58 protein-coding genes (1 of these 58 running past the window's edge) are annotated in these 57,671 nt (G+C 41.7%); 34 read left to right on the top strand and 24 right to left on the bottom strand.

What is annotated here, in order from left to right; all coding sequences use genetic code 11:
• Window positions 1-615, bottom strand: partial view of an RsmB/NOP family class I SAM-dependent RNA methyltransferase gene (locus ICL16_RS25590; protein ID WP_190833604.1) — the 5' portion only. It extends 330 nt beyond the left edge of the window; only the first 615 of its 945 coding nucleotides appear in the window; it begins with the start codon at window positions 613-615; its stop codon lies beyond the left edge, outside the window.
• A 222-nt stretch (window positions 616-837) separates the two neighbouring features.
• Between ICL16_RS25590 and ICL16_RS25585 the strand changes: the two genes are divergently transcribed.
• Window positions 838-2,238, top strand: coding sequence for a DUF2157 domain-containing protein (locus tag ICL16_RS25585; protein ID WP_190833601.1), 1,401 nt, complete (start codon window positions 838-840; stop codon window positions 2,236-2,238).
• Window positions 2,239-2,351: 113 nt separating this feature from the next.
• Window positions 2,352-3,023: a GDYXXLXY domain-containing protein gene (locus ICL16_RS25580; protein ID WP_190833597.1), complete on the top strand. Its 672-nt coding sequence runs from the start codon at window positions 2,352-2,354 to the stop codon at window positions 3,021-3,023.
• Here ICL16_RS25580 and ICL16_RS25575 read toward each other — a convergent pair.
• From ICL16_RS25575 to ICL16_RS25560, 4 genes are all read right to left on the bottom strand, one after another.
• Window positions 3,020-3,262: a hypothetical protein gene (locus ICL16_RS25575; protein WP_190833594.1), complete on the bottom strand. Its 243-nt coding sequence runs from the start codon at window positions 3,260-3,262 to the stop codon at window positions 3,020-3,022. The genes ICL16_RS25580 and ICL16_RS25575 overlap by 4 nt on opposite strands.
• A gap of 93 nt (window positions 3,263-3,355) precedes the next feature.
• Complete coding sequence (gene sppA, locus ICL16_RS25570) at window positions 3,356-5,191, bottom strand: signal peptide peptidase SppA (RefSeq protein ID WP_190833591.1); 1,836 nt, start codon at window positions 5,189-5,191, stop codon at window positions 3,356-3,358.
• A 91-nt stretch (window positions 5,192-5,282) separates the two neighbouring features.
• Window positions 5,283-6,332, bottom strand: coding sequence for a type 2 isopentenyl-diphosphate Delta-isomerase (fni, locus tag ICL16_RS25565; RefSeq protein ID WP_190833589.1), 1,050 nt, complete (start codon window positions 6,330-6,332; stop codon window positions 5,283-5,285).
• Window positions 6,333-6,474: 142 nt separating this feature from the next.
• On the bottom strand, window positions 6,475-7,611 hold the full coding sequence (locus ICL16_RS25560; protein ID WP_190833587.1) for a glycosyltransferase: 1,137 nt from the start codon (window positions 7,609-7,611) through the stop codon (window positions 6,475-6,477).
• A gap of 113 nt (window positions 7,612-7,724) precedes the next feature.
• On the opposite strand from ICL16_RS25560, the gene ICL16_RS25555 reads away from it, so the two are divergent.
• Window positions 7,725-9,023: a cation:proton antiporter gene (locus ICL16_RS25555; RefSeq protein ID WP_190833585.1), complete on the top strand. Its 1,299-nt coding sequence runs from the start codon at window positions 7,725-7,727 to the stop codon at window positions 9,021-9,023.
• Window positions 9,024-9,097: 74 nt separating this feature from the next.
• Here the strand turns inward: ICL16_RS25555 and ICL16_RS25550 are convergent, their stop codons facing one another.
• The 3 genes from ICL16_RS25550 to crtO form a co-directional block, all read right to left on the bottom strand.
• The gene (locus tag ICL16_RS25550) at window positions 9,098-9,463 is read right to left on the bottom strand and encodes a hypothetical protein (protein WP_238360953.1); all 366 of its coding nucleotides are present in this window, start codon (window positions 9,461-9,463) and stop codon (window positions 9,098-9,100) included.
• 256 nt (window positions 9,464-9,719) lie between these two features.
• Entirely contained in the window at window positions 9,720-10,811 is a 1,092-nt protein-coding gene (locus ICL16_RS25545) for a saccharopine dehydrogenase family protein (protein ID WP_190833581.1), read from the bottom strand.
• A gap of 177 nt (window positions 10,812-10,988) precedes the next feature.
• Window positions 10,989-12,683, bottom strand: a complete 1,695-nt coding sequence (gene crtO / locus ICL16_RS25540; RefSeq protein WP_190833579.1) for a beta-carotene ketolase CrtO — start codon at window positions 12,681-12,683, stop codon at window positions 10,989-10,991.
• A 443-nt stretch (window positions 12,684-13,126) separates the two neighbouring features.
• Between crtO and ICL16_RS25535 the strand changes: the two genes are divergently transcribed.
• The 5 genes from ICL16_RS25535 to ICL16_RS25515 all read left to right on the top strand — a co-directional run bounded on the left by ICL16_RS25535 (window position 13,127) and on the right by ICL16_RS25515 (window position 17,370).
• Window positions 13,127-13,726 carry a TetR/AcrR family transcriptional regulator gene (locus ICL16_RS25535; protein WP_190833577.1) on the top strand — a complete coding sequence of 200 codons (600 nt, stop codon included), beginning with the start codon at window positions 13,127-13,129 and terminating at the stop codon, window positions 13,724-13,726.
• Window positions 13,727-13,810: 84 nt separating this feature from the next.
• Entirely contained in the window at window positions 13,811-14,569 is a 759-nt protein-coding gene (locus tag ICL16_RS25530) for a glutathione S-transferase family protein (RefSeq protein WP_190833575.1), read from the top strand.
• Window positions 14,570-14,642: 73 nt separating this feature from the next.
• The gene (locus ICL16_RS25525) at window positions 14,643-15,305 is read left to right on the top strand and encodes a glutathione S-transferase N-terminal domain-containing protein (protein WP_190833573.1); all 663 of its coding nucleotides are present in this window, start codon (window positions 14,643-14,645) and stop codon (window positions 15,303-15,305) included.
• Between the two features lie 69 nt (window positions 15,306-15,374).
• Entirely contained in the window at window positions 15,375-16,232 is an 858-nt protein-coding gene (locus tag ICL16_RS25520) for a hypothetical protein (RefSeq protein ID WP_202895722.1), read from the top strand.
• A gap of 454 nt (window positions 16,233-16,686) precedes the next feature.
• On the top strand, window positions 16,687-17,370 hold the full coding sequence (locus ICL16_RS25515) for a PEP-CTERM sorting domain-containing protein (RefSeq protein WP_190833571.1): 684 nt from the start codon (window positions 16,687-16,689) through the stop codon (window positions 17,368-17,370).
• Between the two features lie 310 nt (window positions 17,371-17,680).
• On the opposite strand, the gene ICL16_RS46915 is transcribed toward ICL16_RS25515, so the two are convergent.
• Window positions 17,681-17,809, bottom strand: a complete 129-nt coding sequence (locus ICL16_RS46915; protein WP_273039456.1) for a hypothetical protein — start codon at window positions 17,807-17,809, stop codon at window positions 17,681-17,683.
• 26 nt (window positions 17,810-17,835) lie between these two features.
• Here ICL16_RS46915 and ICL16_RS25510 point away from each other — a divergent pair, with 26 nt between their 5' ends.
• The 3 genes from ICL16_RS25510 to atpC all read left to right on the top strand — a co-directional run bounded on the left by ICL16_RS25510 (window position 17,836) and on the right by atpC (window position 20,691).
• Window positions 17,836-18,507, top strand: a complete 672-nt coding sequence (locus tag ICL16_RS25510; protein WP_190833569.1) for a PEP-CTERM sorting domain-containing protein — start codon at window positions 17,836-17,838, stop codon at window positions 18,505-18,507.
• Window positions 18,508-18,747: 240 nt separating this feature from the next.
• Entirely contained in the window at window positions 18,748-20,196 is a 1,449-nt protein-coding gene (gene atpD, locus ICL16_RS25505; RefSeq protein WP_190833567.1) for a F0F1 ATP synthase subunit beta, read from the top strand.
• A gap of 81 nt (window positions 20,197-20,277) precedes the next feature.
• Window positions 20,278-20,691, top strand: a complete 414-nt coding sequence (atpC, locus tag ICL16_RS25500; RefSeq protein ID WP_190833565.1) for an ATP synthase F1 subunit epsilon — start codon at window positions 20,278-20,280, stop codon at window positions 20,689-20,691.
• A 109-nt stretch (window positions 20,692-20,800) separates the two neighbouring features.
• Here the strand turns inward: atpC and ICL16_RS25495 are convergent, their stop codons facing one another.
• Entirely contained in the window at window positions 20,801-21,250 is a 450-nt protein-coding gene (locus tag ICL16_RS25495) for a Spy/CpxP family protein refolding chaperone (RefSeq protein ID WP_190833563.1), read from the bottom strand.
• 300 nt (window positions 21,251-21,550) lie between these two features.
• Between ICL16_RS25495 and ICL16_RS25490 the strand changes: the two genes are divergently transcribed.
• The 4 genes from ICL16_RS25490 to ICL16_RS25475 all read left to right on the top strand — a co-directional run bounded on the left by ICL16_RS25490 (window position 21,551) and on the right by ICL16_RS25475 (window position 27,586).
• The gene (locus tag ICL16_RS25490) at window positions 21,551-24,637 is read left to right on the top strand and encodes an EAL domain-containing protein (protein ID WP_190833561.1); all 3,087 of its coding nucleotides are present in this window, start codon (window positions 21,551-21,553) and stop codon (window positions 24,635-24,637) included.
• A 97-nt stretch (window positions 24,638-24,734) separates the two neighbouring features.
• Window positions 24,735-25,949 (top strand): sensor histidine kinase, encoded by a 1,215-nt coding sequence (locus ICL16_RS25485; RefSeq protein ID WP_190833701.1) that lies wholly within the window; start codon window positions 24,735-24,737, stop codon window positions 25,947-25,949.
• A gap of 1 nt (window position 25,950) precedes the next feature.
• On the top strand, window positions 25,951-26,601 hold the full coding sequence (locus tag ICL16_RS25480) for a response regulator (RefSeq protein ID WP_190833559.1): 651 nt from the start codon (window positions 25,951-25,953) through the stop codon (window positions 26,599-26,601).
• Between the two features lie 160 nt (window positions 26,602-26,761).
• Window positions 26,762-27,586 (top strand): META domain-containing protein, encoded by an 825-nt coding sequence (locus ICL16_RS25475; protein WP_190833557.1) that lies wholly within the window; start codon window positions 26,762-26,764, stop codon window positions 27,584-27,586.
• 114 nt (window positions 27,587-27,700) lie between these two features.
• Here the strand turns inward: ICL16_RS25475 and ICL16_RS25470 are convergent, their stop codons facing one another.
• Window positions 27,701-28,276, bottom strand: coding sequence for a Uma2 family endonuclease (locus ICL16_RS25470; RefSeq protein WP_190833555.1), 576 nt, complete (start codon window positions 28,274-28,276; stop codon window positions 27,701-27,703).
• Between the two features lie 208 nt (window positions 28,277-28,484).
• Here ICL16_RS25470 and ICL16_RS25465 point away from each other — a divergent pair, with 208 nt between their 5' ends.
• The 4 genes from ICL16_RS25465 to ICL16_RS25450 all read left to right on the top strand — a co-directional run bounded on the left by ICL16_RS25465 (window position 28,485) and on the right by ICL16_RS25450 (window position 31,814).
• A complete protein-coding gene (locus ICL16_RS25465; RefSeq protein WP_190833552.1) occupies window positions 28,485-29,267 on the top strand; it encodes an ion transporter in 783 nt (260 codons plus the stop codon).
• An 89-nt stretch (window positions 29,268-29,356) separates the two neighbouring features.
• A complete protein-coding gene (locus ICL16_RS25460; protein ID WP_190833550.1) occupies window positions 29,357-30,388 on the top strand; it encodes a TIGR04222 domain-containing membrane protein in 1,032 nt (343 codons plus the stop codon).
• A gap of 2 nt (window positions 30,389-30,390) precedes the next feature.
• Entirely contained in the window at window positions 30,391-31,221 is an 831-nt protein-coding gene (locus ICL16_RS25455; protein ID WP_202895721.1) for an MbnB/TglH/ChrH family RiPP precursor modification enzyme, read from the top strand.
• On the top strand, window positions 31,212-31,814 hold the full coding sequence (locus ICL16_RS25450; protein ID WP_190833548.1) for an SCO6045 C-terminal-like domain-containing protein: 603 nt from the start codon (window positions 31,212-31,214) through the stop codon (window positions 31,812-31,814). The genes ICL16_RS25455 and ICL16_RS25450 overlap by 10 nt, the downstream gene beginning before the upstream one ends.
• Before the next feature lie 2 nt (window positions 31,815-31,816).
• Here the strand turns inward: ICL16_RS25450 and ICL16_RS25445 are convergent, their stop codons facing one another.
• Entirely contained in the window at window positions 31,817-32,986 is a 1,170-nt protein-coding gene (locus ICL16_RS25445; protein ID WP_190833546.1) for a hypothetical protein, read from the bottom strand.
• A 563-nt stretch (window positions 32,987-33,549) separates the two neighbouring features.
• On the bottom strand, window positions 33,550-34,176 hold the full coding sequence (locus ICL16_RS25440) for a TetR/AcrR family transcriptional regulator (protein WP_190833543.1): 627 nt from the start codon (window positions 34,174-34,176) through the stop codon (window positions 33,550-33,552).
• Between the two features lie 110 nt (window positions 34,177-34,286).
• On the opposite strand from ICL16_RS25440, the gene ICL16_RS25435 reads away from it, so the two are divergent.
• Window positions 34,287-34,673: a monooxygenase family protein gene (locus ICL16_RS25435; protein WP_190833541.1), complete on the top strand. Its 387-nt coding sequence runs from the start codon at window positions 34,287-34,289 to the stop codon at window positions 34,671-34,673.
• A gap of 64 nt (window positions 34,674-34,737) precedes the next feature.
• Here the strand turns inward: ICL16_RS25435 and ICL16_RS25430 are convergent, their stop codons facing one another.
• A complete protein-coding gene (locus ICL16_RS25430) occupies window positions 34,738-35,073 on the bottom strand; it encodes a DUF5615 family PIN-like protein (protein ID WP_190833539.1) in 336 nt (111 codons plus the stop codon).
• Entirely contained in the window at window positions 35,066-35,407 is a 342-nt protein-coding gene (locus tag ICL16_RS25425) for a DUF433 domain-containing protein (protein WP_337907121.1), read from the bottom strand. The genes ICL16_RS25430 and ICL16_RS25425 overlap by 8 nt, the downstream gene beginning before the upstream one ends.
• Before the next feature lie 204 nt (window positions 35,408-35,611).
• Here ICL16_RS25425 and ICL16_RS25420 point away from each other — a divergent pair, with 204 nt between their 5' ends.
• The gene (locus ICL16_RS25420; RefSeq protein ID WP_190833538.1) at window positions 35,612-36,661 is read left to right on the top strand and encodes a calcium-binding protein; all 1,050 of its coding nucleotides are present in this window, start codon (window positions 35,612-35,614) and stop codon (window positions 36,659-36,661) included.
• A 109-nt stretch (window positions 36,662-36,770) separates the two neighbouring features.
• Here the strand turns inward: ICL16_RS25420 and ICL16_RS25415 are convergent, their stop codons facing one another.
• On the bottom strand, window positions 36,771-37,784 hold the full coding sequence (locus ICL16_RS25415; protein WP_190833536.1) for an SDR family oxidoreductase: 1,014 nt from the start codon (window positions 37,782-37,784) through the stop codon (window positions 36,771-36,773).
• Window positions 37,785-37,920: 136 nt separating this feature from the next.
• On the opposite strand from ICL16_RS25415, the gene ICL16_RS25410 reads away from it, so the two are divergent.
• The gene (locus ICL16_RS25410) at window positions 37,921-39,291 is read left to right on the top strand and encodes a serine/threonine-protein kinase (protein ID WP_190833534.1); all 1,371 of its coding nucleotides are present in this window, start codon (window positions 37,921-37,923) and stop codon (window positions 39,289-39,291) included.
• On the opposite strand, the gene ICL16_RS25405 is transcribed toward ICL16_RS25410, so the two are convergent.
• Entirely contained in the window at window positions 39,288-40,841 is a 1,554-nt protein-coding gene (locus tag ICL16_RS25405) for a YcjF family protein (RefSeq protein WP_190833532.1), read from the bottom strand. The two genes, ICL16_RS25410 and ICL16_RS25405, sit on opposite strands and share 4 nt — an antisense overlap.
• Window positions 40,842-41,182: 341 nt before the next feature.
• Between ICL16_RS25405 and ICL16_RS25400 the strand changes: the two genes are divergently transcribed.
• The 8 genes from ICL16_RS25400 to ICL16_RS25365 all read left to right on the top strand — a co-directional run bounded on the left by ICL16_RS25400 (window position 41,183) and on the right by ICL16_RS25365 (window position 50,031).
• Window positions 41,183-41,698 carry a DUF937 domain-containing protein gene (locus ICL16_RS25400; protein WP_190833529.1) on the top strand — a complete coding sequence of 172 codons (516 nt, stop codon included), beginning with the start codon at window positions 41,183-41,185 and terminating at the stop codon, window positions 41,696-41,698.
• A 200-nt stretch (window positions 41,699-41,898) separates the two neighbouring features.
• Complete coding sequence (locus ICL16_RS25395) at window positions 41,899-43,272, top strand: dihydrolipoyl dehydrogenase family protein (protein ID WP_190833527.1); 1,374 nt, start codon at window positions 41,899-41,901, stop codon at window positions 43,270-43,272.
• Window positions 43,273-43,353: 81 nt separating this feature from the next.
• Window positions 43,354-44,409, top strand: a complete 1,056-nt coding sequence (locus ICL16_RS25390) for a S1C family serine protease (protein ID WP_190833525.1) — start codon at window positions 43,354-43,356, stop codon at window positions 44,407-44,409.
• Window positions 44,410-44,514: 105 nt separating this feature from the next.
• Window positions 44,515-45,390, top strand: coding sequence for a hypothetical protein (locus tag ICL16_RS25385; protein WP_190833523.1), 876 nt, complete (start codon window positions 44,515-44,517; stop codon window positions 45,388-45,390).
• Between the two features lie 116 nt (window positions 45,391-45,506).
• Window positions 45,507-45,977 (top strand): hypothetical protein, encoded by a 471-nt coding sequence (locus tag ICL16_RS25380; RefSeq protein WP_202895720.1) that lies wholly within the window; start codon window positions 45,507-45,509, stop codon window positions 45,975-45,977.
• Between the two features lie 47 nt (window positions 45,978-46,024).
• Complete coding sequence (locus ICL16_RS25375) at window positions 46,025-47,167, top strand: lipase family protein (protein WP_190833521.1); 1,143 nt, start codon at window positions 46,025-46,027, stop codon at window positions 47,165-47,167.
• A gap of 408 nt (window positions 47,168-47,575) precedes the next feature.
• The gene (locus ICL16_RS25370) at window positions 47,576-48,718 is read left to right on the top strand and encodes a cytochrome P450 (protein WP_190833519.1); all 1,143 of its coding nucleotides are present in this window, start codon (window positions 47,576-47,578) and stop codon (window positions 48,716-48,718) included.
• A 104-nt stretch (window positions 48,719-48,822) separates the two neighbouring features.
• Window positions 48,823-50,031 (top strand): MFS transporter, encoded by a 1,209-nt coding sequence (locus ICL16_RS25365; RefSeq protein WP_190833517.1) that lies wholly within the window; start codon window positions 48,823-48,825, stop codon window positions 50,029-50,031.
• 37 nt (window positions 50,032-50,068) lie between these two features.
• Here the strand turns inward: ICL16_RS25365 and ICL16_RS25360 are convergent, their stop codons facing one another.
• Window positions 50,069-50,815, bottom strand: a complete 747-nt coding sequence (locus tag ICL16_RS25360; protein WP_190833515.1) for an ABC transporter permease — start codon at window positions 50,813-50,815, stop codon at window positions 50,069-50,071.
• A gap of 77 nt (window positions 50,816-50,892) precedes the next feature.
• Window positions 50,893-51,183: an ATP-binding cassette domain-containing protein gene (locus ICL16_RS46910; protein WP_190833512.1), complete on the bottom strand. Its 291-nt coding sequence runs from the start codon at window positions 51,181-51,183 to the stop codon at window positions 50,893-50,895.
• A gap of 217 nt (window positions 51,184-51,400) precedes the next feature.
• On the opposite strand from ICL16_RS46910, the gene ICL16_RS25350 reads away from it, so the two are divergent.
• Both ICL16_RS25350 and ICL16_RS25345 read left to right on the top strand, forming a co-directional pair.
• Window positions 51,401-51,754, top strand: a complete 354-nt coding sequence (locus ICL16_RS25350) for a hypothetical protein (protein ID WP_190833506.1) — start codon at window positions 51,401-51,403, stop codon at window positions 51,752-51,754.
• Between the two features lie 156 nt (window positions 51,755-51,910).
• Window positions 51,911-53,326: a D-alanyl-D-alanine carboxypeptidase gene (locus tag ICL16_RS25345; protein WP_190833503.1), complete on the top strand. Its 1,416-nt coding sequence runs from the start codon at window positions 51,911-51,913 to the stop codon at window positions 53,324-53,326.
• 108 nt (window positions 53,327-53,434) lie between these two features.
• On the opposite strand, the gene ICL16_RS25340 is transcribed toward ICL16_RS25345, so the two are convergent.
• Entirely contained in the window at window positions 53,435-53,614 is a 180-nt protein-coding gene (locus ICL16_RS25340; protein ID WP_190833501.1) for a hypothetical protein, read from the bottom strand.
• A 77-nt stretch (window positions 53,615-53,691) separates the two neighbouring features.
• Entirely contained in the window at window positions 53,692-54,327 is a 636-nt protein-coding gene (locus ICL16_RS25335) for a CGNR zinc finger domain-containing protein (protein ID WP_238360952.1), read from the bottom strand.
• Between the two features lie 244 nt (window positions 54,328-54,571).
• On the opposite strand from ICL16_RS25335, the gene ICL16_RS25330 reads away from it, so the two are divergent.
• Window positions 54,572-55,465 (top strand): arginase family protein, encoded by an 894-nt coding sequence (locus ICL16_RS25330; RefSeq protein WP_190833497.1) that lies wholly within the window; start codon window positions 54,572-54,574, stop codon window positions 55,463-55,465.
• Window positions 55,466-55,863: 398 nt separating this feature from the next.
• On the opposite strand, the gene ICL16_RS25325 is transcribed toward ICL16_RS25330, so the two are convergent.
• The 3 genes from ICL16_RS25325 to ICL16_RS47810 all read right to left on the bottom strand — a co-directional run bounded on the left by ICL16_RS25325 (window position 55,864) and on the right by ICL16_RS47810 (window position 57,102).
• A complete protein-coding gene (locus ICL16_RS25325; RefSeq protein WP_190833495.1) occupies window positions 55,864-56,217 on the bottom strand; it encodes a putative toxin-antitoxin system toxin component, PIN family in 354 nt (117 codons plus the stop codon).
• Window positions 56,218-56,847, bottom strand: a complete 630-nt coding sequence (locus ICL16_RS25320) for a LysR family substrate-binding domain-containing protein (protein ID WP_337907122.1) — start codon at window positions 56,845-56,847, stop codon at window positions 56,218-56,220.
• An 81-nt stretch (window positions 56,848-56,928) separates the two neighbouring features.
• A complete protein-coding gene (locus tag ICL16_RS47810; RefSeq protein ID WP_420485303.1) occupies window positions 56,929-57,102 on the bottom strand; it encodes a helix-turn-helix domain-containing protein in 174 nt (57 codons plus the stop codon).
• A 189-nt stretch (window positions 57,103-57,291) separates the two neighbouring features.
• Between ICL16_RS47810 and ICL16_RS25315 the strand changes: the two genes are divergently transcribed.
• Complete coding sequence (locus ICL16_RS25315; protein WP_190833493.1) at window positions 57,292-57,648, top strand: M14 family metallopeptidase; 357 nt, start codon at window positions 57,292-57,294, stop codon at window positions 57,646-57,648.
• Window positions 57,649-57,671 lie beyond the last annotated feature (23 nt).

The raw sequence follows: 57,671 nt of genomic DNA, 5'->3' as shown, positions 1-57,671 counted from the left end.
TGCACATTTATTAATAGTAGTAGGATGAAAACATCCAGGAGCGACTTCTCCTTTTGCTAGTAAGGATTGACCAGAGCAGGGAGCATCTACTATAACTAGATCACAAGAATATGGGATCGTTTCTGCCCAGATACGTGAATCTCTACTAACGATAGTGGCAGGGCTTATATGGCAACGCTTTACGTTAGAAATTAGCATTCCTAAGCGTTTACCAATTACTTCATTACTGATGATTAATTCTGGTTGCAGAGCTTTCCAAGCAAAAACACTCTTTCCTCCTGGTGCAGCACACATATCGAAAACTAACTTGACATGCGGAATTGTTAATAAGGTTGAAGCGGCAAATACAGAAGAAAAGTCTAAGCAATAAAAATAACCTTTTTCGTGCAGGGGATTTTGTCCTGGTTTTTCTTTTATGGGTAAGCAGTCGATAAATTCAGGTTGCCAGGGTGTGATAATTTTTGCAGCAAAGGGAGATTCAGGCTTGGGCTGACACCAGAGTATGCACGGGTGATAAGGTTGCGGATTTGTTAAAGTTTCCACAAATCTTTCTTGCTCATCTGGAATTTCAAATAACCGACGTGAAAGTTTAAGTAATAGGTTAGAAGGTTTCATAAAAACTTACAAATTATTCTTTTGAACTTGAACCCCCCAACCCCCCTTGATAAGGGGGGCTATTTTCCCCCCTTTTTAAGGGGGGCAAGGAGGGTTCAAAAGACAAAGAGTTAAACTGTCACACAACAAAAATGTTATGAAGGCAACTACTTTCATACTGGAGAAGATACTCAATTGCCATTTATATGACGATCGCAACATGATTCAGCAGAGGGTATTGTCATGATATTAGATAATTTTCGCGCCAAATTACGCCAAGAAGTAGAAATCTGGCGAGATGAAGGGCTGATTGACAACTCACAGTACCAACAACTCGTTGAACGTTATCAATTTAATAATTTAGAACATGTTGCACGCGATCGCTTTGTTTTCATTCTGATTGGCTTGGGTAGTATACTTTTAGGGTTAGGTGTCATTACTTTTGTCGCTGCAAACTGGCAAGTATGGTCACGAGAAGTTAAGTTAACACTTTTACTAGGTTTGTTTGTCATTACCAGTACCAGTGGTTTTTACTTTTGGCGAAAACCCGTACAACCAAAGAAGCGTCAACGTCAACAAATACTGGGGCAGGGATTGCTACTATTTGGTGCTTTGCTGATTGGCGCTAATATGGCGCTTTTGGCGCAGATATTCCACATGAGCGGTTCGGGTTACGAATTATTCCTGGCTTGGGGTATTGGTGTTTTGGTAATGGCTTACAGTCTGAATTTAACTTCTTTGGGGGTACTAGCTTTAATTTTAGTACAAATAGGATATTGGGTAGGAATAGGAGAATTTTGGTTTTCTCCCAGAGGTGATTTGAATTGGGCGTGGCATGTAGTGCAACATATGCCGCTATTGTCGTGGGTGCTGTTTTTACCTCTAGCTTACTTATGTGAATCAGCTTGGCTTTTTACTTTAGCTGCCATTGCCTTTGCTTCGTCATTACAATTTAATCTCAGTCCCCTGCAATATATAACTTACCAAAATACCGCACCTTGGGTAGCATCTTTTGCCTTTGCACTTCCGCCCGCACTATTATGGAGTTACGATGATCTGATATTTCCACTCGTAAATTTTCGCTGGTTTCAATATATTGCTCGTAATTTAACACTCATATTTTTCAGTATCTTGTTTTATAGTTTATCTTTTCGTGGATGGTGGCAGCACAATACAAATTATTCAGCAATAACTGGTAATAACCAATTACAAATGCTTCCACTAATAGATTTAGGAATTATGAGTGGCTTGGCAATATTACAGTGGTGTTATTTGTTGCTCAAGAAAAACAAATTAAAACAAAAGCTAGATATTAACCATGTCTTTATTGGCAGCCTTATTATCATCGTCGCTTTAGTACCTTTATGGCATCAGATGACTAGTGGAACTGATGTAGTATCTATATTTATATTTAATGCTCTTTTAACAATTTTCGCTTGTGGACTAATTCGCGTCGGACTAGAGTTAACCTTAAGACAAGCCTTTTGGGGAGGAATGATATTATTAACACTGCAAATTATTAGTCGAATGTTAGAATACGATACTGCCTTACTTTTAAAATCTTTAGTTTTTATTTTATGTGGTGTTGTCGTAATTATAGCTGGACTTTGGTTTGAAAAACGTTTACATAAGGTTAATAACTAATATAGTAGTCCTAAATATTTCTTTTCTTGGCGTCCTTGGCTCAGGAGCGGTTCATAACTCAATTAGGATTGCCATAGCAATTAACAATTATCCCTTCTTTTCAGAATACTCATATGGACTCTCAAAAAATATCACAAAATGTTAACCTGGGAGATGCGATCGCACTACCACCAACTAAACCTATACCAATTTGGCGGTTTGTGCTTCCCCTGCTGATGCAAACAGTATTAATTCTTACTGTACCAGCGCAGGCAGTTTACACACACCTGACAGGTAAGACAGTTATTTTACAAACAATACCTGTAGATCCTTATAGTATACTCACTGGCTATTCCCAGAGCCTTACTTATAACATCTCTCGACAAGAGGATTTGAAGAAACTTCCTGGTTGGGAAGAATTAGTCAAAAAATATCCTGGTAGTAATAAGCAACACTATCCTTTGGCACAAGGAACTAACTTATACGTAATTTTACAAGCTGAATCTAATACAGCTAGTATTCCTAAAGCTTGGAAACCTGTGCGAGTCAGTGAAAAACTTCCCACCTCTCTAGCTGCCAATCAAATCGCCTTACAAGGTTCTTATCGTTATGGCACCGTTGTCTATGGCTTAGAAACATATTACATTCCCGAAGACCAAAAAGAGCAAATTAACAAAGAAATCTCCCAAATTCAACAAAGCACAACAGGGGAACAGCAACCAATAGTAGTGGAAGTAAAAGTGGATGCACGGGGTAAAGCCGTGCCAATTAGTATGTGGGTGCGTGAGCGCAACTACCGCTTTTAGTCTTCGTGCCGCCGCATCTGCCAAACTGCACCGAAAGCTGCACCTGCACCTGCTACTAAACCAGTACTCATTCCCTGTATAGTTTTCTCTACAGGGCTTTGAGTTAAACATTCATTTGTAACTGTGGTGGCTTGCAGGCACATATTACTTTCAGCCCAACTGGTAGTACCTCCTAAAATTACACCAGTGACACTACAAGAAACAACAAGCAGTAAAAGACGTTTGGTTTTTCTATCCATAGGTAGTTGCGGTTCTATCTTCAGGATGATTAAGGTTACTCAAACTACTTTACACGCAGATTGTTTTGTTGTCAGTAGTTTTTTGGTGTATTTTCACTCAATCTTTATATTAAAGGGTAAGCGAGCGTACACACCTAGTGGGTCGTTCATTTGACGTAAGATGGCTATTTCTTGTTGCAGTTTTTGCAATTCTGCTGTTAAAGGATCGGCTGGTTTTGGTTGTGTCGGTTCAAAGCCTAAAATAGTAAAAGCCTCCCGTGCTGCCCGCCCAAATAGACGTTCTGTAAAAGTGCCAGATCTAGGATACTCCTGTAGTTGCCAATTGTCTCCTAAATTCGCCTGTTTAGCAGCATATTCAATTGCCGCATTTAAACCGCCAATTTCGTCCACTAAACCAATCTGCTTTGCTGCTGTACCAGACCAAACTCTTCCTTGGGCAATTTCTGCAACTCTTTGTTGTGGGAGTTTGCGACCTTGTGCTACCTTATCCAAAAACATATTGTATATCTTATTGACAGAGTTTTGGTAAATTGCCAACTCTTGGGGAGATTTAGGACGAGAAACTGTTTGAGTATCAGCATAACGTCCTGTTTTGACTACATCCCAAGTGATGCCGTTGTCATTTGCCAGTTTCTGAGCATTAAATAGCAACCCAAATACACCAATGGAACCGGTAATTGTATTTGGCTCAGCAAAAATTCGGTTGGAGTCGCTAGCAATCCAGTAACCCCCAGAGGCGGCGTAGTCACCCATTGAGACAACAACTGGTTTTACTTGACGAGTTAAGCGCACTTCTCGCTGCATCACTTCCGCTGCTGTGGCGCTACCACCGGGGCTGTTGATTCGGAGTACAACCGCTTTGACATCTTTATCTTGCCGGATACGCCGAATAATTCTAGCAAAACGATCGCCTCCTATTTCGCCATCTTCCCCTTGCCCATCGACAATTGCACCTTCGGCATAGACAACCGCAATGTGATTTTTTGACTCTCGCTCCATCCCAAAGGATTTACCAGGAACTTCTGCATAGTTGGCAAGACTGATTTGAGAGAAAGTTCTCTTGTCTGGTTTTGTATCTGTTAACTTTTTCAAGTCAGCAACTACTTCGTCAAAATACCCAACTTTATCTACTAAGCCGCTGGCTTTAGCTTGTGGTGCGAGTAATCTAGCTTGATTATCGGCGATCGCTTGCAATTTTTGCGGATTAATTTTGCGACTATATCCTACATCTTGACGCCACTGTGTCCAAACATCATTAAATAATTTCTGAGTTTGGGCGCGGTTTTCTGGACTTAGTTTATCAAGTACATAGGGTTCCACCGCTCCCTTGAATTTACCCACCCGTACAACTTGAACACCTATACCGTACTTATCAAATGCTCCTTTGAGGAACATTGGTTGTGTGCCTAATCCATTAATTTCCATTTCCCCTACAGGATTTACCACAACGGTATCTGCTACCGAACTCAGATAATAATCCCGTTCACCCCACTCCATCCCATAAGCAACAATCTTTTTCCCAGATGAGCGAAACTTCTCCAACGCTTGGCGCACTTCTTTGAGCGTCGCAAAGCCCGCTAAATTATTAGCTCCTGATGAGTTACTGCCATCTAAGTAAATACCGACTATTCGCTTGTCCCGCCGTGCTTTTTCTATAGTCTCCACCACGGTACGAAGTGACATTTTGTCTTCTTCTTCACTCGATAGTGCTTTGCGAAATAAGTCGCTAGAAGTTGGCTTACCATCAGTAATGTTCATGGATAAGTCAAAAACCAGCACTGACTTATCTTTTACGGTTGGAGTTGTATCTCTTGAAGCTGCAGCAAATAGTAGCAAGAACAGTCCAGTAGTGCCGATCGCACTAAAAAGAATTAGTCCTAGTAAGCTGCCGATTAAACTCGCTATACTTTGTTTGATAAAATCACGCATAATGTTTATTTTGTCATTTTTTATTTTTCATCGTAGAGACGTTCCGCCGGAACGTCTCTACATTTGTCAACCGTATTTTTTGGTATATTACCTATTGTATGCGCTGTAATGCTCCAGAATGCTTTAGTTGTTTTAGTGTAGCGTTACCAGTGCAAAATAGCACTGTGGTAATTTCGGCAATTAAAATTTCTACTAGTTCGTAGACTGCGGTAACAGATTCTGCCGCCGCTTGTAAAAAAGGCATTGCCAAACCTGCTAAATCTGCACCTAATGCGATCGCCTTTGCTGCATCCAGCCCATGACGCAATCCTCCCGATGCAATTAAAGGAACATCAGGATACTCAGCACGAATACTCGCAATACATTCGGCTGTTGGCAAACCCCAATCGGCAAAAGTCCTGCCTAGACGGCGCTGCATGGCATTTTCTGCCCGTTCGCTTTCCACCTTTGCCCAAGAAGTACCACCAGCACCTGCCACATCAATTGCCCTCACCCCAGCAGCAATTAGTTTCTCAGCCATAGCCGCTGAAATACCATTGCCCACTTCTTTGGCAATCACCGGCACTGGTAATTTATGGCATAAATCAGCTATTTTGTCAAGCAATTTATAAAAATTTACATCACCGCGTGGTTGAATCGACTCTTGCAGCGGATTGAGGTGCAAAATCAAGGCATCAGCTTCGAGAATATCAATTATATTCTGGCATTCTTCTACACTATAGTTATAGTTAAGTTGAACAGCGCCCAAGTTAGCAAACAAAAGCACATCAGGAGCGTACTGGCGCACAGCAAAGGTACTAGCGATTTGGGGTTTTTCCACCGCCACCCGCTGAGAACCCACACCCATTGCGATTTTATAGTGTTGAGCCACTTTCGCCAAACGATGGTTAAGAATTCCTGCCTGCTCCGTTCCCCCAGTCATGGAAGAAATTAGCAGCGGTGCGCTCAGATGTTTTCCCAAGAAATTTGCGCTAATGTCAATATCATCGCGGTTAAGCTCAGGTAAACAACAATGAGTAAAGCGATAGCGTTCCAATCCATTGGTAGTTTGGTGAAATTGAACATCTTCTTCCAAACAGATACGGATGTGATCCGCTTTACGAGACTGAGTGGTAGCCGAAGGGTTTGTAGGGGTGTTCACAATAAAGGCTCTCCAGTTGTATTGATTACCATTTTCTCAGTCTCAGACCTTTTGTGGAAGGGATTGGGGATTGGGGATTGGCGATTGGCGATTAGGGAAGAAGTTTCTTGCCCAGTACCCAGATTCCATCAACGCCCCTACTCTACTCCTTAGGTTGCGAAACCCGTAGCCGGGGTACTTGGGGCTTAGCTACCAACTCTCGCCACAAATTCTCGTAACGCTTCACCATTTGTTCAACAGTAAAGTTTCGCTGTGCGATTTCCCTACCACACTTACCAAAGCGATCGCGCAGTGCTTTATCATCTCTTAGACGACGTAGTGCGACTGTGAATGCTTCAACATCATCTTTATCCACAAGAAACCCAGTTTCATCATCTTTGACAGCTTCGGGAATGCTACCCACACTGGTAGCAACTACAGGAAGACTCGCTAACATCGCTTCAACTACCGCTAACGGAAAACCTTCTGAGCGAGATGGCATGGCAAAGATATCAAATTCTGGCAGATGGACGCGGGGATTGTCTACCCACCCAGGTAAGAAAACTCGCTCTTTCACCCCTAACTCAGTTGCTAGTTTCTCCAACGCAACTCGCTGCTCACCCTCGCCCAGAATCACTACTCGCACTCCTTCTAATTGTGCGATCGCTCGAATTAAGATATCATGACCCTTCATTGCATCCAGTCTACCGACGCTACCAATAGTGATTCCCCCTTGGGGGGGTTCTCCTTGCCCCCCGATATTCGGGGGGTTGGGGGGTTCAGGTACACAATTAGGTATAGAAATTACTGTACCCCGTCCCAAAGCGTAAAAATCCTCCATGCGCCTAGCACTTGCTTCTCCAACTGCAACATGAGCATCAACTCGTAGAGACAACGCCCTAGTACGCCATAACTTAACAGCATCAGTAGTACGTAGTGGTAGTTGATCAACTCGTACCACACGCGCATTTGGTAAAGTCAGTGCTGCAAACAAACCTGTTGCACATTCCCAAGGCGTACATATATTAATATGTACCACGTCGGGTCGTAGTTGATGCATAACTTGAAGGTGCGCTGTTAAAGATTGGATTCCTTTTGCTGGTAATACCACCCGTGATACTTTTGGTTTTTGGTGTGCGATTACACTGTGGGTACTGCCAAAAGCGATCGCATCCACTACTTTTTCGCAAGTACCGACTACAGTAATCTCAATTTCATCTGTAACCTGAGTTACTAAGTGTCCGAGGCTAATTTCTGCGCCTCCAATCCCAGCCGAATCGGTATAGGCGACTATGCGCATGATTAATTACAGGTAATTTAAAATATATTATCAAATCTATCGCAAGGTGATTTAGCGCTCTATAGATTGTAAGTAAACTCTTAGTGACACTTTAATTTTTTATATGCATTGCTATGGTAGATATTTATATTATTAAACTATTAGTCATTGGTTTACTCTTACTAGCTGTTACTTTAGGCTCCGGTTGGATTGCCCGTTTGCCTTTTTCTTTTGCCCTGATCTACCTATTGGTAGGCATTTTATTAGGTCCTTACGGTTTTGAATTAATTCAATTTCGTAAAGAAGGTGTGTTTAATGCCGATTTACTAGAACGAATCACAGAATTTGTAGTGATTGTTTCTGTCTTTAGTTGCGGTTTGAAAATTGTACGTCCACTCAAATTTTGGGCTTGGGATATCACAGCGCGGCTAATTGGATTTTTAATGCCAATTTCAATTTTTGGTATTGCAATTGTGGGCAAATTATTTTTAGGTATGGATTGGGGAGCGGCTATTTTATTAGGAGCAATTCTTGCGCCTACAGATCCAGTACTTGCTTCAGAAGTTCAACTAACTGATACAAACGATCAAGATGAGTTGCGCTTTGGTTTAACATCAGAAGGCGGGTTAAATGATGCTTTAGCCTTTCCCTTCGTTTATTTTGGTATTAATGCTTTAAAAGATAATAATTGGGACAATTGGTTTAAACAATGGGTTACTGTTAGTTTAATTTGGGAAATTGTTGCTGCCATCGGGATGGGAATTATTGTTGCAAAAGCTATTGTTTGGATTGATAAAAAAGTTCAAAAACGTCGTCATTCTGATGAAGCAATGGAAGATTTTGTGGCGATCGGCATAATTTTACTAACTTATTCTCTCACAGAAATTGTCAATGGCTATGGATTTTTAGCAGTATTTGTTGCTGGGTTAGTTGCTCAGCGAAGTTACTCAAATCCCGAAAAGCCACTAGAACAACTGGAATTTCTAGAGCGAATGGAAAAGCTGATGGAAATCGGGACAATTTTATTGTTAGGTTCAATTTTATTATTTCAACCGATGTTTCAATATGCTACCCAATCTTTACTAGTTATATTCTCACTGTTCTTGATTATCCGTCCTGTAGGAGCATGGATTAGTACAATTGGTAAACGTTCTCCCGACTCAAGTCGTCAGATTATGCGAATGCCCACCCGTTTGTTATTTGGCTGGTTTGGTATTCGTGGTGTTGGCTCTATCTATTATCTTGCCTACGCTTATGGTAATGGCTTAAAAGGTCAACTGGGTGAGCAAATTGGCTGGATAACTTACACTACTATTGTAGCTTCTGTAATTGTACATGGAATTAGTTCAACTCCATTAATGAACTGGTATGAACGCAGGATAGCTAAACATAAAGATGCTACTCCTCCAGCTACAGTTGATGAATTTGAGTAGGGGAGTAGGGGAGTTGGGGAGAATTAAAGTTGATTTTCTCCCTCATCTCCCTCATCTCCCTCTCTCCCCCACTCTTACTTGCCTGTCACATCTTCAATCAATTCTTGAGCCTTCTCAATAATATTTGGCTCTTGATTTTCAAGCTTAGAAGCCTTCACATTCCTTTCATAAGCCTTTTCTAGAGTTTGCGGAGTTTCAGAATCTTTTATTGCTTGTTCATAAGCCTTTTGTCGTTGTTCTTCTCTAAAACCAGCGGCTTGATTGTATTCGTAAGCACGATCAATTTTTTCTTGAGGTGTCAGTTGATTAGTGGCTGATGTCACTGCAAAACTAGGTTGTTGAAAAGAAAATACAGTTGACAGGCTCATGAAAACCATCAAACACACAATGAAAATGGTTTGGCAAAATACTTGCTTTAAACTGGATAAAATTAGTTGCATGGAAACCCTCTCCTTCTGTTCTGTTGTCAAACCTCTTTAGACGTATTTATTTAAGTAATTTTTATGACCATTTACTAAATAAATACTTAAGTCCAACTCTGAATTTTATCACAGGATGCACAGACATATTGCCAACCAAGTAGGTGAAGTTAAACATAAAATACACGATTACGTTCGTAGTGAGTGCTTAAGCGCTCAAGACAAAAGTTTTAAGCGCTTAAGCGCTTACTACAAACTTCTCTTTATGCTTTGTTACTTATAACCAATTTTGATTAATCTTTATACCTCGGCTTTGCATCGCAAGTTCAAATAAATCACTTGGGAGTGCTTGTTCTACAGTCCAAACTCCTGGTTTATTAAGTTTGCCCTCTAATAATAATTGGGCAATACTACCTGTACCACAGCCAGAAGCTACTGCTGTATTATCATGTACTAAAGTTGAACAATAAACTGCTGTTTGACCATCTTTAAGCCCAGTAACTTCAGAACGAACTGCTACACCAATACCACTAAATGGATTGGTTACATCTGTCATAAAATGGCTAACATGTGCTAAAAATTCAATCGCATTTCGCTGCCGCATTAGCCACTTAGGAAAAATGTTCGCGGCAATCCACGTCATATGGTTGTAAAAATCTGGAACTGAACCAAACTTGGTGATGACGGTTTTTACTTGTGGAAAGGCGTCGGGTAGGGTGAAAGTCTCTGGCATGTCAAACCAGTAAACTCCACTACGTCCGTAGGGAGAGGGAAAATCAACGGCTTCACGCTCTGTATACGGCTTTACTTGCTGCCACTGCCCATCTATCCAACTTTCAAACCTGTGCTGTAAGCCGAGAAAGGTTGTACGCATGACGGTAACACCAGCACCACCAGAACCAGATACCAAATAACTCAAATGAATTTTTTCTGGTACATCAAATTCTTCGACTCCCTGACGTACCATACTGTTAGAAATACCAGGAAATATGCCCGTGTTTACAACCGCCGTAACACCCGCAGCTACGGCAGCATCATGATATTTTAACGCTTTACTTGTAAAAGAACGGTGGTCACTGACATCTAAATAGTGAACTCCTTGTTCAATACAGGTTTTGAGAACATTGGCATCTCTATAGTGAAACGGTCCAGCACAGTGAACTACCAAGTTAGACTCGGCGATCGCCTGCCTTAGTTTCTCAACATCCGCCAAGTCCAACACCAAAAATGACTTGCGCGGATCGCCTGTTTCATTTTGTGGGGTACGTCCGGTGATGGTAACTTGCGCTTGTGTATGCGTGAGAATATCCTGGGCAACACTACTGCCTATCCGCCCCCTTCCGCCAAGAATCAAAACCCGTTCCGTCATTGCTTATAGGATTGACAACAGCATTTTTATTACATCAATTTTTGATTATCTTTGTCATCGGTAATGGGTATGATGTTTACTGCTGAAAAATGAAGACTTAAGGATGAGGAAACCACAGATGAACACAGATGGACACAGATTAATTTATCTGTGTGTATCCCTGTTCATATATGTTTATTATTTACCGTCGAAAACTGACGCCACAGTAGATTTGAGCGAATCTCCTGCTTCTTTAAGTTTCTGCGCTAATGGTTCCTCTTCATGTAAAAATACTCTGGCACAATTTCGACCTGGTAGTCCAGAAATTGAACCACCTGGATGAGTTCCCGCGCCTGTGAGATATAAATTCTCAATTGGGGTTTTATAATTAGCCAATTCTGGTAAGGGACGGAAGCACAACATCTGTTCTAAAGTCATGTCGATATGGTAGTAGTTCCCCTTGTAAGTACCCAAGCGCTCTGCCAACTCGGCTGGGCTTTCCACATGACGGGCAATAATTGAGTGTTTGAGATTTGGAGAATATTCTGCCAGTTTATTAAGCACTCTGTCTGCTACTTTGTTTTTCAGTTCATCCGTCCACCCCGTACCTTTCAAACCCGTACCTTCTGCACCCGCAATTTGATAAGGGGCAAAAAACTCTATCCATAATGTATGCTTACCTGGGGGTGCCATTGTGGGATCGAGTCCGGTGGGCATTACTACATACATTGAAGGGTTTTGATCGGGTATTTTGCCTAGAGTAATCTCACTATGAGCTTGTTCTACATGGTTCATGGAATCTGCTATCAAAATAGAACCAATGAGATACTCATCTTTATGTTGGTGATGTTCAAAGCGCAGCGGTTCGGATAAAGCACAATCTATCTTGAGAATGGTTTCGTTATTGTTGATGATCCGACGTTCTAATCTTTCGCGCAAATTCGCATCGGCGCTATCCACATCGCTGGCATCTATCAGTTGCAAAAACAACCGCTTGGCGTCAAGACTTGAGATGACACCTTTTTTTGCACGATATTCTTTGCCACCTGCAACTCGTACACCAACAGCTTTACCATCATCCACCAACACTTTCTCAACTTTTTGGTCAGTAAGTATGACACCTCCTTCACTTTTCACCATCTTCACCAAAGCTTCACTAAGTGCGCCAGTACCACCGCGTGGGCGTGCCATACCAGGGTTATGGCGCATCGCCATCATCATCGCCCCAAAGGACATTGCTTTTTGGGAAGGTGGCGAACTCAGCTCGGCGGATAATCTCGCCAGGGGTGCTTTCACAAACTCAGAATCAAAATACTCGTTGATATTATCTATTGGACTGCTGAGCAATGTGCGAATTAAATCTAGGGTTGTGTTAGCACCGCCGAGAATGGAAAATAAATCTTGTAGATGTTTCAAACCGTAGCTGCCCGCAATGTCAGCAATTGACTTTGGGGAAGCGTTGAAAAATGGTTTTACTGCTTTGATAAATCTTTGCCAGAACTCAATGTACTCTGCGTATTTTTCGGCATCGCGATCGCTATAGCGAGCAATTTCCGCACAAGTCTTTTCCACAGATTTATGCGCCAAGAAATACTTACCATCGGGATGAGGACAAAATGCCACTGGGTCGCACTCTAGGTATTCTAAGCCATATTTGTATAATTCTAATTCTTGTATTACAGATCCAAGGAAAATAAATAGGTGGTTGATAGCGCAGGGGTTAAATTTAAAACCTGGCGCTTCTTTAGGCATAAGTTCCTCAGTTGTCGCACCGCCACCTGGAACAGAACGTCCCTCTAATAATAGAACGCTGTACCCGGCTTTAAGTAGGTAACCGGCACAAACTAGTCCATTGTGACCCGCGCCGATAATAACAACGTCATACGCTTCCATAATTGTAACTTCGCACAAGGGGTATATTCCCCGATATTAGAAAGCGCTTAAGAAAACTAAATCTTTCGCCAGTAATAAAATATTTATTTACATAAGTAGTTCGACAAAATTAAATTTACTCGTGAAGGCAGGAGTCAGGAGTCAGGAGAAAATTTTGTGTAATTAATTCGGCTGGAGTACTTATCTACGGTTGTTGTAAGCAATATTAGATGATATAAGAGCGGGCAATATGTTCAACTCCACATGGGCTTAGCTGATATCTTGCACCATTCTCAACAAGCCCTAAGAAACCCGGTTCAATAGCGAAAAATCAAGGTTTTGAGTCAGAGTCGTTCTTAAGAAACCGGGTTTCCGACAGGAGTTTTGATCTGAGTTAGGCAAAATGCTTGACTTTTAGCTGCTCTTACAGTTACGATTCAAACCAATCGGTCGGAAACGGATTAATGTCTAAAGGCGAACAAACAAAAGAAAAAATTCTCCAACAAGCAGCAGAACTGTTCAATAAACAGGGATATGCTGGTTCGTCTATTTCCGACATTATGCGGGTAACGGGATTGCAGAAAGGGGGGATTTACAATCACTTTAAAAATAAAGATGAGCTAGCGCTACAAGCTTTTGATTATGCGATCGCCTGCTATCAGCAGCATTATCGAGTCGTATTGCGATCCAAGCGTCATGCAATTGAGCGTCTATTCGCAATTATTGGCGTATTTCGCAGCAACATAGATCATCCACCAGTCAAGGGAGGATGTCCATTGTTGAATACTGCTGTGGAAAGTGATGACTCTCATCCTGCTTTGCAGGAACGCGCTCAAAAGGCAATGAACTCCTGGCGCGACATGATTTGTCGAATTATTGACAAAGGAATACAAAAGGGTGAAATTTGCCCAACTGTTAACGCTGATGAAGTTGCAACTATTATAATTGCAACCCTCGAAGGTGCTGTGATGATGAGCAAGCTCTACGGAGATTCAATTCACATGGAAAGAGTAATCAACCATTTGAATAATTACATTGGAAATCTACGAAAAATAATGTTGTAGAGACGTTCCGGCGGAACGTCTCCAGATTTCAGTGAAAAAAACAGACCGATTGGTTTTAAAAAACCAAAATTCAATTCTTTTCCTATGCAGAAAAAACCCTTCCGTCTCATTACCATTCCTATCAGCCATTACTGCGAAAAAGCACGCTGGGCGCTAACAAAACTGAAAGTTCCTTATGTGGAAGAACCACATATGCCCCCGTTTCATCTATTAGCAACAAGTCGTGTAGGCGGAAAATTGACTCCTGTTTTGATTACGGAAGCTGGTACTTTCACCGATTCTACTGATATTTTGAAATACCTAGACGACATTGCTCCTGCCAACGCCAAACTTTACCCCATCGATCCTAAATTACGCCAAAAAGTAGAAGAACTAGAAGAATTATTCGACGAGCAGCTTGCACCTGCAACACGCCAATGGGGTTATTTTCACATCATGAATAACTCCAAATTAATCCAACAATCATGGTGTAAAGGTGTACCCTTTTTTGAGCGAGCATTTTTTCCCATAGTTTTTCCCACAGTGCGCTCTATGTTACGAAATAGGTTCAACATCACGCCTGAGTCTGCTGCACAAGCATACGAACAAATCAAGAGCATATTTGCTCAAGTTGATGAAATTTTAGCTGATGGACGTGCTTACTTGGTTGGAGATAGTTTGTCTGCTGCTGATATTACCTTTGCGGCACTGGCTGCTCCTGCTGTTGCACCGCCAGAACATCCTTCTGGACGTACCAACTTACAAGAGTTACCACCCAAAATGGTAGCTGAGATTAATGCTTTTCGAGAAACCCCAGCAGGGGCATACGTACTGCGTTTGTATCGTGATAGACACAGAGATTAAAAATAGCCTTGAAAGGGAAAATTTTTTATTCATTAACAGACCAATTGGTCTGATTTATCAGGAGGAATTTTGCGTGTTGAAGTTTTACTACAATCCCCGTTCGCCTATGGCTCGTCGTGTGTGGCGAACCTTATTAGAAAAAGAGATTCCATTTGAGCCGATTTTGATGAGCTTAGATGGCGATCAATTGCAACCAGAGTTTTTGGCAATTAACCCGTTTCATCACGTTCCAGTAATAGTTGATGATGGTTTTCGGCTGTTAGAGTCTTTGGCAATTTTAGACTATTTAGAAACTAAATATCCTACCCCAGCGCTATTACCTAAAGAAACTCAGGCGTTGGCAACGGTTCGGATGGTACAAATGGTGTCTACAAACGAATTACTTCCAAAAGTGATTGCTTTACTTTTTGAAAGTGAAGACTCACCACAATATTTCCAAGCAAAGCAGCATGTAGATGAAGTACTAAAATTTTTCACTGCTACTTTGGGAAATAATTCTTATTTTGGCGGCGAACATTTATCTTTAGCAGATATTGTTGCCGGAACAGATGTATCTTTATTACCTAAATTGGGAGTCAATTTCAATAGTTATCCCAAGCTGAATGATTGGTTTGAGCGTCTGATGCAACGAGATGTATGGCGTAAGACAGAATTGAGCGCAGAAGAATTTGAACAATTTAAGCGAGTTTTGATTAAGCTGCGTAAGCGGAAGTTGAACCGAGAAAATCATCCTTAGTAGGAAAATTTATGTCGAACGAAAATAGTAAGTTATTAGCGATCGCCTGTGCATCAGGAAGTTTCAAAGGTGATGACCGCTCATGGTGTTTTAAGTGCCTTAGAAACAGCAGGAATCAGAGCAGATGCCTATGCTGCTGCTTCTGCCTCAGTTATACCCGCTGGTTGGGCTACCATTGGTAAAGCATCTGAGTTAGGTCTAGACTACTGGTTAGCAGGCTTACAATTTCTCAAGCAACCTGATGTGGGGATGAGCAAAATGGTACTTGGGGGAATTGCACATTTTAGTCCACCAAAAGAGCTACTGTTTGGCACAGAAACACCTGAATATTTTATTGCTACTAGTGCGGTAACAACTCCAGAAGCAGCAAGCGAGACTCAAAGTGAAAAAGCGAGACGTTTAGGGCGACGCTTATTAGTATCTGCGGGGAAAAAAGATCGCAGTTGGGTTATGGAGCATTTGCAGCTAGCTTTATTTAGCACCAGCAACCCCAAAAGTGAATTGCATCTTCATAGCAATAACTTTGATGAAGTCGCTTATGCATCTTCCCGAATGCTTCACGCTTGGGATATTCCAGCTTGGATAGGTGGAAAGCCATACATTGATGCTTCTTACACTTGTTTGTGTCCAGCTATAGAAATGGTAGAGATGGGATATAAGAAAGTGATAGCGATCGCCAACGAACCAGGAACCCTCTATGGGGATATGTTTCAGCTAGAGATTATTCCTGAAAGTTACAAAGGAGTGGATATTCACATTATTAAACCGGATGTAGATCCCAAAGAATTTGGAGTCAATTTTACCGATGCAACAGAAGACGGACTACTTGGTGTTTATCAACATGGAATTGAGAAAGGCAAAGAATTTGCATATTCATCATCTAATAAATTTTTCCTCAGTTCAGTAACTCGGTTAGGTAACTGTTGATATTGTTGACCAAATAATGGATGGAAATATATTTTCCATCCATTCACGCATATTGGTTTCACAAATCAACTACTCCCGTCAGAATATACTTATCTTCTTGTAGCATATCATCTGTGTAGAGTATTAAATTATCGTCGGCTATTCTTCGCCACAGCATTTTGTTCTCCGGCAATATGTTGCTTAAATTACATCTATGTAAATTCTACATTAAGAAAACGCATACTTTTATCAAGTCTTTATAAAAAATTGTTAGCTCATTGCGAAGAAAGTCTTTAACTGTCTTAATTCAAGCTACTTTTTAATCTAAAGTTAATATGTAATTATTCTATGAACCTGTGTATAAAGAATGGGCAAACAAGTATGTCAAGCAGTAAGCTGCATAATGTAATAGTGTGGAAAATACTGATAAACACCTTCTATTACTTTAGGAAACCTTTATAAAGGAAGAGCTTTTATGATTTTTTCTAGTGTAATGAAATTATTCGTGGCGATCGCCGGAACGGCATTTTTCACTATGGGAACAACTGGTACAGCCCATGCTAACACAAATGGTATCAGTCCAATTAGAAATTCAAATTCTCGAGTCAGAGCATTTTCTGCGCCAAGTGAACCATTAACGCCACCAACACTTAACTTGGGCGGAGCTTGGTATGAATTTAGCTTCACAGAAGCGGGTATACCAGCAAGAGGTTGCGCACCAACTGATTCTCTTGGTTTAGGTTGTGCACCAAGTCAAGCAGGAAATTCAGTGTTTGTCGGTGCGCCTGCTTGGGAATTTATTGCTCCTGAAGCTGGGGCTATATTAACAGTAACAGATGCCTTTAGACAAGGCGATATATATGATGTATTCGACTTTGGTAATTTAATTGGTAGCACTTCTGTTGTTATCCCAACTGACGAAACTTGTGGTGATAATCCTGAAACCTGCTTTGCTAATCCAGCGTCAAGTAAAGGAGTATTTAATCTAGCCGCAGGATTGCACTCGATTACAATTACTCCCAGTGTTAGTCCCTTTGGCGCAGGTGCAGCCTATTTCCGTATAGATGAAGCGCCTAAATCTGTACCCGAACCTACTACAATTTTGGGTTTACTTGTAGTAGGTGCTGGTGTTGTCATGAGAAGAAAAGCAATGGTATAGATAGTGCTTTAATTGTCGGTAGTAAAAAATATAACCAATAAATCTGGGATATATTAAGTAATTTACCCAGATTTTATTCTTTGTATTTAGCTGATATTTCTATTCAAAACTCGCTTGTATCTTAGATTTGCCCTGGGATTTATTCTAGTTGAGATTGTAATTATTGTGTGAATTCAGCAATAAACTCTGGCGGACAAATAAATTCAAAACTATGCTTTTAGGTATAGGAGCAGATGCGAGATGCACCAAGATAAACATCTCGCATCTGTCTGAAGAATGAAAATGCTAATAAAAAGCTATTAGTCATTTTTCACAACACTTTTTGTATGCGATGTCTCACGACAAGACGCTGTGCGTCTAGGCTGCGACTGGTTAAACACACCAATAATCGCAACCAATCGAGTGCGATCGCATTCACAACTGTCATCACTTTTAGCATATCACCTTTTTGGAGAAGACTGTTTTATGGGTATCTCAAACTTTGTTAAGCGTTCAACAATTGCATTCGTCGGCGCTCTAAGCGTGATTAGTTTTGCAGGTGCTGCTCCATCATATGCCGGAATTGTCAATGGTGATTTTGAGAGTGGTAATTTAAATGGATGGGGAACGATAGGTAGCGCTTCCATTGAAAATGGAGGAGTTTCACTCTCAGCTAGTGGAGTTAGCGATACAGAGCTAGAAACATTTTTAGGATTAAGTGTAGGAACATTAGATGCTCTTAACAATATTAATGCCACAAATGGTTCTGCCATCAAACAAACGATTACAGCAAATGCGGGAGATACTTTGAGCTTTGATTGGCTATTCCAAGCAAATGATTATGCCCCATATAACGATTTCTCCTTCTTCACGATTGGTTCCATCGGCTCTAAACTTGCCGACGTGTTCCAAGTTGGAAATTACGGACAAACTGCATCTAAAACATCATATACCTTTGATAAAGCAGGAACATACACCGTTGGCTTTGGTGTTGTAAATGCGCTGGATACTGCTGCGTCGCCAACACTGGCGGTTGACAATGTTAAACTATCCTCTGTCGCTGCTGTCCCCGAACCCGCTTCTATGTTGGGTATATTGGCTGTAGGTGCTTTCGGAGTTACCTCCTTACAGAAGCGCAAACAGCAAGCTAAAGCATAAATCACTCATTAACAAACAATAAACATAGCCGTGTCTGCCACCACAGATACGGCATTTTTTATTTTAACTTTACCCAACAAAAATAGACATTAATCTATTTTTCCATAACAACCCTCAGTCTTAAGGATAAATTTAAGCCGAAAAGTGGGTTATTTCAGTGCTAATCTTGAAAATGACATAGCTTAATCTCAAGTCTCATTCGACCTTATCTGAAATATAGCTTGAATCAGTAGGCTCAGCATGGTCTCCACTGCAGAAAAAACAAACGTTGGTTACATTACCCAAATCATTGGTCCGGTTGTAGATGTTAAGTTCGCTACCGGCAAAATGCCTCCAATCTACAATGCCTTGACAATCAAAGGCACAAACGAAGCTGGACAGGAAGTTTCCGTGACTGGCGAAGTACAGCAGCTACTAGGTGACAACCAGGTGCGAGCTGTTGCCATGAGTTCCACTGATGGCTTAGTACGTGGCATGGAAGTCATCGACACTGGCGCTCCAATTAGCGTGCCAGTTGGTAAAGTTACACTAGGTCGGATTTTCAACGTCCTGGGTGAACCAGTAGATAACAAAGGACCTGTAAATAGTGAGGAAAAGTTCCCCATTCACCGTCCTGCGCCTAAACTAACTGAACTGGAAACCAAACCTTCTGTGTTTGAAACTGGGATTAAAGTTGTTGACCTACTAACTCCCTATCGACGTGGTGGTAAAATTGGTTTGTTTGGCGGTGCTGGTGTAGGCAAGACCGTCATCATGATGGAATTGATCAACAACATCGCAACTGAACACGGTGGTGTGTCAGTTTTCGGTGGCGTGGGTGAACGCACTCGCGAGGGTAATGACCTCTACAATGAAATGATTGAATCTGGGGTAATCAACAAAGATAACCTCAACGAGTCGAAAATTGCCCTAGTATACGGTCAAATGAACGAACCACCCGGAGCTAGAATGCGGGTTGGTTTGTCAGCGTTGACTATGGCAGAATACTTCCGGGATGTGAACAAGCAGGACGTGCTGCTATTTATCGATAACATCTTCCGGTTCGTACAAGCAGGTTCGGAAGTGTCGGCTCTATTGGGTAGGATGCCTTCTGCGGTAGGATATCAGCCTACACTAGGAACTGACGTAGGTGCGCTACAAGAGCGGATCACCTCTACTAACGAAGGATCAATTACCTCAATTCAAGCTGTGTACGTACCAGCAGACGACTTGACTGATCCCGCACCTGCGACTACATTCGCTCACTTGGATGGAACAACCGTACTATCTCGTGGTTTGGCATCTAAGGGCATTTATCCGGCAGTAGATCCGCTAGGTTCAACTTCCACCATGTTGCAGCCCAGTATTGTAGGTGAAGAACACTACAACACTGCCCGTGCTGTACAGTCAACTCTTCAGCGTTACAAGGAACTTCAAGATATCATCGCCATTCTTGGTTTGGATGAACTTTCTGAAGAAGACCGTGTTATAGTAGCGCGTGCAAGAAAAGTTGAGCGTTTCTTGTCTCAGCCTTTCTTTGTGGCAGAAGTGTTCACTGGTTCTCCTGGTAAGTACGTGAAGCTGGAAGATACAATCAAAGGCTTCAAAAAGATTCTTGCAGGTGAGTTAGATGATCTGCCAGAGCAAGCTTTCTACATGGTAGGCAGCATTGAAGAAGCCCAAGCAAAAGCGGAAAAACTCAAAGGTTAGTCCTTAGTCCTTAGTCCTTAGTCCTTGGATTAAGGACTTTTGACAAATGACTTTTGACAAATGACAAAGGACAACTGACAAATGACATTAACTGTTCGTGTAATTTCCCCAGATAAAACAGTGTGGGATGCTGAAGCTGAAGAGGTAGTTCTACCCAGCACTACCGGTCAACTAGGTATCCTGAGTGGACACGCGCCACTACTAACAGCTCTGGATACGGGTGTAATGCGAGTACGTTCCAATAAAAATCAAGATTGGTTAGCGATCGCAGTATTGGGTGGTTTTGCTGAAGTTGATCAAGATGAAGTGACAATTTTGGTTAACAGTGCTGAACGCGGCGACAAAATTAACCTTGATGAAGCTCGTAGTGCTTTTAATCAAGCACAAACTCGTCTAAATCAAGTTACACAAGGCGATCGTCTTGGACAAATCCAAGCAACCCAAACATACAAACGCGCCCGCGCTCGGTTCCAAGCTGCAGGTGGATTAGTTTAATTTGAAGAAAAAGGTGGGCGGAGCATGATGCCCACCTTAAATCGGAACCAGACAAACTGAAAAGTTGAGTGTAAGAGCTTTTTCGTAGGGTACAGTCGATAGCCCCTACCTATCCAGGATTACGTTGCTGACGACGCGCCCGTTTCTCTTCCCGAATTTTCTGCCATTGCTGCTTTTGTTCATCAGTCAAAAGTGCCTCAATTTGTTGTTTCTCTGACTGCTTAATTTCCCGCATTCTCGTTTTCTGTTCTTCAGTCAAATTTAGAGAAGAAAAAGCACGTTTACCACCACGCTGACGATTTTGCATAGCGGTTTGAATCTGTTCCCGTTGTTCTGCGGTAAGAATCTTTTCCATTTCTGCACGGCTATTGCGACGAATGGACGCAATTTGTGATTTTTGTGTATCTGTAAGTCCTAGACGCTGCTCGAATTGACCTTTTTGTGGAGGGGCTTGTGCCACTAAGGATGAAGAGGTCGTTTGTGCGTTTACTGCTGGGATGGTGGCAGTTAAACTGAGGGCGATCGCTCCTACAATGAGTGATACATTTTTGAGTTTCATTAATGACCTCGTTACTTTCTCCTGCTTGATGTCACCATCATAGAAATTCTTACTTAACAAGTGTATGCGGAGAAAGTCACAAATACACTATGACTTTTGTCATGGTTTCTCAACTGTAGCAGTATATTTACTTAATTTTCATCCGATGCTAATTCTTGTCTCAGTGAATTTACTTAAGTATAACAAAGCTTTATACTCAAGACAATCAATTAAAAATTTGGTAAAGTTTATAAATGTTGAGAAATATAATGTTGATCAAATTTTCGATGATTCTTCAGTACAGTATTTTTACGTTTATTCATGAATACTATTATTGGCAAAAATTTAACCAAACAGTTCACAGAGTCAAAAGATAGTACAGCAGAAGCATTAAAACAAAGATTATTACAGAGAAATAGTCAAATGAATACTTTTTTGAAGGCATTAACTGCCTCTCGAAATTATGTAGATAAAATGCTTATTTCCATAGTAGATGCCTTGTTTGTTACAACACCATCCGGAAATATCATAACAGTAAATCAAGCAACAATTGATTTATTTGAGTATGACCAAGAGGAATTAATAAATCAGCCAATATCAATGCTGATTGATGATAGAAATTTCTTACTACAATCTCAACAGCACAATCCGCTATCAAATAATAAATTTTTGCAGGATTATGAAGTTGTTTGTCAAACTAAATCAGGAAAAAAGCTGATTGTAGCCTTCTCTGGTTCTGTAATTCAAACTGAAATCAAAGGTTTAGAAAACTTTGTTTATATTGGTAGAGACATTACACAGCGTAAGCGAACCGAACAGCTTCAAAAAGTGGAACATACTACGACACGTATCCTTGCCTCGTCAACCACTCTAGAGTCAGCAACAACAAGAATTTTATCTGCTATCTGTTCTAGTTTAAAGTGGGAAATAGGCGAATTCTGGACTGTGGATCAGCAAGCTAACGTGCTGCGAATAAATTACAGTTGGTATACACCAGAGGGTAATTTCTCAGAGTTTAAATTAGTATCTCAGCAGATTGCATTTTCACCAGGTGTGGGATTACCAGGTAGAGTCTGGGCTAGTGGTGAACCAGCTTGGATTAATGACGTTGTTCATGACTGGAATTTTCTGCGTAAAGAAAGTGCAGCGATTAATAATTTGCATGGTGCTTTTGGTTTTCCGATCTTTTGCGGAAATGAAATCAAAGGAGTGATGACTTTTTTTAGCTGTGAAATTCAAGCAGTTCAGTCAGATTTGTTAACAATGATGACTTTAATTGGTAGTCAGATTGGTCAATTCATTTTACGCTGCCAGGTGGAAGCTGCATTGCGGGAAAGTGAAGAGCGTTTCCAAGCTTTTATGAATAACACCCCTGCTGTAGCTTTTATGAAAGATGCTGAAGGACGTTACGTTTATATCAATAATACTTTAGAAGACAACTTTAACATCAAACTGGCTAATTTGCTAGGAAAAACGGATTTCTATTTTTTACCAGAAGCAACGGCAAAACAACTACGTGAAAATGATAAAAATGTCTTGTCTACAGGCAAAACTGTAGAGTTTGTTGAAACAACTCCCTTACCAGATGGAAGTCTTAAATACTGGTTATCTTTCAAGTTCCCTTTTAAGGATCGTGAAGGACGACAGTTAGTTGGCGGCATGGCTGTTGACATCACCGAGCGAATTACTTTAGAACAAGCGCTGTTGGACGAAAAAGAACTTGCCAAAGAATTAGCTTTTGTGACGTTGCAATCGATTGGAGATGCCGTAATTACAACTGATGCATCTGGGCAAATCACATATCTCAACCCAGTAGCAGAAGAACTTTTAGGTTGGAATATTACAGATGTCGAAGGAATGCCAGTAGGAGAGATATTTAGAGTACTTAACGAAACTACTCGCGAACCTGTAGAAAATCCTGTAGAAAAAGCTCTAGGTTCTGGCAGTATTGTTGCTCTTGCCAAAGACAGTATCCTAATTACTCGTAATGGTAATGAAGTTGCTATTGATGACTCCGTCGCACCAATTCGCGCTAAAGACGGTAAAATTGTAGGTGCTGTGATGGTGTTTCAAGATGTTTCTCATACACGCAATATGGCAAGGCAATTATCTTGGCAGGCAAGTCACGATGCTTTGACTGGATTGTTCAATCGCCGCGAATTTGAAAATCGTTTAGATGGGGCATTAGACAGCGCCAAAACACATGAGCAACAACATGCATTGTTATATCTAGATTTAGATCGATTTAAAATTGTTAACGATACTTGCGGTCATATTGCAGGTGATGAACTATTGTGCCAAATTATCACATTATTTCCTAGCTTAGTACGTTCAACAGATACAATAGCACGTTTAGGCGGAGATGAATTTGGTATCTTGCTGGAAGATTGCCCTTTAGAACCGGCATTGCGAATTGCTAATAAGCTGTTGCAGAGTATTCAACAATTTCGTTTTGTTTGGCAGGAGAAAACTTTTAAGATTGGTGTCAGTATTGGATTAGTTCTACTCAATGCAGACATGCATAGTACGAAAGATGCATTAAGTGCTGCTGATACAGCTTGTTACTTGGCAAAAAACAAAGGACGTAATCGCGTACATATTTATCAAGCTGATGATAGTGAGTTGGCTCAAACTCAAGGTGAAATTCAATGGGTATCTAGAATTACTCAAGCTTTAGAAGAAAATCGTTTTTGCCTTTATTACCAACCAATTGTTTCCACCAAACCAACACAGCCTAATCTAAAATATTATGAAATCCTCCTACGTCTAATTGATGACAAGAACAATGTAGTGTCGCCAATGGCTTTTATTCCCGCTGCGGAACGCTACAATCTGATGCAAGCAATTGATCGTTGGGTAATTAGCACGCTCTTTACTAATTTGAGACAACAAAGAGGAGAAGAATTAGCTGCATGTGTTGAGCAAGACGGTAATTATAATTGTTTGTATGCTGTCAACCTTTCTGGTGCTAGTATCAACGATGAGCAATTTACGGACTTTTTACGCGAACAGTTAACGTTACACCAAATTCCCGCAGGAATTATTTGCTTTGAAATTACCGAGACTTTTGCGATCGCCAACTTAGGAAAAGCTGCTACAATGATTCGCTCACTTAAAGAACTTGGTTGTCGTTTCGCCCTAGACGATTTTGGCAGTGGTATGTCTTCTTTTAGCTATCTCAAAAATTTGCCAGTAGATTATCTCAAGATAGATGGCAGTTTTGTGAAGCATATTGTTGAGGAGCCGATTGATTTGGCAATGGTAGAAGCCATCAATCAAATTGGACATGTGATGGGCATTCAAACTATTGCCGAATTTGTAGAGAATCAAGATATCTTAGAAAAAATCACCTCAATTGGAGTAGATTTTGCCCAAGGTGAAGGTATTGCCAAACCACATCCTTTTTAAACAGGAGTCAGAAGACAGGAGTCAGGAGACAGAAGTTATTATTTTTATCATCGCCCCTACTCCCCCACTCACAAACTCCCCTACTCCCCTACTTCCTATGAGTCGCCCAATTACAATTAAAAATCATCCTTTTCGATTTCTGCTTTATTTGGAGTGGGTATTGCTAGCTTTGTCTGCTGTGACATCAGTTATCCAATTTCCTTCTCAAAGATTTTCTTCTAAATTTCCTGAATTAACACTTTTAAGTTTAACTATTTTTGGTTTAATGGGTTTAAGATTGCCCACTAAAAATCAAGCAAATAAGGTAATATATACAGCAATTGAAATATTCTTAATTTTAATCATTGGTTTTGTCGGTGGAAGAACTGCTAGACTATTTCCCTTTATCTACCTTATTTTAGTCACTCGCAGTTGCTTAATTTTTCAATTAAGAGGTCGCGTAGTCGTGAATATTATATCATTTATATTATTCATACTAACTCTCAGACGGCGATTTTACCGTGTACCTTTATCACCACTAGCACAAGAAAGATTTTGGTTTTTTAATATCAGCTTTGCCCTATTATTTGGACTGGCTTTAGTGTTTGTTTTATTGTTAATGAATGCTGTATTGTCTGAGCGGCAAAGTCGAGAGAAACTGGCTCAAGCCAATGAAAAACTTCGTCTGTATGCTTTACGTATTGAAAATCAAGCTACCTTAGAAGAACGCAACCGCATCTCTCGCGAAATCCACGATTCATTAGGACATTCTTTGACAGCGTTGAATTTACAATTGGAAACTGCTTTAAAACTTTGGCAATCTAACCCAGATAAAGCTCATAATTTTCTTGTCAAAGCTAAGGAATTAGGTTCCAAAGCACTACAAGATGTACGTCAATCAGTCTCTACTATGCGTTCTCATCCTTTGCAAGAGCAATCTTTAGAACAAGCAATTGCAGGACTTGTAGAGAATGTTCATCGGGCAACTGGCATTGCACCAACATTTGAAATCAACATATTATATCCTATTTCTACCGAAATTAGTACCGCTATTTACCGTATTATTCAAGAGTCATTTACAAATATTTGTAAGTATGCAAGAGCAAGTGAAGTTAAACTAGAACTAATGACCACTACGAATAGTGTTGTACTGACGATTCAAGATAATGGTGTAGGATTTGATATAGCGCAAAATACTACTGGCTTCGGTTTGCAAAGTATGCGCGAACGTACTTTAGCATTTGGAGGTAATTTTAGCATTAACAGTACTCCTGGCATGGGTTGCACAATTAAAGCTATTATTCCTTTACAAAGGTCGCTATTTACTAATTAGTATGATTAAAGTATTACTTGTAGATGACCAAAGTTTAATTCGGCAAGGATTAAGAGCTTTATTAGAACTAGAACCAGATTTAGAAGTGGTAGGAGAAGCTGAAAATGGTGAAATAGCCCTCAAGTTAGTAGAGCAGTTACATCCAGATGTAGTATTGATGGATATTAGAATGCCCATTATGGATGGAGTTGCAGCAACCCAAGAAATTCATAAGCGATTTGCCACAATTAAAGTTTTAGTACTGACAACTTTTGATGATGATGAATATGTGAAAGCGGCTTTACAAAATGGAGCAATGGGCTATTTACTTAAAGATACTCCTTCAGAAGAGTTAGGAGTAGCAATTCGTGCGGTTCATAAAGGATATACTCAACTAGGACCAGGAATAGTTAAAAAACTTATCTCTCAGTTTTCCACAGTTGCAGCGAAAAATGTCCCACCTCCTAGTTTAGCAGAACTGACTCCCAGAGAAAAAGAGGTTTTGCGCTTGATTGCCATCGGTGCAAGTAATCGCGAAATTGCTCATCAACTTTTTATCTCTGAAGGTACAGTTAAAAATCATGTCACAAATATTTTAAATCGGTTAAATTTGCGCGATCGCACTCAAGCGGCGATTTTTGCTAATTCTTTTTTACCATATTTGGATGAGTAGAGACGTGATTAATCGCGTCTAGCGTCAGCAGTGATTTGGAATACTTGATTTTTAATCCTACCTTAAAAAAAATTTAATTAATAGTCCTTATTATGCTTCCATGTAAATCAGCCCTCCGAGGCGTTACTGCTTATACCATCAATTACTAAGGACATTAACCATGAATTCATCTATAGCTACCAGATTAATGCACGGGATGTTTGGTACTTTAGCAGCCCTATTGGTAAGCCATTATCCTGCGTTAGCACAAGCGACTACCACTAATTTAACAGGAACTTCCTGGAAATTAATCAGTAGAAGTACAGCTGAGCAAATTTTAGAACCGATAAGTGGAACGACTATTACTGCCCAGTTTAGCGAAAATCAAGTTAATGGTTCAGGTGGATGTAATATCTACAGAGCTACATACCAAAGCAACGAGGCTCAACTAACAGTGGGTTCTGCTGCTGCAACAAGAAGAGCCTGTGCCTCAGAAATCCTAGAGCAAGAATCTCGCTATTTTGAAGTTTTGACAGGAGTACAAAGCTACCAAATCAATGAGCAGGGGCAATTAGAAATTTTTTACGAGACGGCTAATGAAAGTGGTGTGCTGACTTTTGCTAACGCAGAAAACCCCACAATTGACTTAGCAGGAACTTCTTGGAAACTAATAGGATTGGGTACACCAGACAATCTCTCAGAACCTATTACTGGTATCGGTAGTAGAGCAATTACTGCAGTGTTTGCTGATAATCGAGTTAGTGGTACAGGCAGTTGCAATTTTTACGGTGCTACTTACCAAACAAGTGGTAATGTGTTGACAGTAGATCCTAGTAGTCTTTTCTCTACCCTCATCGGTTGCCCAGAAGAAATTGCCTTACAAGAATCTCGCTACTTTGCCGCATTGATTGGGGGACAGGATTATCGTATTAATGAGCAGGGGCAATTAGAAATTTCTTACTTAACAGATTCTGAAAGCGGTTTGCTAGTATTTGAGCCACAATAGACTGGTAGTGTTTTCAGCACGCCTACAGGTGCGAGATTCCTTGGGCTAGTGGAGCGAAGCCTGCACAAGCAGGCTTTGTATGTGTAGCGACACCATGCGCGGGTGTTGATTGGTTCATTTATTAGTTTCAAAAGTAACGCCCTCGTAAAGTAAATCAATGGCACAAGTAAATTCGATACTTTCTATGGTAATTGTGTCGCCTGCCGTATAGGGGTAGTAAAGCCACATTCTGCCTTCCCCACGACGGTAGTATTCAACTGAGATTTTCTCGGATTCAATGAGAATGTATTCTTGCAGAGTGGGAATTGTGCGGTAGAAGGAAAATTTTTCACCTCTATCTTTAGCTTCTGTACTTGGCGAGAGAACTTCAACGATCAATTTAGGATACTGAATAAATTTACGGGCATTCAAATCTCGGCGATCGCAACTTACAATTACATCTGGGTAGTAATATGGGCTATTCGTGCTTAGTTGTACTTTTACGTCTGCAACGTTGATGCGGCAACCTTGGGAACGCAAATGGGGATACAAGGTTCTGTACAGGTTGAGAGCAATGTCGTTGTGGGGAATAGTACCCCCAGTCATCGCAAAAACTTCTCCGTTGACATACTCATAACGACAATCTTGCTGAGGTTCCCAATCAAGGTATTCCTCTACTGTCATTTTGCGGAATTGAGGGTTAGCAATCATGTGAAATACTTAGTATTATATTATAACCTATTAAAATAATTTTACACATATTTCTCTTAAAACGCCTTTTTTCACTCTAATTTTCTCAAACTCTTACCAATCACCTTTTCACAGACGCTCTCTTCCTATTTCGTCATTCACAATATTTTGGTGAGTTACACTAAGTTAACGCACCCTATAGTTACTGCTTGAATAAGAGGTGATAATTATGTTATTTAGCAGAGAAAAAACTGCATTTTATCTCAAAGATTTAGAAACCCCTTTAGGTAAAGGTATTAATTTAACAATTACTGGACTGGTTTTACTTTCATCAGTAATTTTTGTCACAGAAACTTATAATATTCCTAGTGATTTACGTTTGATTTTAAAAAAATTAGATAATGTAATATTAGTTGTTTTCTCAGCAGAATATTTAATTCGTCTCTGGAGTGAAGAGAATAAAATTAAGTATATTTTCAGTTTATATTCAATTATTGACTTAATAGCAATTTTACCATCCTTTCTCCCAGCAGTTGATATCAGTTTTGTTAGACTACTGCGATGGTTCCGAATTTTGCGCTTAATTAGATTTATTGAGGGTAGATTCATATTCGCTAGTATTAGTAGTGACGATGGCTTAATTTTGACCCGCATAATATTTACATTATTTGCAATTATATTCATATACTCAGGCTTAATTTATCAAGTTGAGCATCCAGTGAATCCTCAAGTTTTTGGCACTTTCCTTGATGCCTTTTATTTCTCAATTGTGACAATGACAACTGTAGGGTTCGGCGACGTTACGCCAATTTCAGAATTAGGTCGCTTGCTAACAGTACTGATGATTTTAACAGGAATTGCGTTGATTCCTTGGCAAGTGGGTGATTTGATTAAGCGATTAGTCAAAACTGCTAACCAAGTGGAAACAGTGTGTCCTGGTTGTGGTTGGTCTTATCACGATGCAGATGCTAAGTTTTGTAAGATGTGTGGTACGAACTTGAAAAAAGATTGACACAATGGCAGCAACTTGACGTATGTGAATTTATTTGCTACAAATGTAATACAAAACTTCAAGGAAGAAGTGACTCACAGTTGAAAAATATGTTAGGCGAACAGATTCCAAAATTGAATCAGGAATTGCCAAGATACAAGTTGCTAATTAGTATTGTAGCTCTATCGGTATTAGTGGCGATCGCTATACCAACAGCCAGCCTAATTGCAAATATGTATGGTCCTAACTTTCTCGTATTATATGGGGCAGTCATTCTCATCACTTTAGCAATCAGCGGTTGGCTGGTGCAAGATCCCACAAAAAACCAACCTCTACCTCTAATTCCTACCACACCAGATCCCTACGAAATCGCTTACTTGCAATCTCAAGAGACAGGAGTTGTTAAAGTAGCAGTTATTGACTTGATACAACGAGGTTATTTAGAAATTAATGAAATCTTGATCAAACAAGCTAAGAATCATCCCAATTTAGATGAGCTAACACCATTGCAGCGCGAAGTATTTGACTGGTTTTCTACCTCGCGTACAGCAACCGAAATGGTGTTTTTGCGATCGCTAACTGAACACGTACAACCACACTGCTCATATCAACAGCAACTACAATCAGAGCAACTTTTAAACACAGACGAATTCAAAGCCAGAAAATCGCTTACAGGCTTAATCGGAACGTTAATTATTTTAGGTTTAGGTAGCTTCAAGTTACTAGTAGCTTTGGCAAAAGGACGCCATAACGTAGGATTTCTCATTTTGATGGGTATTATTTCGCTGTACCTTCTCTGGTGTATTTGTCAGCCACCACCACGCTTGAGTAGTCGGGGAAAACTTTATCTCAAACAACTTGAGCAAACATTCGCCCAGTTAAAGCAAAAGGTAAAAACAGACTTATCTTCTGTGCTTGAATACAACTTGGTTGTAGCTCTTTTTGGTGTTAGCGCACTTGCAGGAACTCCCTACGACTACCACCAAAAAATTCTTTCACCCGTGATTAAGACTACTTCAAGTAGTAGTTCTAGCAGCGGTGGGTGTGGTAGTTCCTGTGGAGGAGGTAGTGGATGCAGTAGCGGTAGTTCCTGCGGTGGTGGCGGTTGCGGTGGTGGCTGCGGTGGCTGTGGCGGAGGTTAGTAATGATGTCTCTCCCTATATTAGGCGTGGGGCTGGGTTTTCGGGAACCGTTGAAAAGTAACTTGTTTTTGCAACAGCAGCAAGTAGACTTTTTAGAAATCGTTGTCGAACATTATTTAGATGCATCTAAGCAAAAAGAGCAAGAGTTGGAATTGCTTGCTGCTCACTTCCCGATAATTCCCCACGCTATTAATCTATCGCTTGGCAGCGCTGAAGGTTTGGATACAGATTACTTACGCAAGCTAGCCGCACTAATTAAGCGACTTAATCCCCCTTGGTGGAGTGAGCATATTTGTTTTACGAAAGCGGGTGGTGTTGATATTGGGCATCTTTCACCTCTACCTTATACTAAAGAAGCGATAGAAGTGCTTTGTCGCAACATTGCCGAAGTGCGTCGTTGGATTGATGTGCCACTGATTCTGGAAAATATAGCTTACCTGGTAACACTGCCTGGAGCCGAAATGACAGAAGCACAGTTTTTAACCGCAGTGGTTGAGCGTTCTAATTGTGGTTTACTGTTGGATGTGACTAATTTATATACCAATGCTGTCAACCACGGCTATGATGTCGGTGCTTTTTTGGCAGAATTGCCGAGCGATCGCGTGGTACAATTACACTTCGTTGGTGGACATTGGCATGATAATGTGTTAATTGACAGTCATTCCCAATCAACTCCACAGGAAGTGTGGAAACTTATGGATGAAGTGGTTGCCCGTTTTCCAGTGAAGGGAATTGTACTAGAAAGAGATGAAAACTTGCCACCTTTTACAGAATTGACAGCAGAATTGCAACAAGCACGAGAAATTGGGAGGTGTCATCGCAGATGGGCTTAGTACAATCTCAGTTCGTTTTGGCTCAGCTTTACACCAATACAGAATTTAGAGAGCGTTTCTTTGCTAACCCGCAACTTGTATGTACAGAATTAGGATTAACTTGTGATGAAGTACAGCAATTAAGTCAATTGTCTCAAAACCAAGTGAATCTTTTCGCTAATTCTCTGAAGTGGAAGCGATTGGGAGAAATACGCGAATTACTACCCCGCACTGCACAGGCGTTGGGTAAAAATTTTACAGCTTTGTTTTGGCGCTATGCCGAAACTTACTTACCCCAGGGAATTAAGAAACACAGGGAAGATGCGATCGCTTTCGCCAATTTCATACAAAAAGTTGCACTATCCGAGGGAATTACTCCACATTTGTTGGATTTGGTAAGGTATGAAAAAGCGTGGCTCAAGGCTCATGAACAGACTAACTTCTTGACTGTATGCTGGTTACGTTATGCTGTTGACGAGGTATTGGTGCGAAGAGCGATCGCGATTTGGTTCCGTCTTTCACCACGAGGAAAGTTGCACCATATTACCATATATTGTAGAGACGCAAAATTTCGCGTCTCTACAATATTTACATGTATAGTAAATGTGAAATAGTATTACAGGTCAAATTGGTAGTTCTCATTTGCTAAGAAGGTGGAATTCGAGTAGCCTTCTTTACTCATGGCGGTTGATGTCAAGTCAGGATGGCTAAGCAAACTGGTGACATCACTACGAACACCTGATACACCTATTTGAGTGGATTGTAGCCCGTTAACAATGTTGAAGGACCAGTCCTCGTTACCAATGTACGTGCCATCACCACTGGCTTCGATCCGATTACCAAGGAAACTGCTGTTATTGGTGTTGGAAGTGTTGCCATTACCTAAAACATTGTTGCCACTGCCACTTGGTCTGTTAGCATTACCACTGACAGTGTTGTTTTCACCTAGCTGCCAGTTGCCATTGCCGCTGCTGGTGTTGCCACTACCAAAGTTCCAGTTACCATTGCCATCGGTAGTGTTGCCACTACCAAAGTTCCAGTTACCATTGCCGTCGGTAGTGTTGCCATCACTAAAGTACCAGTTGCCATTTCCGTTAGTAGTGTTGTTATTTCCAAACAACCAATTGCCATTTCCGCTGCCTGTATTACCGCTAGAACTTGCACCTGGTTCACCAGATTCTAAATTTCTCAGATCGGATATCCAGTTTTCACTAGCGTAGGGTACAGATAAGCCTTCAGGAGCTTCTGGTAAAACGCTATCTGTTGTCGAGGAGGGGATACTACCAATCGGCAAGTTTCCAGGAATGTTGCCACCAGCCGACGCTGAGGCACCACTGCCAGCACCAGCAAAGAAGGGGTTGTTTCCACCTCCACCTTGTGCGTTACCGTCTCCAGTAGGAGCGCTACCACCAGCGAAGGGATTGCTACCACTCGCTAATGAATTACTGTCAACACCAATAACGCCGAGTAATTTAGAGAAGGGGCTGTTATCATCAGGAACTAAGCTTCGCTCATCTGCAGTGCGAGTGTAGTTGTAGTTGTACTGTCCATCGTCACTAGTGGTAGATACGTTTCCTCCACCACCAGTGAACGGATTGTTGCCAAGAGCGAAAGGGTTACCACCACTACTGTCGCCGCTACCAGCACCGAAGCCACTACCACCAGAGGGTATGTTACCAGCGAAACTAGGGGTACTACCAGAAGATAAGTCAGCACCTTCATCAGATACCCATCTACCATCTGTAAAAGACCAATTACCATTGCCTTGGATACTGTTCTCACTCATCGGAATTACTCCTGATATGGTTTACACAAATTCATCTTTTAGGTCAACAGCAAGACAAACTGAAGGCAGCTTTTTAACGCTGTCTTATTAAAGAAATCACGATGAAAATAACAGTGCTTTTAGTAAATTGCAGTTGCTTACTTAAGTAGGTTTGTGCAAGTGAATTATTCTTGGTTCTTCATGGCGCTAAGCGTGCTAAAGCACCACTACAAGCCTGATTCATAGTTATGCAACAACATGAGAGTACAGTCTAAATTGCAATTTGACTGTAATTTATATCAAAATAATATAGAATTTAGTGAACAATTTAAATGAAGAAAATTTTGATTTGTTTGTCAATTCTTTTGCTATAAAATTATGTATGTGATTTAGCTCAAGGAGATAATAGTTTTGCCAAAAAACACCAAAAATGTGACATATTCAAAGATATTTCGCTCTCAGAAGCACTCACATCCATTTTCTACTTGTAAACTACTTAAATTTATTGAAAACATCTATCTTTAGTAATAAATAGTATTTTGTATAACTCTAAACATAGATTTAAGACTTTTTAAAACCTGAAATTATTTGGTCATTAACAGCCCTTGCGTCAATGTTTGAGTCATAAAATTGGCTAATGATGTCACTTCTGATGCATTGGAAAGTGGAAGTTGACCGTCAATTAATAGCATAGCCAATCCATGCACAAGTGACCAAGCAACCCACGCCAATTCCTTTGCATCACCAGGGCGCACCATGCCAGCAGATTGTCCTTCCATAATCAGGTTGACTAACACCATAAATGTTTGTTCACCAGCAGCTACTAACGAAGGGTTGGGTTGTGTTGCCTTCATGTGTTCACCCCGATATGAGCCAAACATCACCCGATAGTGAGACGGATGAGCGATCGCATACTGTACATATGCTACGCCACTGGCTTCCAATCTTCGCAACGGATGTGGAAGTGCTTGCTCAATAGCAGTATTGAGCGCACTTGTCAGTTCCTTAAAACCTTCTTCTGCCACCGCCCCCAGTAGAATATCTTTATCGGCAAAGTGTCGGTAGGGGGCAGCATGAGATACTCCCACTCTACGGGCTACCTCCCGCAGTGACAAACTACTCACATCTTTTTCGGCAACCAATTCTATTGCCGCGTCTATTAAGGCTCGGCGTAAGTCTCCATGATGATAGTTGTCTTTTTGCGTTGTCATGCTCTTTACCTTTTTGGCGCAAATATGTTGACACTGTTAACATATCAGATTAAACTAATGTTGATAGTGTAAACATGTCAATTGACGCAAAAAAGTGAGGTTGTTCTGGTATGAGTTATTCCGTATATCAAGTAAATATTCCACAAAGCCCAGAGGCAGTCGTTTTTGTGAACGGCTTTTTGGCACGCGATCGCTTTGGATTGTTGTGGATGTGGAGAAAGCTATTGTGGATTAGGAACATGACAACTCAAGCTGAAGGGTGTGTGCAAGTTAAAGCAGGCATCTGTGGTGTGAATGAAGTGATTATGGTTAGTTACTGGCGCTCTGAAAAAAGCTTGAGACAATTTTTCAAAGGTGAACCTCATCGACAGATGATGCAGTTTGTTGCCAAAAATCCTAGTAGTCTATGTCTGTACAACGAGACATATAGCCCCTTAAAAAGTGGGAAGTATAGTCATGAACCTCAAGGCATGGCAACTATTTACGAGCACTCTTAACAGACATAGCAGTCAGAAATAATGTAGAGACGTTTCATGGAAAGTCTCTAAAAGAATATGGCAATCATAAGAACTCAACTCGCCCAATCATCTCTTCAGGTGAAAACACCTCGTAAATTAAAGTCAGTCCGGCAATAATCTCACCGATGGAACGAGTTCCTTTTTGGCAATAAGTAATACCTGGATGATTTTGATTTAAGCTTGCAATCCGCAAAAAATCAGTATCTTGAGTAAAAATGACACGACGATTCGCGCAAATAAACTCTAATTGTTCCTCATCGCTTTTAGTCAATAGTCCAACCTCCCTCGTTACGGTGACATCAATTCCGTAACGACGCAATCCAGTAGCGATAGCAGGATCGGCATTTTCATCCAAATGAAATCGAATCCGTTCACTCACCCCGCAAATTCCTTAATTTTTCTTGTAAACGAGAAGGGTGATTTTGCTTAAAGGCTTCTACAAATGCTTCATCTTCTGCCAAAGTACGATCAATAGTTTCTTGATGGTCAAAATAATACGCCATTGCCGCATGAACACAAGCCATTGACAGATTATACTTTGCAACAATTTCTGGCAATGAAAGTCCCATCTTCAAATGCATTACCACAATATCTTCGACTGCAATTCTGGTTCCCGCAATTCGTGGTTTTCCGCCACGAACTCCGGGTGTGATTTCTATGTGTTCTGTACTGACAGATAGCATGGACAAAACTTGAGCATTATGAGTGTTCACTCTCGATTTTAAGCGATCGCGTCACATAGCGATCACCATGAATATTTTCCACTTTTCTACAATTGTCTGTAAAGTTGGAAACAATTTGGTGTAAAGATTTGGTAAAGAGTTTGAGTTTTTGCGGAAAATTTACTTGATCAAGATGAAATATAGATGGCAAGTACCAGCTTGTGAAACGACTGAATAATTTCAGGAGAACAGTAAATGGTAACTACTCAAAGCTTTGACACCACTGAAACTACTTCGACTAACAGTGCCACGATTGTAATTGGCACTGGTGGTGGTGATACCTTCCGAACTTTTCAAACAGTAGTAGAAAGGAACGTTATTGTCGGCAGTGATAACCCAGATATCATTTTTGGCACACTAGGAGATGATGACATCACCGCTCTAGGTGGAGACGATACTATTTTTGGTACTGTAGGTAATGATGTAGTTAATGGCGGCAGTGGTTTTGATACTGTAGATTACAGCTTCTTAGGACAAGCAATCACACTACTTCCTCAAGGTGCAGTCTCTGAAGGCGGCTCAAGTGGAGGTAATCTCGTTAGCATTGAGAGAATTGTTGGTGCTGTCGGTCAAAATAATACCATTGACGCTTCCAGTAGTTTTGGCGGAGTATCTGTTGACATCAACTTGGCACAAAACCGAGCCACTATCAACAATATCCCTGGTATCGGTTCGCAAACCTTTACTGTGGAAAACTTTGTTAATGTCGTAGGAACGGCATCTGATGACGTGATTGTTGGGAATGATGCTAACAATACTCTGATTGGGTTAGGTGGTAATGATTCTTTAATTGGTGGTTTAGGTAACGACTTGCTGATAGGAGGAGATGGCAACGATATTTTACAAGGTAGTATAGACTCGCCAAACAGGAATCCAAACGAGCAAGATATTCTTACAGGTGGGGCAGGTTCAGACAGATTCATTCTCGGCAATGCTTCTGGTTCATTCTACAAAGTTGGTGGCAACAGTGACTTTGCTCAAATCACCGACTTCTCCTTTAGTGATAGTATTCAACTAGGAAGTGGTGATGTTTACAATGTTCAGCAAAGTGGTACTGGGTTTAACGTGTTCGTGGTGGCAAATGGTGTCAGCGATTTAATTGCGCAGGTAACAGTTTCCACAGGAACACAAACGGCAAGAACTGCGTTTGCAGCATTTGCTGATGACTCTAACTCTTTGTTAGTTCCTACAGGTGATTTCCAACTTGCTTCTGGAGAGACTAACGGTATTTTTGTAGGTGCATAGTACTCCGTCAAGTTTGTTTTGAGGGGCTCGTAGTAAGCGCTTTAGCGCTGAAGCGCTTACTACAAACCTTTCCAATGGAAGTAGATGCACAACACCTCAAATGTATTGATCAAACATCATCCCCTACCCACCATGTTCCCACAAACGCGGCAATACCTAGTACTGCTGCTAGTGCGCCCCACTTTAGAGGCGGATTCATATCCAACCAATCTAAGAAACTGGGTATTGCCAATTTACCAAAGTCTCCATCTACGCGATCGTACTTTGGAACTGGTCCATATAAATTATCTGGTGCATCCTCTGACTTCGGTTCATTGGTACGCTGTCCAACAAAACCAATCAGTGCTAACAGTGAATCTACTAGCTCAGGTGAAACACGTTGTGCTAAATCTAACGCTCTACCTACATCACCAACGATGAAATCACGAGTAGGATGTTCGGCAGTGTAAAGAATAGCATCGGCAACTAAGTCAGGTTGATAATAAGGTGGTATACCCGTAGGTTTAACCCCTAGCTTAGTACGTACCTTGTTATAGTAAGGTGTGTTGATTACAGATGGCAGTATGGATGTGACGCTGATAGGTAATCCTTCGTGCTGCAACTCTACACGCAAAGATTCTAGGAAACCTTCTAAACCGTGCTTAGAAGCGCAATAGGGACTTTGCAGTGGTAAGCTACGTCTACCTTCCATTGAGGAAATATGAATTAAGGCTCCGCGTCCCTCTTGTTTGAGTAATGGTAGTGCTACCATTGCACCATACACCTGTCCCATCAAGTTTATATCAATAATGCGTTGAAATTCCTCAGGTGTGATTTCTTCAAAGGGAGCAAGCACACCTGTAGCGGCAGCATGAACCCAGGTATCGAGTCTACCGTATTGTGCCACCGCTTTGTCGGCGATCGCTTGCACCTGCGCAAAATCACTTACATCAGCGATGACTGCTATAGCATCACCGCCAAAATTATGGATTTCTTGTACTAAAGAGTTTAGTCCTGATTCGCTGCGAGCAGCAACCACCACTTTTGCACCTTTTTGGGCAAACTTAAGTGCAGTTAACCGCCCGATGCCACTAGAAGCTCCAACGACGGCGACTACTTGCTGATTAATCGGCTTCAATTGCATAATTTATTTTCTGTACCTTCTCCCTTCCTTTATTAAGCTTTATGAAGGCTCTGTACATCTTTCATTAGGCAGACCGAAAAGTAATAAAAGATAGTAACAAGCTCACGAACTTATTCCAAAATACAAAACCATTGTTATGCTTGGCAAAATACTCAATAATCGCTACCACATCATTGATAAGTTGGGAGGTGGGTGGTTCGGCGAAACCTATCTGGCAATTGATCAGTGGCTTGATGGCGATAACCTATGTGTAGTCAAACAACTCAAGCCTAACATTATTAATAAGTCTACTTTACGCTTATTTGAGCAAGAAGCACAAGTCTTATTCAAATTGGGCAGCCATGACCAAATTCCCAAACTTTTGGCGCACTTTCAGCAAGACGAAGAATTTTATTTGGTGCAAGAATTCATTGATGGACACAATCTCACGCAAGAGATCAAACCAGGAGAGTGTTGGGGCGAAACTAAGGTAATCGAGTTGTTACAGGAAATTCTGGAAGTTTTAGATTTTGTACATCAGAACAATGTCATTCACCGCGATATCAAACCAAAAAATATGATGCGGCGTCATGATGGCAAAATCGTACTGATAGATTTCGGGGGAGTCAAACAACTCACAGCCGAGAATAGTTCCACGGTATCAACTTATATTGTGGGTACGCCGGGGTATATGCCCCAAGAACAAATCAACAATCAAGCTCAATTGTGCAGTGATATTTATGCGGTGGGAATGCTAGCCATTAGTGCGCTGACTGGGTGGAACCCGAACGAACTACCAACAGATCCCAAAACTCTCCAACTACTCTGGCGTGACAAAGCACAAGTGAGTGACAGGCTAGCCGAGATTTTAGATCATATGGTGCAATTTCACTTTGCCCAGCGCTATCAGTCAGCAAGTGAAGTGTTAGATGCTGTCAATAGTTTGTCATTGACTTCATTAGATTGGTACAACCGAGGACAGGAGTTATATAAATTACAAAGTTATGAGGAAGCAGTTATAGCCTTTGACCAAGCAATTCAAATTCAACCAGATTACTATCAAGCTTGGTACAATCGTGGTAATGCGCTACGTGGACTGAAAAAGAACTCCCAAGCGATCGCATCTTATGACCAAGCAATTCAAATTAAACGGGATTTGCCTGAAGCTTGGTATAGTCGCGGCATGGTGCTATATACCTGGGGAAGGTACGATGAAGCGATTGAGTCTTATGACCAAGCAATTCAAATTAAACAAGATCACCCAGATACTTGGTATTATCGTGGCATGGCACTGTATCGCATAGGCAGGTACATTTTAGCAATAGCCTCTTTTGACCAAGCACTCTCCATCGAACCTGATCATCAATTAGCGATCGCAAACCGTAAGCTGGCACACAAAGAGTTACGATTACGACAGTCGAAACTTTTAAAATGGCTTCGCCTTTTACTGTTTGTTGTGCTTTTTTCTTTGGTCTTTTTAGGATTTGCAGCGTTACTGTATCTTATTTATAAGCTCTCTGGATATTAGGATTTATCCCTTTCCTCTTCCGTCATCTCAGATTTATCGGTTAATGGCTTCACCACTCGTGCGATCGCTTCTTGAATAAAATCCTTGATAAACTCATCCCGACGATTGAGTTGAAACTGTCGCTGTACTACCTCAGTCATACCACCATCACCCCAATCTTGGTCATGGCGAAAATACTCAATAAAACTCTTACCAGCAATGCGTGTTAGGTAAGCTGCTGTCACCCCTTCAATAGCCCTACCAATAATAAAAGTACCAACATTGAGTTGTAAAGCTGTGGTAAGTAATTCCAGCGCACCCCTAACAATTCCCAAACTAGCGATAGTTTTTGCTAAAGAAACGGCTAACTCTCGCCCTCTTTCCAAATTTAATTCGCAGCCGTAAACTTTGCCAATTTCCACTACCATTTGAGCATTAACAGCAGCCGTTGCTAGCAAATCTACAAATGGTATGGGTGTTACCGCAACCACACCAGCACCAATCCACTGAAATCGGGTTACTATTTTCTCAGCTTGACGACGACGTTGAGCATCAATGAGTTTCCGCGCTTCTTCTCCCAATCGTAGAGATTGCAGGAGAATGTTATCTGCGACTAAATCTTCACCCTCTGCCCGTAAAATCACTGCGATTCGCCTGAGTAGTGGTAAAATATCTACATCAGGCTGAAAAATTTCGCTATCTTCTAATTGTACTGGTTGAGGATTGGCAGTAATTGCTACCACATCATTAGGCGCAATAAATCCCTTTACTCGCTCACGCAAGCGTTCCAGAATCGCTTGTTTATCTTCTTGTGTGTATAAATCTGTTTTATTAAGAACAAGGAGCGATCGCTTGCCAATTTCTGCCAAGACTCGCAAAGGTTCATATTCTGAACGCCGGATATCATTATCCACCACAAACAACAGTAAATTTGCGTCCGTCGCCAACTCTCGTGCCAGTTGTTCCCTTTGTGTTCCCGCCACTCCCGCTTCTAAAATTCCTGGCGTATCTGTAATTAAAATTTTGCGCTCAAGCCCCTTCAACCTCAGACAGTAAGTTTCCCCTACCGTAGTTGTTCCCATTGGTGCATCCACCTTACCTACAATGCGCCCCATAATCGCATTTACTAGCGAGGTTTTACCGGCACTGCCAGTACCAAATACTACTACTTGAATCTCACCTTGAGCTAAATTTGCTTCAATTTCCCGCTGTTTATTGCGTAAAGCTTGTCGTGCAACTTCATCTTGGATTTGTGCTATTTGTTGATCTACAGCTTGTAGTGTGGAAGAAGCAGCATCAGTTCTAGCTTCAGGAACTTGTACGTTGAGCCGTTGTCTCTTAGCGCGGCGTGTTCGCTCTTCCCCTGCCTGTATTACTAACACATAATAGACAAAGGCAGCAATTAAAGCTCCAATAACAATAACTAGCAAAAACAGTAGCAGATTACCTAGTAAAGGAGAATAGTAGGACCACTGCCAGTAGAGCCGAGAAAGAGTATCAATCACCCATAGGCTCAGGGCCAGAATGATGATTATACCAACAATGAGCGTGACTATGCGCGATCGAGGCATGGGCGGCAACAAGTAGACACATAGGGCAATGCTTATAATCTTAATGCGAAAATTGTGGCGATCGCGTTATTCTAATGCTAGAAGATAACTGTGAAGAAATGGATTTGGAAGATAGACTGGGCGATGTCGCTGCCGATTTAGTGGAATTTGAGGACAGCAGCCCATTTGCAAGTCTTAGTTTATACTAAAACATCTAGCAAGATATCAGTTTTGAATAGTATCCGCAAAGAAGCGATCGCTCAAGACCGAAAAAGCTTATATTCTCCTTAAAGTCAGATCCAAGTAGCAGCTTGCGTGTGAAAATTAGTTTTTGGTGACATAATTTAGGGAGATAAAAATATATGGGACTTTTTGACTCAATTATTGGTGCGCTCGACAATCCCAATCAGCAAGGTAATGCCGGACAATTGGGTAACATCCTCAACACTGTGCAGCAATTGAGCAATAACACAGGCACAGATCCCTCAACAATGCAATCTGCCTTGGGTATTGTCGGTAACTTTGTCCGTTCTTCTTTACAAGAAAAGCGAGCCACAGAAGGTGATGAAGCCGCACAATCTGTAGTGAATCAATTTGGCGGCACTTCGCCTAACCCCTCAGCCGTTGACTCGCTATTCTCTGGTATAATGCAACAACAAGTGGCTCAGATTGTGCAAGAGCGCACTGGCTTAAATGCGGGAATCGTTCAACAATTGCTACCAACATTGGTTCCTATAGTTCTGAATTTCTTGAAAACTGGGTCAAATTCTCAATTAGGAGGAAATTCAGTCCTAAATACTTTCTTGGATTCTGACAATGATGGCGATTTTGATATCTCTGACGCTATGGGTATGGCTAGTCGATTTTTAGGACGGTAGGATTTTGGAGCCATAGATTTTGGATTTTACAGCAGATTTCAACTTTATGAAGTACAAAAATACCCCACCCGTGCTATCGCGCACCCTCGCCTTAGCAAGGGGAGGGTAGGGAGGGGTGTACTCCATTTAGATGCAAAGCGCTGTATATTCAATCCAAAATCTAAATTTTTGTAAAAATACTAGAATAATTCAGTATTAATATGCAAAATGTAGATGCAATTGTAATCGGTAGCGGTCAGGGTGGTATCCCCTTGGCTGTGGACTTGGCAAAAGAAGGTCGCAACGTTGTACTATTTGAAAGAGATTCTTTGGGTGGTAGTTGTATAAATTACGGCTGCACTCCATCCAAAGCTTTCTTAGCCGCAGCCCATACAGTCGGGCGTGCGCGTAAGGCAGAAAGTTTAGGTATCCGCTTTCAAGTGGATGTTGATTTTTCAGCAGTTATGGAGCGAGTACGCAGTATTCGCCACAGTTTTAACCAGGGAATTCAAAAGCGTTTGGAAAGTGCTGGTGTAAACGTTATCTGTGCTGAAGCATCCTTTAGTGGAGAGCGCACAGTTACAGGTGGTGAAGTCACAGTTCAAGCCCCTTTAGTCGTAATCAATACTGGTACATCATCGTTAATACCTGAAATTAATGGTTTGGAAGGTACACCATACTTAACAAATAGAAACTTTTTTGACTTAAAAGAGTTACCGCCGCGTCTATTAGTGATGGGGGGTGGTTATATTGGTTTGGAATTGGGACAAGGATTGGCTCGTTTGGGTAGCAAAACTGAGATAATTGTAAGGGGCGATCGCCTCTTAGATCGAGAAGAGCCAGATGTAAGCGAAACTCTAGCTGAAGCGTTGAGACAAGATGGTATTGGGCTGCACTTCAACGTAAAAGTTGAGAAAGTTGTTCATGATGGTATATTTACCTTAACCCTTAGCAACGGTGAACAACTTCAAGGAGAAGCTTTATTAGTTGCTACTGGACGCAAACCCAACACCAATGCGCTCAACGTTGCTGCTACTGGTGTAGAGTTAGATGAGAAAGGTTATGTCAAAATCGACGACCGTTTCCAAACTACCTGCTCTGGTATCTACGCGATTGGTGATGTTGCCAAGCAACCAGCCTTCACCCATGTATCCTGGGAAGACTATCGACGTTTAAAGGGAATTTTATGTGGTGAAAACCGGACTCGCAACGATCGCGTGCTTGGTTATGCCACTTACACAGAGCCTCAAGTCGGGCGGGTAGGGATGACTTTAGAACAAGCTCAAAAACAGGGAATCAAAGCTCGCGCCGTCACCTTACCCATAAATCAAATAGCTCGTGCCATTGAGTGGGATTACAAATTCGGCTTTTATCGAATGGTGGTTGATGAAGACACAGATAAGATTCTGGGAGCAACGCTAGTAGGTTACGAGACTGCTGAGCTAGTACACGTGTTTTTGTCCCTGATGGAAGCCAAAGCTACTTGGCAGTTGTTGGAACAGTCTGTTCATATTCATCCTACCTATGGCGAGGGTTTACCCAGTCTAGCACGTCTGCTTGTTGGAGAGGATATGCCTACATGTCCAAATAAGTAAGTTGTCGAAATAGGGGTTTTGTTGTCAAGATAAAAAAACAACAATATTTCCCCTCATCGCAACAAGACAGGAGTAGCGGGCATGGTAGGAAATCTACAACTTTTATCAAACGATAACTACAACAATAAAGGGATGAAAGTCTCTCAAAATGCTGCTACTGCTGATGAACAACTACTTGATGCTTATTCTCAAGCGGTTATTAGTGTAGTTGAAAAAGTTAGTCCAGCGGTTGTCAATATTGATGTCAAAAGACAACTACAAGGACGACGGCGCTACAATCAGCCCACGCCAGAAGTAGGAGGTAATGGTTCTGGCTTCATTTTCACACGCGATGGCTACATTTTAACCAACAGCCATGTTGTCCATGATGCCAGGACTATTGAGGTAACTCTTGCAGATGGTCGTAATTATACTGCACAGTTGATTGGTGATGACCCAGATACTGATTTGGCAGTGATTAGAATTAATGCGCCAAACTTAGTTGCAGCAAGTTTGGGCGATTCTCAATCTTTACGTGTTGGGCAATTAGCGATCGCTATTGGCAACCCATACGGTTTCCAAACTACCGTAACTAGTGGAGTGATCAGCGCGATCGGACGTTCTTTTCGATCCCGTTCTGGTAGACTGATTGATAACATCATTCAAACTGATGCTGCACTCAACCCTGGTAACTCTGGTGGACCACTAGTTACCTCTCACGGTGAAGTTATTGGCATTAACACAGCCGTAATTATCTCCGCACAAGGTATCTGCTTTGCTGTCCCAATTAACACTGCAAAGATGGTTATTCCAGCGTTAATGAAATATGGTAAAGTTCGGCGAGGCTACATCGGGGTAGGAGGACAAAACGTACAAATACCTCGTCGCGTGGTACTATTCCATGAATTGTCTGTGGAAAGCGGTATTTTGGTGATTTCTGTTGAGGAGAAAAGTCCAGCACAGAAAGCCGGTTTGGTGGAAGGCGATGTAATTGTCGGTTTCCACAATCAACCACTTGCTAGTATCGACGATTTGCATAAAGTGTTAACGCACGAGCAAGTCGGTGTGCGCTCGCCCTTAACTATCCTGCGTGGAAATCGAAAAATGCTCCTTGAGATTATACCAGAAGAGTCTCCAAGTAGCAAGGCAAATGGATAAGTAAGAACCACAGATGCACACAGATAAACACAGATAAATTAATCTGTGTGCATCTGTGTTTATCTGTGGTTCTATAATCTTTATGGGTTTGCGGTACAAACAGCCATGCAAAAACCAATTCGGATTCTATTACAGACGACTATTCCCCCGGCGGAAGATGACTGGAATATCTCCCGTTTCTCGCTGTTACACGAATATCTGGCATCTTTAAAAGACGAAGCGGGAAATCCTTTGTTTGAAGTGACGGCACGCGATCGCCAATCAGATGACGACGATCCCATTTTAAGCAACATTGACAGCTCTGAGTTTGACGAATTGTGGCTATTCGCAGTAGATATTGGGGGTGGATTGACACAAAAAGAAGTGGAGGCGATCGCTCGATTTCGGCAACGTGGTGGTGGTATGCTAGTAGCGCGTGACCATCAAGATTTAGGTTCGTGTATCTGTAATCTAGAAGATATTGGTACGGCAAACTTTTTCCATACTAAAAATCCCGATCCTGAAGAGTCTCGCCGTTGTATTGACGATCCCTACACAACCTATATTTCTTGGCCTAATTACCATTCTGGCAGCAACGGCGACTATCAAATCATTACCCCGACACAACCGATTCACGAACTTTTACACAACCCCCAAGCGCCTAGTGGGGTAATTGAATTTTTCCCCGCCCATCCCCATGAAGGTGGTGTGGGAGTACCAAAAGATGTAGAAAATGCCAGAGTAATAGCTACAGGCAAAAGCAAAGTTAGCGATCGCCCATTTAACCTTGCTGTTATCTTTGAAAGTACCAAAGATACACCTGGACGTGTTGTGTCTGAATCAACTTTCCACCATTTTGCCGATTACAACTGGGATATTGAAAAAGGTTGTCCCAGTTTTGTCGATGAGCCGCCTGGTGATGGCATGAAAAAAGAGCCACGCGCCCTAGATGATATTAAAACTTATGTACGTAATTTAGCGGTGTGGTTGTCCAAGACATAAATTTCTTGGCTAAAAGCTTAAGTCAGAAGACAGCTGAGTGCGTCAATCTTTCAGTCCGTTAAAACGGACTTGAACTACTAGCCTTGAACTTCAGTTCAAGGCGTACTAAAATACCCATGTCAAAAAATTCATCAAGAGAAAACTCTAGTACACCAGTTGAACCAACTTTGACCGAAATTAGCTTAGTGATACGCTTGCGGAAAATTCGCCACATGATCCTAGACTATGCGCTGGGTAATGCAATATTAGGACTCATTCCCATTCCCCGACTGTTCACCCTAAAGTTGTTAGTTGCCGCAATCTTCATCATCAAAATGATACGTAATATCGGGGCAAAGTGGGATTTTCCCAAAGCAAAGGATGCATTGGCGATCGCCGGGAATATTTTTGGCTGGATAGGTGCTTTTGCCATAGCGTTGATGGCATGGTTAACGATGATTACTATAGGAGTATTTATTCCTTACGTTGGAGGTTTTGCGTTGGCAGCAGCTTTGTTTACTTTAACATGGGTACTAGGGCAAGTGACAAACCAATTTTATTTTCAATCTTTGATTGGAATTTATACAAAACAACTGCCACCATCTTAGATAGATAAACTGATTCAATAATATCAAACTTAGATAAAATTATAAATATGAAGTTGAAGCGGCGACAAATATTAATTGGAGGCATGGCAGCCGGAATTACATCAACAATCGGAACAGAATATTTGCAGAGAAAGGCTGCGTATGAGCGCCAAAAAAAGTTGGAAGCCCTGGTAGAAAAAACTCCAAGAGATACAGATAGTTTGCTTGAAGCAACATTTGAAGCTGATGCTCGTAAAATTAACCAAGGCAAAGCAATTCAAGCATCAGTAAAACTCACGCCACCGAAAATTCCTTATAATCGGGAAACTTCTAAATTACTGATTTTGTGCAGTCGAATTGCCACCGAACAGTACTTGAAAGGTAAAGTCGATCCTGACTATGACGGCTCGATTAAATCCCTCAAAAATTATAGCAGTAAACTTGATGGCTACACTCAAATTGCCTCCTTCAAAGGAAATGACGTAGAGACTGAAGAAAACATTGAGGTTGAAGTACCAACTACGGCTCAAAGCAATAGTCAAGATCCGGTAGAACGCGATGTCAATTCTGCACAAAATCAGGTGAAGAAGACTGTAAAAGAAATTGTCAAACTAAGACAAAAAGTTTCTGTCTACATTGGATTTGTGCTAACTTCAAAAACCAACAACATTATTGTATTTCGTGGTTCTCAAACCCGTGTAGAGTGGATTAACAATCTGACTGCCTTTCAAAAGGATTACACCGATCCAATTTCTGGTCAACACTGTGGCAAAATACATTTAGGCTTTTTAGACAATTACCACGAAATCATTGAGCCAATTCCACGAGAAATAGCTAAGAAACTAAATCCATCAGTGCCTTGTTACATTTCTGGACACAGTTTAGGAGCTGCTCTAGCTACTCTTGCAGCTCTTGATATAGCACTAAATGTACCTCAACTGAGGAAGCAACTGCAATTGTATGTATACGCCAGTCCCCGTGTAGGTGATGCAACTTTTGCCAAATTGCACAATAAAATGATTCCCAACAGTTACCGCGTTGTTAACAATGCTGATGCGTTTAACTTGGTGCCACCTACCAATACTTTGGGTATCTACATTCATATTGGACAAGAATGGTCATTTTTATCTCAGAACGGCGATTTGCTGCCAAATCATGTAGTTGACACCTATCGTGCTGCAATTAATCGAGGAATTGAAACTAAACAGTAATATCTCGTCCATCTTTGTAGCGATTGTCTTGAAGGTCAAGCGATCGCAAAAACCCTTTTCAAACCTCGTTTCCCGGTAGAACCTGGAAATTCTGATATGGCGGTGTCGTCAGAACCGGAGGCAGCAGCCTTCCCAAAGGGCGTTCCCAGTCGGAGACTGGGAACGAGGTGAAGAACGCAGATGCTAATTTAAAAAATCGACAAACTCTCTTGACATAAAACCGTCTGGACGGTAAAGTTAAATTAAATTAATGTACACCGTCTAGACGGTAAATTGTAACTGGTTTAACCTCCACTGGTTTCCACACAGTTTGTGTTGACATAGCCAATGAACGCAACGTGATGTTGCGCTCCTTCGGTTAGTTTGCGCTGCAAATTTTCTTGATGTTTAAATTCTAGGAGATGCAAAATGCAATTGAATCAACAGTCGCTCGACAAAAAGCAAGACTTTCAACTCTTAGACAATCTCTTTCCCTGGTATGCCAAGATGCGCCGCGAGTCTCCCGTCTTTTATGACTCTACTAGTGAAAGTTGGATCGTGTTCAATTACCAGGATGTGAAGCGCATTCTCAGCGATTGGCAAACATTCTCGTCCAAAGTTCCTCATCCGCCCGAACAGACAGATTTCACCCAAAGCCTCAACTTTACCGATCCACCCAAGCATCGATCGCTCCGCACTTTGGTAGCGCAAGTATTCACGCAGCGGCGTGTCGAGTTACTTGCACCGCGTATAGCAGAGCTTGCCCACGAACTAATCGATCGCGTGTTTGAACAAGGACGGATGGACTTTATTCATGACTTCAGCATTCCCTTACCTGTGATTGTCATTGCTGAAATTCTCGGCATTCCCATTGAAGAGCGCGAAGATTTCAAACGCTGGTCAGACGGTATTATGGTAGAGGACAAGAGTGCTTATCGGGCAATGGGAGATTACTTCCGTGATTTGTTAGAGCAACGGCGAGGCAAACAAGGCAAAGATTTAGTTAGTGATTTGATTGCTGCCCATGAGGGAGGCGAAAAGCTGACTGCCCAAGAGCTTGTGGATTTCTGCATGGTGCTGTTGGTGGCAGGTAATGAAACTACGACAAACTTGTTGGCAAATGCGATCGTCTGCTTCCATGAGTACCCATTGGCGTATGAGCGACTCAAGAATGAGCCAACCTTGCTACCATTGGCAATTGAAGAGGTGCTGCGCTACCGCTCACCTGTGCAAATGATTTCTCGTCTCACTAAAGTTGAAACCCAAATTGGTAATCAAACCATTCCAGCAGGACAACTGATTCAAGTCTGCCTTGGCTCGGCAAACCGGGATGAACGGCAGTTTGAGCGGGCGGATGAGTTTGTGATTGATCGCCAACCAAATGAACATGTTGCTTTTGGCAATGGTATTCACTTCTGCTTGGGTGCGCCTCTGGCTCGACTGGAAGCCACCATTGGGTTACGGGCAGTACTTGAGCGGTTGCCCAATCTACGCATTACCCAAGATGCGAAGTTAGAGCCGAACGCTACTAAGGATGTACATGGGTTGAAAGCACTGCCAGTTCTGTTCTAGTCAAGTGAGGGTGATGCAGCAGTCAAATATTTCCCTTTGCTGCTGCATTATTTTATAACAAACATTCGATTTAAAAAATGTGTTTCCAATTTAAGGAAGAACAAATGGCGAAGCATTTATTACAAATTCCTAACTTTCGCCTTCTCTGGGTGGGACAATCACTTATTCTCTGTGCTGTACAGTTTTGGATTGTAGCGTTAACGTGGCTTGTACTACAGAAGACTGGATCGGGTGTGGCGATCGCAACCGTCTTACTAGCAGCCGCTGTTCCACGCGCCTTACTCACATTAGTTGGGGGAGCTATTAGCGATCGCGAATCACCCTATCGGATCGCGACATTCTCTGTCCTCATCAACACAATTCTCGTTGGCATTGTTGCTGCTCTACTTTGGTTTAACGCCATTCAACTTGGATACCTGATCATTGTTGCAGGTATCTTTGGTATCTCGGATGCTTTCTTGTATCCAGCAACGCTTTCAGCATTACCACGACTGATTGATAAATCTTTGTTGATGAAAGCCCATGCTTTGATGCAGGGAGGAGAGCAAATTACCAACGTGATTGCACCTGCGGCAGCGGGGTTGATTATTGGTGGTTTTGGGTTAGCCATCGCTTTCACCATCAATACAGTATTGTTCGCGTTAGGAGGGCTTTTTCTTTACTTCATCCGACAACCTAAAAATGTACAAAATCCATCAGTTTCTTCCTTTCAGCAGCTATTGGGTGAAATTGTCGAAGGATTACGCTATGCCTGGAAGAATCCTCCCATCCGCATCAGCCTGCTGATCATCGCCATGCTTAATCTTGCCACATTGGGACCTTTAGTTGTGGGTGTGGCTAAACTTGTTGAACTCAGATTTGGGGGAAGTGCAACGACTTATGGCTATATGCAAGCGGCTTTTGGTGTCGGTGCATTTCTGGGCGTACTTATTACCAGTCAAATTAAGTCTATAAAAACTCCTGGATTGACATTAGTGCTGCTGGCTTACAGCTTGGGGATTGGAACTGTCGGATTGGGATTTGTGCAGCAAGCATGGATGGCATATAGCGTCATTGTATTTATGGGATTAGGCGGGGGATTTGTCAGTGTGATTGCGATCGCTTGGCTTCAGCAGCAAACAAATGCCGAGATGCAAGGACGCATGATGGGCTTACTAACGTTTAGCGCTGTTGCTCTTGATCCTTTCTCACAGGCGGCTGCTGGATTTTTGATGGACATTAATCTCACACTAATGTTTGTCGTTGCCGGAGTCACAATGCTACTAACCGGAGTCGTCACCTCATTCAATCGAACAGTGAGAACGACTACTTAGAGGCAGTGTGCAAAGGTGTCGCCTCGCCTTCGCTCGATTAATGCTGTCGCCAATCCAGCTTGATTCGGACTAACCAAAATGTCAACAGGGAAAAAACTACCAATGCTGTCAAATCTATAACAACTTGCCCACTCACAGAGCAGAGTAAAGTTTGACGAAGGGCCGATGCGGCATAGGTTGCAGGACTAAAGTGTCCTATGACCAACAGTATACTTGGTAAACGGCTTGCTGGGATGAGTACCGGACCGATAAACAGCATCACCATAGTGAGGAGCAAGCTGAGAGATCCGCTTTCTTGTGGTGTGCGAGCATTCGCCCCGATAACAGCACCAAGTCCCGCTAGGGGTAGTACAGACAGGGGAATTACCAGTAGAATCAGAGGGTTTAGCTTGAGAGAAAGATTGAGGAAGAATGTACCAAACCCAAGAACGACTAACAGCGATGGCATTGAGAGAAGAAAAAATGCTAGAACACAGGCAATAATTAAGGCTTCTCGGCGAATTGGTAAGGTGGCATAGTAGTCTAAAGTTCCGGCAAAGCGCATATAGGCAAAGCGAGATGCTATTTTTTCCAAGTTGCCGAACATCAGCGTCATCACCAAATTGCCTGTGAGAATTACGCTCTTGGTTTCCTCGACTGTACCTTGCGCTAAGCTCCCCAAGGCAATGATACTTAATATCGGGGTAACTAAGCTTGTCAAGATAATACTCTGCCACGACCAACGCCAGTTCGTTAGTTCCATCAACGAGAACTTGGTTGGTGTCGCAGTTGTCGAATTTGCCATAAATCGAGTAGTTTATTGCACTCCTTACGGGCGTCGTTGCGGCTCATCCCGCGCAAATGGGCAGTGAAGAAGAGTGCTTAACCCACTGTTAAATTGTTCAGCGCCCCGCTTTCTTGGGGCATATAGCCGACGTTCATTTGTACTAGATGGGGAGCTTTAACGATATTGTGTCCGCAGAAGGCGACCGCTCCTGAATCACTCTTCAACAGGTTCACCATTTGCCGCACAAGAGTACTTTTACCTGCCCCGTTATCGCCCAAAATGCCAAATATTTCACCTTGATAAATTTGCAGTGTGATGTTATTGTTCGCTCTTATGGTTTGTCCTGGATAGGATTTGACTAAATTTTGGATGTCGTAGATAATCACGAGCAACCCCTGTTGGCGTTCAATTTGTTTTGATGTTTTGTTTTATGATTAACAAAGTAGTTACAGTTAGGATAGAGAACAATCACTAGAATGTTCCAGATTTTGTAAATAATTAGTAAATTTTATCCATACGTGTAGGCTATTTCTATTTCATAATTAGAGCAGCAACATTAACAAAAAAATTAACATATCATTATATTGACAAGGATTACAGATAATGCAAGTTCTCAAAAGATCCATCAAACCAGAAACCTATATATCGTTCCTCCACATCTACCCAACTACTTGGGGAACTGCGGGTGATATTTGTTTAATCCGTGAATCTGTAGCTAATTCAGGTACATCCAAGTTCGTAGGACACAAAATTAAACTAGCACTCCCAAAAGGGCTAGAGCGCGATCGCGTGGCAGGCTTTCCTGTGATAAAAGTTGCAGGTAATGTGGGCGATGGGCATCCTAAAGATCACCCGTCCGAATGGGAGGCTTATGATGGTGTAGATAGAGAAATAGTTCTAGCGGCTTTGAAACCTTGGGGCTTTAAGTTAATTGAGTTTAATGTGGAAGACTTGTAATCTATTTGGAGTCAATTTTATCAATACGTCTTTCCTATTTCTATTTCAGCAATGCATATCTTGATTTCACTTACATCTATCTAAAGTTAACTTATGAGTAAGTTCTAAATCGGCGGCGACGCCACGAAACTTTGTGTGGATTATTGGTTTAAATATATGAGATTTAACTTAAAAAATTACCAACCTAAAAACCTTTCTCGGACTACTGTAGTATCTTTTGCTCTGCTAGCGCTGGTTAGTGGATGTTCAACTGCTAAGCTATCACTAAATACACCTCAAGTCGAGTTACCAGGAAGTGATAAGACAGCCAAGAATCCGGTAAATCCTGTAACAAATATCGGGTTAAGTGTACCTTTGGATCGTCCAGACAAAGCTACTAATGCCAAAGTGCTGCAATACGTTCAATCGCTTAGAGTGAAAGGATTTCCCTTGCAAAACCAAGGGGTATGGATGCAATCTGACAAAACACTTTTGGCTAATCATCAAGGTACAGTGCCTTTGCCTGCTGCTTCCCTGTCCAAGGTAGCAACCACTCTCGTAGCTCTGCAAACTTTCGGACCAGAACACCAGTTTATCACACGGATTGGAGCAACAGGACCAATTGAGAACGGGGTGTTAAAGGGCGACTTGGTAGTTGAGGGCGGTTCCGATCCTTTTTTTGTTTGGGAAGAAGCTTTCGCCGTTGGCAATCTCTTAAATCAGATGGGCATTAAACGGGTGACTGGTAATCTGATGATTGTGGACAAATTTTACATGAATTTTAAAGATAACCCACAGACAGCAGGGAATTTGCTATTGCAGGGGTTGAATTCTCGAATTTGGTCAGCAGAAGCTAAAAGCCAGTATCAAAGTTTACCTTATGGTACAAAGAAACCTCAAGTTGTCATCGAAGGTTCAGTACAAGCCTTGCCTGTACCCCCCAGTAATTTGCAGCCTCTAGTAAGACATTATTCTTACCCACTTGCCGAACTTCTCAAGAGGATGAATCGCTATAGCAACAACTTTATGGCTGATAAGTTAGCTTTGGCGGTAGGCGGTGCTGAAGTCGTGGCATCCAAGGCAGCTATGGCGACGGATGTTCCCACAGCAGAAATTCAAATGATCAACGGTTCTGGTTTGGCGATGGAAAACCGGATTTCTCCCCGTGCTGTTTGTGCTATGTTTAGGGCGATTGAGAATTATCTTCGTCCTTTAAATATGACAATTGCGGATGTGTTCACGATTGTGGGACAAGATAAAGGGATATTGGATGGGCGATCGCTTCCCCAATTTGCCGTAGTAAAATCGGGAAGCTTAGATAACGTCAGTGCCTTAGCCGGAGCATTGCCCACTCAAAAACAAGGGACTGTTTGGTTTGTCGTGATGAATTCAACAGGAAACCAGAAGGCTGTAAAAGAAGGAGGAGTAACAGGAAAAACATTGCAAAATTTCCGTACTCAACAAGAAGTCCTCCTCAAAACTTTTGTGAATCAGTGGGGAGCAGTTAAAGTACCACCAACTGAGCTAACAGCTAATTCGGCAAAGAATGGTAATTCTCGTAGCGAAATTGTGGGGGTAGTCAATCGTAGTTAGGAGTCCTTGGAAATTGTGCCTAGTGCTGATATCAAATCCGTTTGGATCGCAATTATTCCTCCTTTCTCTCCCTCTGCGCCGGGGCGTATGGAGCGGTTTTTTAATTATTCAGATAAGCGCGGATTTGATATTAATACGAAGAATGCCAAATTTTTCTGCGGCTTGTAAATATTTTTGATTGTAAGTAATGATAAAGAATGCTGCTCTACTGGTGCCATAAACAAGATAAAGGTATTTTAGATGGGCGATTGCTTCCCCAAACCGCAGCATGGAAAATTCGGATTGCATCCACCAACTCATCAGCTGTGAAGTTATCACGACTCAATGCGCTGGCGTAGAAATTGGCAATCTCATGAACGATTTCTTTAAAATTCTTTACTGCGTTCATAATGCCGCCTAGCCTTCGCTCGATTGCCGCACTCTTCCATGTCACACCAACGCCGACTGCGATTTCGGCTCATATCCAAAAACACCCAACCACAATCTGTGCCTGCACACTCTCGCACACGATTAAGATTTGGATCGGTAAGTAGGTCTGTCGCAGACCGCATCACCTGCCAAAGAACTTGTTCAAGATGGTCGCAGTCCGTCCAACTCCAGGCAAACCCATTGCCAGTAAATACGAGTTTGGAATGGGTATAGGTTTGAGTCAACATCGTATTGAATTGTTCTAGATCTTCCGGTTGTGGCGATCGATCTGCACAGAACGCAGAAAAAATGCGATATAAAACCTCACGTAGGCGTATTGCCTGATGAAAGGTTGCCTGAGCATGGTTAGGGTAAAGCTTTGCTTGAGCAAGCAGGTGTTTCGCTTGTTGAGTCGTCAGAATTTGAGCCAGTTGTTCCCACATCACTAAATCTGCAAAATCATTCAACCATTCGTTCACATAGCCATTCGTCTCACGATCAACAGTATTCACAAAATCTAGACACAATCCTCCACCCACTCGTTTCAGCCGAGTCCAATCGCGATAAGAAGCGTTACTTGAAGTAGAATCCATACTCACTACTTTACCACCAAAGCTTGACTTGCTGGTTAGAATTTAGTTATTGTATAACTATCATAAACAAAATAGAGGGTTAGTGAGAAGGTCAAGAAACGCTGTCGCAAGGCAGACGCACCTTTGTGATTGAGAATGCATTTTGATTACTTCCCAGTTTTCGCAACGGATTGAAACACTTGGGTTGATTGTCCTAGTACTACGCACTCTTTCAAATCATGCTCAAATTCTCAGGAGGCACGCAATGACACGTCAGTCAAATTTTTCCATCATTGAAGCACCCTCTATATTGGGACTCAAGCCGACTGGAGTGGATTGTTTACCTGATGCACTACGCAAGGCAGGATTTTACGAGAAATTGGCTGCCGATTTTGAAGCGCGGGTTGCTGCACTGGAATTTAACCCACAGCGCGATCCTCAAACACACTTATTAAATGCTGAGGGGATAGCTACCTATTCGCGATCGCTATCCCAAGTCGTTGAACCAGTCGTTCGCTCCGGGCGCTTTCCGATTGTGCTGGGCGGAGACTGTAGCATTTTGTTAGGGAATCTTCTGGCTTTACGTAGGCTAGGGCGCTATGGGCTGTTTTTTCTTGATGGACATTCAGATTTTTGTCAACCTGAAGCCGATGCTTTTGGTGAAGTTGCATCAATGGATCTGGCGATCGCAACAGGGCGTGGTCCTGATATTGTGAGCAATATCAATGGATTGAAACCCCTGGTTCGGGATGAGGATACAGTTGTTTTTGGTGATCGCGATGGAGAGGCAACTGAAGGCTACGGAGATCACAATGTGAGATCGACCCGAATCTATACCCGCAACCTGGAAGAAGTCCGACAAACTGGAGTCAAGCAAGCTGCACTTGAGGGGCTAGACTGGTTGATGCAGAAGCCATTAGATGGATTCTGGATTCACTTAGATGCAGACGTTTTAGATGATGCGATTATGCCTGCTGTCGATTATCGAATGCCGGATGGCTTGAGTTTTGCAGAATTGATCGACGTACTGCAAGTTCTCATGGCTTCACCGAAAGCCATAGGTATCAACATTACTATCTTCAATCCTAAGCTTGATTCGGACGGCACAATCACACAAGCATTTACACAAGCATTGGTGATGGGATTGACTGCTCATTAGAGCAATAGAAAAGTCTTTAGGCGAATAACTAATGTCAATGTATTGCGTTTGCCCCAACTATGATTTCTGTGGGGCATTTTTATTCTTCTGTAACTCGGATTTTTCACAAACAATTGACTTGAATAAATTGAGCGATAGGGGCGATAATATAGACAAATAGTTACTACAATTTGTCATAATCCTCTGGCTCTACATCAGGAACTTTATTTAAAACTTGCACCAAACGATTCCCAACTACCGCGTTTGGCTTTTTCTTCTATATAGTATGATAGTCATCCATGCTGAAACTTGTGCCGATAGGGCGATTGCTACAAGTTGCTCAAGAGACATATTTTATTTGGCTGCTAAGGCTTCAATCTGTTTATATAAAGAATCGGGAATTTGCACGTTTAAGTTGCTCATGATATTTCTCCTACATGTTGTAAGAATTCTTTGGGAGTTAATACTCTAATACCAAATTTTTCTGCGGCTTGTAAATCTTTCTGATTGTAACTGATGATAAAATCTGCTTGGCATTCGACCGCTAAATCTATTAAGAAATCATCATCTGGGTCGCGTGCCATTGGTCGCCATAGATAGAAAATGTTATATCGGTTAGCTATGGCACAAATAGCTTCTATAACATTATCAATATCTTCATTGCTTAAGGTTAATTGGTCTTTTTCTCTTTTGAGGATTTCTTCGTACTCGAAGATTAAGGCGGTAGAAATATTTAATTGCCAGCGAGTATCATTTGGTAAACAAGCTTTCAATCAAGATGCCACACTCTTAATAACCTGCAAAAATTGGCGCAATACAGGAGATGAATTTTCTTGTCCTTTACGCCATACAGTGGCAATTTGACGGCTCAGATTTGCACCTTGAATATCGCGGTAAACTACACCTGCTCGATGCAGATTCCGAACGTTACTACTCAAGAGTGCCACACCAATTCCACCGGCAATCAAGCTGAGAACCGTAATCATCCAAGTTGCTTCTTGAGCCACCTTGGGACGAAATCCGGCATTTTGACAGAGGCTAATCGTCGCAGTGTGCAGGGAAGGAACGTGTTTTAATGCGGATAAAATAAACGGTTCATCTGCTAGTGCTTCTAAAGGAATTTGCGATTGAGACGCAAGGGGATGATTTTCTGGTAAGGCAATTACCAATGAATCTTCTTGGAGGGGCAAAAAGCATAAGTCTGAATCCTGTTCGTAAGTATTGGGCAAATGTTCAAACCCCACATCAAGCTGAGAATCCCGCATTTGCTGAATTGCCTCATCAATTGTCAGTTCGCGCAGTATCAGTTGTACCTTGGGGAATTGTTGACGGAAGGTTTGCAGAATTTCAGGTAAAAGACTGTTGGCAATCCCACTATTTACCCCCACAACCAACCGTCCAATTTCACCCCGACTGGCACGTTGGGCTTTGTCAATAGCCTGCTCAATATGATTTAACGCACTCCTTGCTTCTTCCAGAAAAGCTTATCCCGCAGCTGTAAGCCGAAGTGGACGTGTGCTGCGATCAAATAATTCTACCTTGAGGGCTTTTTCTAGCGATCGAATTCTTTGACTGAGGGGGGGTTGTTCAATTTGTAACTGTTCAGGCGCCCTGCTAAAGTTATTTCCAACTTCAACTACTGCAACAAAATAGCAGATCTGTCGAGAGCTACAAAATTGCTGAGATGGCGAATATCCAAAATTTTCCTCTACTATATCTTTTAAAATATACTATTTTAAATAAATGACTATTGTCAATATATTAGTTTCCTCTTAATGTATTAAACAACATCAATTCATTTTGAATTAGGTAGCATTTCGGGCGAACCGAGAGGAATTATTGCAACTATGAGTAAAATCAAGCGTGTTGTCATTGTTGGTGGAACGCACGGAAACGAACTTACTGGAATTTACCTGGTGAAAAAATTTGAGCAAAAACCCAAGTTGATTCAACGCTTAAGCTTTGAGACTCGTACTTTGGTTGCCAATCCCAAAGCATATCAAATCGGCAAACGATATGTAGATACTGACCTCAATCGCTGTTTTCAACGCTCCTGTTTGCAAAATCCAAGTCTTTTGAGTTACGAAGAGCAACGAGCCAAGGCAATTTACCTAACTTTTGGGACTGGGGGGAGCCTACAAGCTGACTTCGGGAACATCCAGTTTTGGCAAAAACACTCGAATAGTCAAGAAAAGCACATTTAATGTTAGTACCTCTTCAGAGGAAA

Source organism: Iningainema tapete BLCC-T55, from assembly GCF_014698965.1.
GTDB classification, from domain to species: domain Bacteria; phylum Cyanobacteriota; class Cyanobacteriia; order Cyanobacteriales; family Nostocaceae; genus Iningainema; species Iningainema tapete.
Note: the sequence above shows the minus strand (reverse complement) of the source record. Positions and strands in the feature narration are given on the sequence as shown.

Coding starts and splice junctions, on each gene's coding strand:
- ICL16_RS25585 (WP_190833601.1), top strand. CDS start 838: ATGATATTAGATAATTTTCGCGCCAAATTACGCCAAGAAGTAGAAATC.
- ICL16_RS25580 (WP_190833597.1), top strand. CDS start 2,352: ATGGACTCTCAAAAAATATCACAAAATGTTAACCTGGGAGATGCGATC.
- ICL16_RS25575 (WP_190833594.1), bottom strand. CDS start 3,262: ATGGATAGAAAAACCAAACGTCTTTTACTGCTTGTTGTTTCTTGTAGT.
- sppA (WP_190833591.1), bottom strand. CDS start 5,191: ATGCGTGATTTTATCAAACAAAGTATAGCGAGTTTAATCGGCAGCTTA.
- ICL16_RS25560 (WP_190833587.1), bottom strand. CDS start 7,611: ATGCGCATAGTCGCCTATACCGATTCGGCTGGGATTGGAGGCGCAGAA.
- ICL16_RS25555 (WP_190833585.1), top strand. CDS start 7,725: ATGGTAGATATTTATATTATTAAACTATTAGTCATTGGTTTACTCTTA.
- ICL16_RS25550 (WP_238360953.1), bottom strand. CDS start 9,463: ATGCAACTAATTTTATCCAGTTTAAAGCAAGTATTTTGCCAAACCATT.
- ICL16_RS25545 (WP_190833581.1), bottom strand. CDS start 10,811: ATGACGGAACGGGTTTTGATTCTTGGCGGAAGGGGGCGGATAGGCAGT.
- crtO (WP_190833579.1), bottom strand. CDS start 12,683: ATGGAAGCGTATGACGTTGTTATTATCGGCGCGGGTCACAATGGACTA.
- ICL16_RS25535 (WP_190833577.1), top strand. CDS start 13,127: ATGTCTAAAGGCGAACAAACAAAAGAAAAAATTCTCCAACAAGCAGCA.
- ICL16_RS25530 (WP_190833575.1), top strand. CDS start 13,811: ATGCAGAAAAAACCCTTCCGTCTCATTACCATTCCTATCAGCCATTAC.
- ICL16_RS25515 (WP_190833571.1), top strand. CDS start 16,687: ATGATTTTTTCTAGTGTAATGAAATTATTCGTGGCGATCGCCGGAACG.
- ICL16_RS46915 (WP_273039456.1), bottom strand. CDS start 17,809: ATGCTAAAAGTGATGACAGTTGTGAATGCGATCGCACTCGATTGGTTG.
- ICL16_RS25510 (WP_190833569.1), top strand. CDS start 17,836: ATGGGTATCTCAAACTTTGTTAAGCGTTCAACAATTGCATTCGTCGGC.
- atpD (WP_190833567.1), top strand. CDS start 18,748: ATGGTCTCCACTGCAGAAAAAACAAACGTTGGTTACATTACCCAAATC.
- atpC (WP_190833565.1), top strand. CDS start 20,278: ATGACATTAACTGTTCGTGTAATTTCCCCAGATAAAACAGTGTGGGAT.
- ICL16_RS25495 (WP_190833563.1), bottom strand. CDS start 21,250: ATGAAACTCAAAAATGTATCACTCATTGTAGGAGCGATCGCCCTCAGT.
- ICL16_RS25490 (WP_190833561.1), top strand. CDS start 21,551: ATGAATACTATTATTGGCAAAAATTTAACCAAACAGTTCACAGAGTCA.
- ICL16_RS25485 (WP_190833701.1), top strand. CDS start 24,735: ATGAGTCGCCCAATTACAATTAAAAATCATCCTTTTCGATTTCTGCTT.
- ICL16_RS25480 (WP_190833559.1), top strand. CDS start 25,951: ATGATTAAAGTATTACTTGTAGATGACCAAAGTTTAATTCGGCAAGGA.
- ICL16_RS25475 (WP_190833557.1), top strand. CDS start 26,762: ATGAATTCATCTATAGCTACCAGATTAATGCACGGGATGTTTGGTACT.
- ICL16_RS25470 (WP_190833555.1), bottom strand. CDS start 28,276: ATGATTGCTAACCCTCAATTCCGCAAAATGACAGTAGAGGAATACCTT.
- ICL16_RS25465 (WP_190833552.1), top strand. CDS start 28,485: ATGTTATTTAGCAGAGAAAAAACTGCATTTTATCTCAAAGATTTAGAA.
- ICL16_RS25460 (WP_190833550.1), top strand. CDS start 29,357: ATGTTAGGCGAACAGATTCCAAAATTGAATCAGGAATTGCCAAGATAC.
- ICL16_RS25455 (WP_202895721.1), top strand. CDS start 30,391: ATGATGTCTCTCCCTATATTAGGCGTGGGGCTGGGTTTTCGGGAACCG.
- ICL16_RS25450 (WP_190833548.1), top strand. CDS start 31,212: ATGGGCTTAGTACAATCTCAGTTCGTTTTGGCTCAGCTTTACACCAAT.
- ICL16_RS25445 (WP_190833546.1), bottom strand. CDS start 32,986: ATGAGTGAGAACAGTATCCAAGGCAATGGTAATTGGTCTTTTACAGAT.
- ICL16_RS25440 (WP_190833543.1), bottom strand. CDS start 34,176: ATGACAACGCAAAAAGACAACTATCATCATGGAGACTTACGCCGAGCC.
- ICL16_RS25435 (WP_190833541.1), top strand. CDS start 34,287: ATGAGTTATTCCGTATATCAAGTAAATATTCCACAAAGCCCAGAGGCA.
- ICL16_RS25420 (WP_190833538.1), top strand. CDS start 35,612: ATGGTAACTACTCAAAGCTTTGACACCACTGAAACTACTTCGACTAAC.
- ICL16_RS25415 (WP_190833536.1), bottom strand. CDS start 37,784: ATGCAATTGAAGCCGATTAATCAGCAAGTAGTCGCCGTCGTTGGAGCT.
- ICL16_RS25410 (WP_190833534.1), top strand. CDS start 37,921: ATGCTTGGCAAAATACTCAATAATCGCTACCACATCATTGATAAGTTG.
- ICL16_RS25405 (WP_190833532.1), bottom strand. CDS start 40,841: ATGCCTCGATCGCGCATAGTCACGCTCATTGTTGGTATAATCATCATT.
- ICL16_RS25400 (WP_190833529.1), top strand. CDS start 41,183: ATGGGACTTTTTGACTCAATTATTGGTGCGCTCGACAATCCCAATCAG.
- ICL16_RS25395 (WP_190833527.1), top strand. CDS start 41,899: ATGCAAAATGTAGATGCAATTGTAATCGGTAGCGGTCAGGGTGGTATC.
- ICL16_RS25390 (WP_190833525.1), top strand. CDS start 43,354: ATGGTAGGAAATCTACAACTTTTATCAAACGATAACTACAACAATAAA.
- ICL16_RS25385 (WP_190833523.1), top strand. CDS start 44,515: ATGCAAAAACCAATTCGGATTCTATTACAGACGACTATTCCCCCGGCG.
- ICL16_RS25380 (WP_202895720.1), top strand. CDS start 45,507: ATGTCAAAAAATTCATCAAGAGAAAACTCTAGTACACCAGTTGAACCA.
- ICL16_RS25375 (WP_190833521.1), top strand. CDS start 46,025: ATGAAGTTGAAGCGGCGACAAATATTAATTGGAGGCATGGCAGCCGGA.
- ICL16_RS25370 (WP_190833519.1), top strand. CDS start 47,576: ATGCAATTGAATCAACAGTCGCTCGACAAAAAGCAAGACTTTCAACTC.
- ICL16_RS25365 (WP_190833517.1), top strand. CDS start 48,823: ATGGCGAAGCATTTATTACAAATTCCTAACTTTCGCCTTCTCTGGGTG.
- ICL16_RS25360 (WP_190833515.1), bottom strand. CDS start 50,815: ATGGCAAATTCGACAACTGCGACACCAACCAAGTTCTCGTTGATGGAA.
- ICL16_RS25350 (WP_190833506.1), top strand. CDS start 51,401: ATGCAAGTTCTCAAAAGATCCATCAAACCAGAAACCTATATATCGTTC.
- ICL16_RS25345 (WP_190833503.1), top strand. CDS start 51,911: ATGAGATTTAACTTAAAAAATTACCAACCTAAAAACCTTTCTCGGACT.
- ICL16_RS25340 (WP_190833501.1), bottom strand. CDS start 53,614: ATGCAATCCGAATTTTCCATGCTGCGGTTTGGGGAAGCAATCGCCCAT.
- ICL16_RS25335 (WP_238360952.1), bottom strand. CDS start 54,327: ATGGATTCTACTTCAAGTAACGCTTCTTATCGCGATTGGACTCGGCTG.
- ICL16_RS25330 (WP_190833497.1), top strand. CDS start 54,572: ATGACACGTCAGTCAAATTTTTCCATCATTGAAGCACCCTCTATATTG.
- ICL16_RS25315 (WP_190833493.1), top strand. CDS start 57,292: ATGAGTAAAATCAAGCGTGTTGTCATTGTTGGTGGAACGCACGGAAAC.